The sequence below is a fragment of the Paraburkholderia bengalensis genome (genome assembly GCF_037126505.1).
Lineage (GTDB): Bacteria > Pseudomonadota > Gammaproteobacteria > Burkholderiales > Burkholderiaceae > Paraburkholderia > Paraburkholderia bengalensis.
The window spans coordinates 1-57458 of sequence record NZ_JACFYJ010000023.1; the positions used below are offsets into that span (position 1 = coordinate 1).

General features: G+C 62.3%; 52 protein-coding genes and 1 pseudogene (1 of these 53 running past the window's edge). 32 read left to right on the top strand and 21 right to left on the bottom strand.

All coding sequences use genetic code 11. The annotated features are described in order from the left end of the window. The 4 genes and pseudogenes from H3V53_RS15910 to H3V53_RS15925 all read left to right on the top strand — a co-directional run. A partial coding sequence (locus H3V53_RS15910; RefSeq protein WP_336598747.1) for a porin occupies positions 1-796 on the top strand: 796 nt, incomplete at its 5' end. A gap of 27 nt (positions 797-823) precedes the next feature. Continuing rightward, complete coding sequence (locus tag H3V53_RS15915) at positions 824-1195, top strand: BON domain-containing protein (RefSeq protein ID WP_336598748.1); 372 nt, start codon at positions 824-826, stop codon at positions 1193-1195. 135 nt (positions 1196-1330) lie between these two features. Further along, positions 1331-1689: pseudogene (locus tag H3V53_RS15920) on the top strand (hypothetical protein); the annotation flags it as partial. A gap of 52 nt (positions 1690-1741) precedes the next feature. Further along, positions 1742-2218 (top strand): glycine zipper family protein, encoded by a 477-nt coding sequence (locus tag H3V53_RS15925; RefSeq protein WP_054922718.1) that lies wholly within the window; start codon positions 1742-1744, stop codon positions 2216-2218. A gap of 45 nt (positions 2219-2263) precedes the next feature. Here H3V53_RS15925 and H3V53_RS15930 read toward each other — a convergent pair whose 3' ends face one another. Then, complete coding sequence (locus tag H3V53_RS15930; RefSeq protein ID WP_419539504.1) at positions 2264-3301, bottom strand: hypothetical protein; 1038 nt, start codon at positions 3299-3301, stop codon at positions 2264-2266. A 627-nt stretch (positions 3302-3928) separates the two neighbouring features. On the opposite strand from H3V53_RS15930, the gene H3V53_RS15935 reads away from it, so the two are divergent. From H3V53_RS15935 to H3V53_RS15950, 4 genes are read left to right on the top strand one after another with little or no spacing between them, the layout of a single operon-like run. Next, positions 3929-5032 (top strand): AI-2E family transporter, encoded by a 1104-nt coding sequence (locus tag H3V53_RS15935; protein ID WP_336598749.1) that lies wholly within the window; start codon positions 3929-3931, stop codon positions 5030-5032. A gap of 30 nt (positions 5033-5062) precedes the next feature. Continuing rightward, on the top strand, positions 5063-6622 hold the full coding sequence (locus H3V53_RS15940) for a TolC family protein (RefSeq protein ID WP_336598750.1): 1560 nt from the start codon (positions 5063-5065) through the stop codon (positions 6620-6622). After that, complete coding sequence (locus H3V53_RS15945) at positions 6619-7743, top strand: HlyD family secretion protein (protein ID WP_336598751.1); 1125 nt, start codon at positions 6619-6621, stop codon at positions 7741-7743. The genes H3V53_RS15940 and H3V53_RS15945 overlap by 4 nt, the downstream gene beginning before the upstream one ends. An 8-nt stretch (positions 7744-7751) precedes the next feature. Beyond that, entirely contained in the window at positions 7752-8762 is a 1011-nt protein-coding gene (locus H3V53_RS15950) for a DUF2955 domain-containing protein (RefSeq protein WP_336598752.1), read from the top strand. A gap of 98 nt (positions 8763-8860) precedes the next feature. Here H3V53_RS15950 and H3V53_RS15955 read toward each other — a convergent pair whose 3' ends face one another. Further along, positions 8861-10630 (bottom strand): SulP family inorganic anion transporter, encoded by a 1770-nt coding sequence (locus tag H3V53_RS15955; RefSeq protein ID WP_336598753.1) that lies wholly within the window; start codon positions 10628-10630, stop codon positions 8861-8863. Positions 10631-11004: 374 nt separating this feature from the next. Here H3V53_RS15955 and H3V53_RS15960 point away from each other — a divergent pair, with 374 nt between their 5' ends. After that, the gene (locus tag H3V53_RS15960; RefSeq protein WP_336598754.1) at positions 11005-12042 is read left to right on the top strand and encodes an amino acid ABC transporter substrate-binding protein; all 1038 of its coding nucleotides are present in this window, start codon (positions 11005-11007) and stop codon (positions 12040-12042) included. A 17-nt stretch (positions 12043-12059) separates the two neighbouring features. Further along, positions 12060-13400 carry an ArsB/NhaD family transporter gene (locus tag H3V53_RS15965; protein ID WP_336598755.1) on the top strand — a complete coding sequence of 447 codons (1341 nt, stop codon included), beginning with the start codon at positions 12060-12062 and terminating at the stop codon, positions 13398-13400. Positions 13401-13617: 217 nt separating this feature from the next. Here H3V53_RS15965 and H3V53_RS15970 read toward each other — a convergent pair whose 3' ends face one another. The 10 genes from H3V53_RS15970 to H3V53_RS16015 form a co-directional block, all read right to left on the bottom strand. Beyond that, a complete protein-coding gene (locus H3V53_RS15970) occupies positions 13618-14688 on the bottom strand; it encodes an SDR family oxidoreductase (protein WP_336598756.1) in 1071 nt (356 codons plus the stop codon). A gap of 73 nt (positions 14689-14761) precedes the next feature. Continuing rightward, positions 14762-15841, bottom strand: a complete 1080-nt coding sequence (locus H3V53_RS15975) for a maleylacetate reductase (protein ID WP_336598757.1) — start codon at positions 15839-15841, stop codon at positions 14762-14764. Further along, the gene (locus tag H3V53_RS15980; protein WP_336598758.1) at positions 15838-16701 is read right to left on the bottom strand and encodes an intradiol ring-cleavage dioxygenase; all 864 of its coding nucleotides are present in this window, start codon (positions 16699-16701) and stop codon (positions 15838-15840) included. The genes H3V53_RS15975 and H3V53_RS15980 overlap by 4 nt, the downstream gene beginning before the upstream one ends. 21 nt (positions 16702-16722) lie before the next feature. Continuing rightward, entirely contained in the window at positions 16723-17007 is a 285-nt protein-coding gene (locus H3V53_RS15985; protein ID WP_054922727.1) for a YciI family protein, read from the bottom strand. 30 nt (positions 17008-17037) lie between these two features. Then, positions 17038-17946 carry an NAD(P)-dependent oxidoreductase gene (locus H3V53_RS15990; protein WP_336598759.1) on the bottom strand — a complete coding sequence of 303 codons (909 nt, stop codon included), beginning with the start codon at positions 17944-17946 and terminating at the stop codon, positions 17038-17040. 4 nt (positions 17947-17950) lie between these two features. Next, entirely contained in the window at positions 17951-19021 is a 1071-nt protein-coding gene (locus H3V53_RS15995) for a 2,3-butanediol dehydrogenase (protein ID WP_336598760.1), read from the bottom strand. Positions 19022-19078: 57 nt separating this feature from the next. Next, positions 19079-20050, bottom strand: coding sequence for an ABC transporter permease (locus tag H3V53_RS16000; protein ID WP_336598761.1), 972 nt, complete (start codon positions 20048-20050; stop codon positions 19079-19081). Further along, positions 20047-21000 carry an ABC transporter permease gene (locus H3V53_RS16005; RefSeq protein ID WP_336598762.1) on the bottom strand — a complete coding sequence of 318 codons (954 nt, stop codon included), beginning with the start codon at positions 20998-21000 and terminating at the stop codon, positions 20047-20049. The genes H3V53_RS16000 and H3V53_RS16005 overlap by 4 nt, the downstream gene beginning before the upstream one ends. After that, positions 20984-22558 (bottom strand): sugar ABC transporter ATP-binding protein, encoded by a 1575-nt coding sequence (locus H3V53_RS16010; RefSeq protein WP_336598763.1) that lies wholly within the window; start codon positions 22556-22558, stop codon positions 20984-20986. The genes H3V53_RS16005 and H3V53_RS16010 overlap by 17 nt, the downstream gene beginning before the upstream one ends. Next, positions 22555-23709, bottom strand: coding sequence for an ABC transporter substrate-binding protein (locus tag H3V53_RS16015; protein ID WP_336598764.1), 1155 nt, complete (start codon positions 23707-23709; stop codon positions 22555-22557). The genes H3V53_RS16010 and H3V53_RS16015 overlap by 4 nt, the downstream gene beginning before the upstream one ends. 233 nt (positions 23710-23942) lie before the next feature. Here H3V53_RS16015 and H3V53_RS16020 point away from each other — a divergent pair, with 233 nt between their 5' ends. After that, a complete protein-coding gene (locus tag H3V53_RS16020) occupies positions 23943-24863 on the top strand; it encodes a helix-turn-helix transcriptional regulator (RefSeq protein WP_035997509.1) in 921 nt (306 codons plus the stop codon). 164 nt (positions 24864-25027) lie between these two features. Here the strand turns inward: H3V53_RS16020 and H3V53_RS16025 are convergent, their stop codons facing one another. Together H3V53_RS16025 and H3V53_RS16030 are read right to left on the bottom strand one after the other, a co-directional pair. After that, positions 25028-25474: a type II 3-dehydroquinate dehydratase gene (locus tag H3V53_RS16025; protein WP_336598765.1), complete on the bottom strand. Its 447-nt coding sequence runs from the start codon at positions 25472-25474 to the stop codon at positions 25028-25030. 4 nt (positions 25475-25478) lie between these two features. Next, complete coding sequence (locus tag H3V53_RS16030) at positions 25479-26822, bottom strand: MFS transporter (RefSeq protein WP_419539505.1); 1344 nt, start codon at positions 26820-26822, stop codon at positions 25479-25481. A gap of 124 nt (positions 26823-26946) precedes the next feature. On the opposite strand from H3V53_RS16030, the gene H3V53_RS16035 reads away from it, so the two are divergent. The 16 genes from H3V53_RS16035 to H3V53_RS43980 all read left to right on the top strand — a co-directional run bounded on the left by H3V53_RS16035 (position 26947) and on the right by H3V53_RS43980 (position 44927). Next, the gene (locus tag H3V53_RS16035) at positions 26947-27732 is read left to right on the top strand and encodes an IclR family transcriptional regulator (RefSeq protein WP_035997501.1); all 786 of its coding nucleotides are present in this window, start codon (positions 26947-26949) and stop codon (positions 27730-27732) included. 456 nt (positions 27733-28188) lie between these two features. Further along, entirely contained in the window at positions 28189-29091 is a 903-nt protein-coding gene (locus H3V53_RS16040; protein ID WP_336598766.1) for a LysR substrate-binding domain-containing protein, read from the top strand. Positions 29092-29199: 108 nt separating this feature from the next. Next, the gene (locus H3V53_RS16045; protein WP_336598767.1) at positions 29200-29949 is read left to right on the top strand and encodes an SDR family NAD(P)-dependent oxidoreductase; all 750 of its coding nucleotides are present in this window, start codon (positions 29200-29202) and stop codon (positions 29947-29949) included. A 147-nt stretch (positions 29950-30096) separates the two neighbouring features. Then, positions 30097-31425: an MFS transporter gene (locus H3V53_RS16050; RefSeq protein ID WP_336598768.1), complete on the top strand. Its 1329-nt coding sequence runs from the start codon at positions 30097-30099 to the stop codon at positions 31423-31425. 26 nt (positions 31426-31451) lie between these two features. Beyond that, on the top strand, positions 31452-32303 hold the full coding sequence (locus H3V53_RS16055; RefSeq protein ID WP_336598769.1) for a transketolase: 852 nt from the start codon (positions 31452-31454) through the stop codon (positions 32301-32303). After that, positions 32300-33301: a transketolase family protein gene (locus tag H3V53_RS16060; protein ID WP_336598770.1), complete on the top strand. Its 1002-nt coding sequence runs from the start codon at positions 32300-32302 to the stop codon at positions 33299-33301. The genes H3V53_RS16055 and H3V53_RS16060 overlap by 4 nt, the downstream gene beginning before the upstream one ends. 297 nt (positions 33302-33598) lie before the next feature. Continuing rightward, positions 33599-34552: an agmatinase gene (gene speB, locus H3V53_RS16065; RefSeq protein ID WP_336598771.1), complete on the top strand. Its 954-nt coding sequence runs from the start codon at positions 33599-33601 to the stop codon at positions 34550-34552. Positions 34553-35219: 667 nt separating this feature from the next. Beyond that, positions 35220-36914, top strand: coding sequence for a 5-guanidino-2-oxopentanoate decarboxylase (locus tag H3V53_RS16070; protein ID WP_336598772.1), 1695 nt, complete (start codon positions 35220-35222; stop codon positions 36912-36914). Beyond that, positions 36911-38389: an aldehyde dehydrogenase family protein gene (locus H3V53_RS16075; protein WP_336598773.1), complete on the top strand. Its 1479-nt coding sequence runs from the start codon at positions 36911-36913 to the stop codon at positions 38387-38389. The genes H3V53_RS16070 and H3V53_RS16075 overlap by 4 nt, the downstream gene beginning before the upstream one ends. Positions 38390-38549: 160 nt before the next feature. Further along, entirely contained in the window at positions 38550-39647 is a 1098-nt protein-coding gene (locus H3V53_RS16080) for an extracellular solute-binding protein (RefSeq protein WP_054922804.1), read from the top strand. Between the two features lie 5 nt (positions 39648-39652). Further along, positions 39653-40576, top strand: a complete 924-nt coding sequence (locus tag H3V53_RS16085) for an ABC transporter permease (RefSeq protein WP_336598774.1) — start codon at positions 39653-39655, stop codon at positions 40574-40576. After that, entirely contained in the window at positions 40573-41415 is an 843-nt protein-coding gene (locus tag H3V53_RS16090) for an ABC transporter permease (RefSeq protein WP_336598775.1), read from the top strand. Before H3V53_RS16085 ends, H3V53_RS16090 begins: the two co-directional genes overlap by 4 nt. A 39-nt stretch (positions 41416-41454) precedes the next feature. Then, positions 41455-42525: an ABC transporter ATP-binding protein gene (locus H3V53_RS16095; protein ID WP_336598776.1), complete on the top strand. Its 1071-nt coding sequence runs from the start codon at positions 41455-41457 to the stop codon at positions 42523-42525. A gap of 84 nt (positions 42526-42609) precedes the next feature. Beyond that, positions 42610-43335, top strand: coding sequence for an amino acid ABC transporter ATP-binding protein (locus H3V53_RS16100; protein WP_336598777.1), 726 nt, complete (start codon positions 42610-42612; stop codon positions 43333-43335). A gap of 381 nt (positions 43336-43716) precedes the next feature. Continuing rightward, positions 43717-44430 carry a DUF4396 domain-containing protein gene (locus H3V53_RS16105; protein WP_473766658.1) on the top strand — a complete coding sequence of 238 codons (714 nt, stop codon included), beginning with the start codon at positions 43717-43719 and terminating at the stop codon, positions 44428-44430. A 170-nt stretch (positions 44431-44600) separates the two neighbouring features. Further along, positions 44601-44927, top strand: a complete 327-nt coding sequence (locus H3V53_RS43980; protein WP_082426866.1) for a four-helix bundle copper-binding protein — start codon at positions 44601-44603, stop codon at positions 44925-44927. A gap of 186 nt (positions 44928-45113) precedes the next feature. Here the strand turns inward: H3V53_RS43980 and H3V53_RS16115 are convergent, their stop codons facing one another. From H3V53_RS16115 to H3V53_RS16125, 3 genes are read right to left on the bottom strand one after another with little or no spacing between them, the layout of a single operon-like run. After that, the gene (locus tag H3V53_RS16115) at positions 45114-45431 is read right to left on the bottom strand and encodes an AtuA-related protein (protein WP_336598779.1); all 318 of its coding nucleotides are present in this window, start codon (positions 45429-45431) and stop codon (positions 45114-45116) included. Beyond that, entirely contained in the window at positions 45418-46776 is a 1359-nt protein-coding gene (locus H3V53_RS16120) for an acyclic terpene utilization AtuA family protein (RefSeq protein WP_336598780.1), read from the bottom strand. The genes H3V53_RS16115 and H3V53_RS16120 overlap by 14 nt, the downstream gene beginning before the upstream one ends. A gap of 18 nt (positions 46777-46794) precedes the next feature. Beyond that, positions 46795-48099 (bottom strand): CitMHS family transporter, encoded by a 1305-nt coding sequence (locus tag H3V53_RS16125; protein ID WP_336598781.1) that lies wholly within the window; start codon positions 48097-48099, stop codon positions 46795-46797. Positions 48100-48199: 100 nt separating this feature from the next. Here H3V53_RS16125 and H3V53_RS16130 point away from each other — a divergent pair, with 100 nt between their 5' ends. Next, on the top strand, positions 48200-49084 hold the full coding sequence (locus H3V53_RS16130) for a LysR family transcriptional regulator (protein WP_336598782.1): 885 nt from the start codon (positions 48200-48202) through the stop codon (positions 49082-49084). 156 nt (positions 49085-49240) lie between these two features. Here the strand turns inward: H3V53_RS16130 and H3V53_RS16135 are convergent, their stop codons facing one another. After that, on the bottom strand, positions 49241-49450 hold the full coding sequence (locus tag H3V53_RS16135; protein WP_336598783.1) for a hypothetical protein: 210 nt from the start codon (positions 49448-49450) through the stop codon (positions 49241-49243). A gap of 498 nt (positions 49451-49948) precedes the next feature. On the opposite strand from H3V53_RS16135, the gene H3V53_RS16140 reads away from it, so the two are divergent. Together H3V53_RS16140 and H3V53_RS16145 are read left to right on the top strand one after the other, a co-directional pair. Next, a complete protein-coding gene (locus H3V53_RS16140; RefSeq protein ID WP_336598825.1) occupies positions 49949-50356 on the top strand; it encodes a Uma2 family endonuclease in 408 nt (135 codons plus the stop codon). A 208-nt stretch (positions 50357-50564) separates the two neighbouring features. Beyond that, the gene (locus H3V53_RS16145; protein ID WP_336598784.1) at positions 50565-53222 is read left to right on the top strand and encodes an excinuclease ABC subunit UvrA; all 2658 of its coding nucleotides are present in this window, start codon (positions 50565-50567) and stop codon (positions 53220-53222) included. A 180-nt stretch (positions 53223-53402) separates the two neighbouring features. Here H3V53_RS16145 and H3V53_RS16150 read toward each other — a convergent pair whose 3' ends face one another. Continuing rightward, positions 53403-54551 carry a glutathione-independent formaldehyde dehydrogenase gene (locus H3V53_RS16150; RefSeq protein ID WP_336598785.1) on the bottom strand — a complete coding sequence of 383 codons (1149 nt, stop codon included), beginning with the start codon at positions 54549-54551 and terminating at the stop codon, positions 53403-53405. A gap of 884 nt (positions 54552-55435) precedes the next feature. Here H3V53_RS16150 and H3V53_RS16155 point away from each other — a divergent pair. Next, positions 55436-55816 carry a TraR/DksA family transcriptional regulator gene (locus tag H3V53_RS16155; protein WP_336598786.1) on the top strand — a complete coding sequence of 127 codons (381 nt, stop codon included), beginning with the start codon at positions 55436-55438 and terminating at the stop codon, positions 55814-55816. A 63-nt stretch (positions 55817-55879) separates the two neighbouring features. On the opposite strand, the gene H3V53_RS43645 is transcribed toward H3V53_RS16155, so the two are convergent. Next, positions 55880-56146, bottom strand: coding sequence for a DUF6566 family protein (locus H3V53_RS43645; RefSeq protein WP_419539507.1), 267 nt, complete (start codon positions 56144-56146; stop codon positions 55880-55882). Positions 56147-56540: 394 nt separating this feature from the next. On the opposite strand from H3V53_RS43645, the gene H3V53_RS16160 reads away from it, so the two are divergent. Continuing rightward, entirely contained in the window at positions 56541-56738 is a 198-nt protein-coding gene (locus tag H3V53_RS16160) for a hypothetical protein (protein ID WP_336598787.1), read from the top strand. 226 nt (positions 56739-56964) lie between these two features. Here H3V53_RS16160 and H3V53_RS16165 read toward each other — a convergent pair whose 3' ends face one another. Beyond that, positions 56965-57458 carry the 3' portion of a LysR family transcriptional regulator gene (locus tag H3V53_RS16165; protein ID WP_336598788.1) on the bottom strand. It continues 463 nt past the right edge of the window, so only the last 494 of its 957 coding nucleotides appear in the window; the start codon falls outside the window, past its right edge; the stop codon is at positions 56965-56967.

Here is a 57458-nt window from a genome sequence, read left to right on the forward strand (position 1 = left end):
CAGTCCGTACGGCACGTTCGACGCCGGCCGGCAGATCATCCCGATGATCTACGCGATGGCTGAAACCGATGTGCGCGGCGCACAGTACTTCGGCAGTATCCTGACCGCCTGGCTCGGCATCAATCAGGCGGCGGGATGGCCGGGCACCAGCACCAACGCGCCGATCGGCGCGCTTTATGACAGCAATGCGCTCGTCTATAACTCGCCGAAGTTCTATGGCGCATCGGTCGCGCTCGAATATGCGCCGGGCGGCGTGGGTGGCCAGTTCCAGGGCGGCACGCGCGAGTCGGCCGTGCTCAAGTATTCGAACTACGGCCTGAACCTTTCGGCGGTCTACTACAACGGACACGATACCAATCCGTTCCCGTTGACGTATCCTGCCGCGCCCGCCGTGCCCGCAACCGGTCTTGCGAATAACCGCTTCTATTATTTCGGCGCGATGTACACGCTCAGCGGATTCTCGTTCTCCGCGTCGTACGCGATCGGCAAAAATCCGGCGCATAGCAATACCGCGGACTTCGAAATGGCGTCGGGCGGCCTGGGTTATCAATTCAGTCCGCGTTTCAAGGTCACGTCGGGCTATTACTACCTGAAGGACAAGAACAATTCTTCGAATCATTCCAGCGAATTCGCCGTTGGCGCGGAGTACAACCTGTCGCAGAGAACCAAGGCTTATGCGCAGGTCGGATATGTCGACAACAAGGGAACCATGAACCAGACGATCATCTATGGCGCACCCGTCGCGCCGGGTGTGTCGACGACAGCTGCAATGCTCGGCATTCGCCACACGTTCTGATTTTCGATCGGCCTCAACGGAGTACACATGAAAACGATTTATACAGTTGGGCTGGTGTTCGCCGCCTTGATCATTTCGACGTCGATGGACGCGTTGGCACAGCCGCAGTCGGCCAGCACGCCGGCAAGCGCCGCCGACGCATCCGCTACGTCCGCGCCCGTCAGCGGACGGAAGGCGGATCGCGCGCTGCGCCGGGCGGTGTATGCCGCCATCGTGAAGCAAAAGGACATCAATGCCGGCGATATCAGCGTCATTGCCAAAAATGGCGCGGTGACATTGAATGGCACGGTGACGGATGCGTCCCAGATCGACCGGGTCGTGCAGATCGCGAAGGGCGTGCCGGGCGTGACGTCCGTGACCAACAAGCTGGGCGTGAAGAAGCCCTTTGGGCAGATGTAAATCGCGACGCATTGGTGCAGGGGCGAGGGGCGCGTGGCCGCTTTGCGGATTCAATATGGTCTATAACTCAATCGTATTGAGTCGCGCCCCAGGCACGACGAATGTACTTCAGGCGGCAACGAGAAACCTATAGCCGTTCCGAATGGCGGCAAGCGCCCGATGTAGCCGACGCAACCGATGGGCGCCGCGACCACGACTGCCGACTTCATGCGTCGGGAAAGCTGTTGAGTATTCGCCAGGTACTTCAGGAAAACTATCGCGCGGAACTCAACAAGTCGACGCGCGATGACGCACTGATCGATTTTGGCCGTCCTTACGAGACGTCCTATTTCCGCATGATGAAGCGCGAAGTATGGTCATACCGTTACGTCGAGAACAACGTGAATGACCTGAACTTCAACTTCTACGAACTCTCGCTGGTGCGGGTGGCGACGTCGGGCATGCGCTGTACTTCGAATCAAGGCGTAAGACGTGAAAGATTCACTACCAGGTGAACGTTGCACCGAATAGACTGAGATGGAACGCGCGAGCAGAAAGGGGATTCTCATGAACACACTCATCAAGCGTCGTATGTCGTTCATCACGGCAGCTGCGCTGCTATGTTGTCAGGCGATCGTGCAGGCTCAGCCCGTCGCCTATCCGGCCAAAGGGCAAAGCGCGCAGAAACAGCAGCAGGACCAGAGCGCATGCGCGTCGTGGGCAAAGTCGCAGACGGGCGTCGATCCTGCCGCGGTGGCTGCAACGCCTCCGCCGCCGTCCGGCCCGGCTGTCGGTGGCGGCGAGCGGGTTGGCGGAGCAGCGCGTGGCGCTGCCGGCGGCGCTGTGATCGGCGCGATTGCCGGCGATGCGGGCAAGGGTGCCGCCATTGGTGCCGCCGCCGGAACCATGGGCGGCGGAATGCGTGCGCGCCAGAACCAGCGCGCGCAACAGGCCAATGCCGAGACGCAGAAGCAGAACGCCATGGGCGCATTCAACCAGGCCTATTCTGCGTGCATGAGCGGCCGCGGATACACGATGCACTGAGCGCAAGCTCCGACGACGGCGTGTCTTCGACGCGTTCGTGATTCGCTAGAAGCTCATCGCGAACCCGAAGGACACGCCGTGTACGTTGTTGCCGAACACGTAGCGCACCATCGCGCGCGTGCGCGTGATGATGACGGGGTATCTGCTGCTGTCGAGTTCGAGGCCGACGCCCAATGACGTCAGATCGTTGAAGCCCAGCACACCCGCGCTATCGCCAAAGTAGTGCGAGTAAGCGGCCTCGAGCACATAGCGCACGGGCCGGTCGAGTGCGTGAAGACCGGTTGGCGCGCGCCAGCGGGTCCACAGGCTGACCTGTTGCGCCGTGGCGGAACCCTGAACGGCCTCCGATGATCCGCCGAAACTGCGCAGATAGATATCCGTCGCGCGAAGCTCCGCGTCGATCTCGTAGTTCTCGCGGTAATGCTCGAAGTCGAGCATCAATGAGCCGCCATAACCGTAGGCGTCGAGCGAGCCGTTCTCGAGGAACTGAAGGTTGCTGTCCGTCACGCGATTGAAGATGGACTGCCCCACTTTCAGATCGCTCGACACCCGTCCGATCGTACCGTTGAGGATGGGACGGAGGACGAGTTCGTTGGTGATACGGAAATCCCACCCCAAGCCGACGGTGCCGCTAAAGGTATTCCATTTCGTGGGGACGGCGCGCTGCTCGGAGCCATCGGATGCAACGAAGATGGGATCGTACCGGCTATAGGCCAGCGTGCCTTCCATATATAACGGAAACGATTTGCTGAGCGTGAAGCCGCCGCCCAACTGCGTCTGGCCGAACCCGGGATTACCCGTGGTGCCGTTGTTGACGGACAGATTGCTGGTGGTGACGTCGGGCACCGTCGTGTACGTCATGACTGCCAGCACGGCGTCCGCGTGCTTTTTCACATTGCCGCCGACGATAGAAGGGTTCGACAATGCCTGCGCATTCGATGCGCCCGGCAGCAAGGCGGCAATCAGCGCGATGCATGTTGCAAGCGGCCAGGCTTGCAAAGTCTTCTGCCAACCATCAGAAGACGGAAGGCAATGATGCCAGTGATGCAGTAGAGCGAGAACGGCGGTGTGTCGACCCCGCATAGAACACTCCTTCTTGTGGAGGGTTGTTCGCACTTCCATTGCTATCGGTCAAAACCACGCGGGGCCGCAGGTCAGATCTGAAAAGCACGACGTGGCGGGTGTACAAAGCGCCTTGCGGCCATGGCTTGCATGATCCATTTTCCGCTTTGCATGAAACCTGTTGACAGTACCAGGCAGGACGATCTTTTGATCGTAGGAAACTTTCGCGTTCACCATAAAGCGAAATGACCACTGCCTGTTCGTCGGTCGGGTCATTTAAAAACGATTCCTGTTCAGGGGCGGCTGCTTCCATTTTCAGCGTTCATTCGCTGAACATCACTTTGTCATTCAGCGCGTTTTTCGTCAGTGTTGCACCAGACCGTGTCATTCGAATGGTGCATCTGTCACCTTCATGGAAAAGAAGCGGCTTAGTGCCTATAGTATCCATGCATGGCTGAATGCATACTATAGTGGCGCGGTGTGGCTTTGGCCATTGTCTTTTCTTGGCTTGGCATGCTGCTGAAATACGTATTCCAGACGGCGCAGGTGCACTGACGGTCCGTCCTGCCACCCTGCGAATCAGCGCTGGCAATCTATCTGAAGCGCGTTGTCGGCGTAACAAGACAGTCTCTTGTGAGGAGGCACGGGATGTTGCCTACCGCGATCACGCAACGCACGTTGTCAAGAGAGTTGCTCGATGTCCTGATCCGTGCCGGACTCATCGCAGTTCTGGCCGTTTTCTGTTTCCGGATCTTTTTCCCATTCTTCAATCTGATGGTCTGGGCCGTCATTCTCGCGGTGACGCTGTATCCGCTGCAGACGATGCTCAGAGGACCGCTTGCCGGCAAGGACGGATTGATTGCGACGCTGATCATTCTGGTGGCGTTCGCTGTCATTCTCGTGCCGACCTATCTGCTTGGCGTCGCCGTGGGCAGTTCGATCGAACGCGCGATGGCGGTATTTCGCAGCGGCAGCTTCCGCATTCCGCCGCCTGCCGAGTCGGTGGCGGCCTGGCCGCTGGTGGGCCAGCGCATTTACGACTTCTGGGCGCAGGCTTCGACGGATCTCACGGGCCTCGCGCAAAAATTCGCGCCGCAACTCAAGGAGGTCGGTCTCGGGGTGCTCGGCATGGTCACGGGGCTCGGTGCGGGGCTGCTGGTGTTCTTCTTCGCGCTGATCGTCGCCGGCATTCTGATGGCGCACGGCGAAAAGGGCTATCGCAGCACGGTGCAGATCGCATCGCGCATTTCCGGACCCGACAACGGCCCGCAAATCGCCGACCTGTGCACGTCCACCATTCGCGCGGTGGCTCAGGGCGTCGTGGGAATCGCGTTCATCCAGATGCTGCTGATCGGCGTCGCGTTCATCGTGATGGGCATTCCCGGCGCGGGGCTGCTGGCGCTCGCCGTGCTGCTGATCGGCATCATGCAGCTGCCGGCCACATTGATTACTGTTCCCGTCATTATCTTCGTGATCGTTACGCGCGGCGTAGGCACGGCGACGGTCATCTTCTCGGTCTATGTCTTCGTCGCCGGTCTCGCCGACAACGTGCTCAAGCCGCTGCTGTTGGGGCGAGGCGTCGCCGTGCCGATGCCCGTCGTACTGATCGGGGCGCTCGGCGGCATGGTAACGGGCGGCGTGGTCGGGCTCTTCATTGGTCCCGTGATGCTCGCGGTGGCCTATCAACTCTTCTGGCGATGGGTCAGGGATCAGCCGGAGGCCGTGCAGTGCCAGAAACAGAACCGGCCTTGACGCCACGGGGACGACGCCGTGCCACCTGTAATGAGTCGATGCGGGGCGGCGCTGGTCGGGGCGGGTTGCATCATCGGAGGGTTGGCGGCTGCGCTGAGCGGTTGCATGCGTGTAGGGCCTGACTTTCAGCCGCAGCACGAGCGCTGGAGCGAACAATGGACCAGCGCATCGATCGAGCAGGTCACGCAGCAGGCCGCGCAACCCGATGTGCGCCAATGGTGGCAGGTTTTCGGCGACCAGAACCTCGAACAGCTGATCGCGCAAGCCGACGCGAACAATGGCGACCTGAAGCTCGCCGGCCTTCGCGTGATCGAGGCGCGCGCGCAATTGGGCATTGCGCTCGCGGGACGCTATCCGCAGGTGCAGCAGGTCAATGCCGACGTGCTCTACTCGGCGCGCAAGCGCTCCGATGGCTTCAACACGCGCTCGGGCGGTTACTGGCAATACGGCGCGGGCTTCAGCCTCGGCTGGGAACTCGATTTCTGGGGACGTTTTGCGCGCGCGATCGAATCGGCGGACGCCGCCTATTTCGCCCAGCAGGCCAACCGCGATGCCGCGCTGGTTCTGCTGCACGCGCAGGTCGCCGATACCTATTTCACGCTGAGGACAGCCGAGGCGCGCGTGCGCATCGCGCGCGAGAACGCCGCGCTGCAAAAGCGCAGCTTCGACATCGCGCAGAAGCTCTTCAAAGCGGGCGAGTCGGATGAACTGGATCTGCAGCAGGCCAAGACGCAGTATCTGGGCACGTTGAGCAGCATCCCCGAGCTGGAAAGCCAGATCGCGCTGGCCCGTCACGCGTTGTCCGTGCTGATGGGGCGGCCCCCCGGTCCGCTGCCGGAACTCGACGCGCAGCCGGGCAAGCAAGGCGTGGTTCCCCTCGTCAGTCGCGCCGTGCTGCAGGACGTGCCCGCGGATCTGCTGCTGCGGCGCCCCGACGTGCGCGCCGCCGAGTATCAGATGGCCGCGCAGTCGGCCCTCGTCGGCGTGGCGGAAGCCGACTTTTATCCGTCCGTTTCGCTGGTGGGATCGCTGGTCTGGAGCGCGAGCTCGCTCACCGGCTCGCCGAACACATTGGCCGTGATCGCCGGGCCGAGCATCACGTGGAACGTATTCGATCACGGCCGGATCGCCAACAACGTGCGCGTGCAGGACGCCCGGCTGCAACAGGCGACGGTGGCCTACGGCAACACCGTGCGCGAGGCGGCGCGCGAGGCCGACGACGCCGCCACGGCGCTCATTGCCGCGCTACAGCGCGATACCATCCTGGACGACGCACAACGGGCGGCGCGGCGCTCGCTCGCGCTCGCCAACACGATCTACCGCGAAGGCTATTCGGACTTCCAGCGCGTACTCGATGCGCAGCGCGCGCTGTTCGCGCAGCAGGATGCGTACGTCGTCAACCGCAGCAATGCCGCAGGCAGTCTGATCGCGCTGTACAAGGCGCTGGGCGGCGGCTGGTCCACGCAGCAGCCGCTCGTCGATGCCGCGACCCGCCAGCAGATGCAGCGGCGCACGGACTGGGGCGATCTGCTGAACGACGCCAGTGTGTCATCGGGCGCAGCAGCGCCTGCGGAGGGCGGCTCACGATGAGCGAAACGGCGGAAACGTCCCGGCCCGCGACCACGCCGTCGCCGCCACCCGATCCTTCGGGCGCGGCGGTGAAGTGGATCGTCGGCGCGATCGTCGTGAGCCTGATCTGGTATCTGCTTGCCGACCGCCTGACGCCCTACACGCAGCAGGCGCGCGTGCAGGCCTATGTGATCCCGGTTGCGCCCGAAGTATCGGGCCGGGTAGTGCGCGTGCTCGTGCAGAACAACCAGCAGGTGAAGGCCGGCGACGTGCTGTTCGAAGTCGATGCCGACTCATACCGCATCGCAGTGGATCGCGCGCAGGCGGACCTCGAAACGACGCGCGGCCAGGTCGGCGCGAGCACGGCGGGCATCGATTCGGCGCTGGCGTCGTTGCGCGCGGCCATCGCGAACGAGATCAAGGCGCGGCAGGACAGCGACCGGCTCGAGCGGCTATATCGGGAAGACGAGGGGACGGTGTCGCTGCGCCGGCTGGAGGTGGCGCGCGCGACACACGAGCAGGCGCAAAGCCAGGTGGCCGCCGCGCGCGCCGAAGTCGAACGCGCACGCGAGCAGCAGGGCGGCAGTCACGACGCCGGGAATGCGCAGATGCGCAGCGCCGCCGCGACGCTCGCGAAGGCCGAACTCGATCTGGCGAACACGAAAATCAAGGCGCGCACGGGCGGCGTCATCACGGATCTCAGCACGGAGGTCGGTCAATTCGCAGCGGCGGGCAAGCCCGTCATGACGTTGATCGCGATCCACGATGTGTGGATCAGCGCCGATATGACCGAGAACAACCTGGGACGCCTGCGGCCCGGCACGCCCGTGGCGATCGTGCTGGATGCGCTGCCCGGCGAGGTCTTCGAAGGCAGGGTCCGCAGTATCGGCTACGGCGTGAGCGTCGGGCAGAGTACGCCGCCCGGCAGTTTGCCCACCGTGCAGAACAGCCGCGACTGGCTGCGTCCCGCGCAGCGCTTTCCCGTCATCGTCGAGTTCAACGCCGATGAGCGCGCGCGTCTGCGCGGCGTTCGCGTGGGCGGGCAGGCCGAAGTGATGGCGTTTCCGAGCCAGGGCAATCCCCTCAACGTGCTGGGGCGCCTGTTCCTGCGCGTGATGAGTTACGTGTCGTACCTCTACTGACGACGCCCATGGAAAACGCGCTCCGGATTCCCGCACGACGCGCGCTGCGCATGGCGACAGCAACGGCGCTGTGCGTCGCGATCAGCTTCGCGCTCGATCTGTCGATACCCGTCGTCGCGCCCGTGTTCGCCGCGTTTCTGGCAACCCAGAACCGTCCTCTGTCGTTGCGCGAAGGCGCGGCGCTCACGCTCGTCGTCCTGTTCACCACGGGCAGCGGCCTGCTTCTCGTTCCATTGCTGCGTCATTACGCGGCAGCGGGCGTGATGATCGTCGGGCTGTTGCTGTTCGTCGCGTTTCGCTACGGATTGCGCAGCGGCAACAATCTCGTCGCGACGTTTCTCGCCGCCGGACTGACGATGATCTCCGCAGCCGGCACGGCGAACTTCGCATTGGCCGTCACGGTGGTCAGCGCGTTGGTGAACGGGCTCGTGCTGGCCGTGCTGGTGTCGGCGCTGACTCACCTGCTGTTTCCCGAACAGCTGGACGCCGCGAAGCGACCCGGCAAACGCACGCTGCCGGAGCGCGAAGCGATGCGCGTCGCGTGGCGCGCCGCGTTCGTCGTGATGCCCGCCTATCTGCTGGCGACGACCGATCCCGCGAGCTACATGCCGATCATCATGAAAGCGGTGAGCCTCGGCCGGCAAAGCTGCACGACGACAGCCCGCAGTGCGGCCCGCGATCTGATCGGTTCGACGCTGCTTGGCGGCGCGCTGGCCATCTCGTTCTGGTTTGCGCTCCGGCTGTTCGTGCATGTGTGGATGTTCTTTCTATGGATGCTGCTGTTCGGCCTGCTGGTGGGGCGCAAGATCTACGGGCTGAGCCGCACGCGCTACCCGGCAGGCTTCTGGTTGAACAGCCTCGTCACGATGATCATCCTGCTCGGCCAGTCCGTGCAGGACAGCGTGGCGGGGAAAGACGTCTACACCGCATTCGCGATACGCATGGGACTCTTCTTGGCGGTCACGGCATATGCCTGTCTGATGCTGCTGGTATTCGAGCGACGCGGCCGCGCGGGATGACACGCCATGCGGCAGTCGTCCGATGGCCGAGCGCGTCCGGGATAATCTGCGGGAAGTCTGTTTTCACGGGATTGATCGTTGACGCCAGCGCGCGCGGCTCAATGCCGCGGTCCGCCGTGTTCCGCGTCTTCGGCGCCGCTGCCGTATTTTGCGATGTAGTCGTCCACCGCACTGCCTACCGTGGGGTGAAAGCGCGTATCGCCGATCGTCTCGACAAGCTCGAAACGGATCAGCTTGTCGCGCACGGGGTCCTTCATTTCGGCGAAGTGCAACGCGATGCCGCGATCCCTCAAAATCCGCACCAGTTCGCGCAACATGTCGGCGGAGGTCACGTCTACGCTGGTCACGGGCTCGGCTGCGACGACGACTCGTTTGACGGGCGTCGGCGAGTGCTCGATGGCGTCGAGCAGGCGCTGCTGGAACAGTTCGGCGTTCGCGAAGAAGAGGGGTGCATCCCAGCGAAACAGCAGCAGCCCCGGAATCTGCACGGCGTTCGGATAACGAGTGATGTCGTGAAAGCCGCGCAGGCCTTCCACTCGACCGAGCACTGCGAAATGCGGCCGCCAGCCGTCCCACAGGAACTCGATCACCGCGATCACCACGGCCATGCAGATGCCGGGAATCGCGCCGAACACCGCAACGCCGACGAAGCACGCAACCGACAGCCAGAATTCCCACTGCTGGATGCGATAGATCCGCTTGAGGTCGGCGATTTCGAACAGGCCGATGGCCGCCGCGATCACGACGGCGGCAAGCGCGCTGTTCGGCAGATACCGCATCAGATTTGGGGCGGCGACCAGCAGCGCCGCGACGGCGAGCGCGCCGACCACGCCCGTCAGCTGCGTCCTCGCGCCCGCCGCTTCGGCCACGGGCGTGCGCGACGAACTGCTGCTGATCGGAAATCCCTGAAAGAATCCCGTCACGAGGTTGGCGGCGCCCAGGCCCACCATCTCCTGGTTCGGATCGACGCGAGTCTGGAACCGCGCGGCGAAGGTGCGCGACAGCACGCTGGTGTCCGCGAACGAGATCAGCGCGACGGCACAGCCGCCCAGCACAATCTTGACGAGATCCGCGTTGGTCGCCCACGGCACTGCAAAAACAGGCAGCCCCTGCGGAATCGTGCCGAGCACCTTGACACCGACGCTATCCAGTCTGAACACGGTCACGCAAAGCGTCGCCAGCACGACGGCAAGAAGAATGGTGGGAAATTTCCTGAAACGCTTGAGCAGCAGGATCAGCACGAGCGTTCCCGCGCCCACGGCAAAGCTGTACCAGTTCGCGCGGCCGGCGGTGATGGCGCGGCCAAGGTTCAGCACATCTCGGATCGGTCCTTGATCCTCGATCGAAATGCCGAACAGTTTCGGCAACTGGCTGATCAGCACGGTCAACGCGATGCCGTTCATGTAGCCGTAGCGAATCGGCTTGGATAGCAGTTCGGTGATGAAGCCCAGCCGCAACAGCCCCATCACGATGCAGAAGAGGCCGGACACGACGGCCATCATGCTGGCCACTGACACGGCGCGCACGGGGTCGTTTCCCGCGATCTGCACGACGACGGCCAGAATCGGCGCTGCGAGGGCCGAGTCAGGACCGAGCACGAGAATGCGGCTAGGACCGACCACGGCATAGACGAGCAGCGCGACGATGGTTGCGTAGAGCCCGTAGACGCCGGGCACGCCCGACGCCTCCGCGTAGGCGACGCCGACGGGCACGAGCATGGTGGTCAATACCAGGCCCGCCGTCAGATCCTGCGGCAGCCAGGCCGGTTGGTACTCCTTGAGCACGGCGAGCCCGGGCAGCCAGCGCAACCATCGCGGCGCTCCCGTCGCGGTGTGCACGTGCTCAGGAATGGGTTGACGGGATTGCATGTCGGTTGCGTCCCTCGAAGGTGCGGCATGGCGGCGCGCGCTACGGGTGCTGCCTCTGCTTGCAAGAATAGTTGAGATGCGCTGGCGACAGTAGGAATGGTTTGCGCTATCCGCACTGGACCAAAGTCCAATACCGGCGACAAAACGCGTTGCCTAGACTGAAAAACGGCATGTCGCGCGCGGGTCGCTACCGGGGCGTGCGAACGCGAAGACATCGCCGTCATCGGCTGTGGTTTCTTTTCCGGCTTGTATCGTGATGGCCGGCTTGCCCCTTCGCGTCTAAAGAAGCAAGGAGCCGCGGCGGCGATGCGGGGCAGGAGTACTGCGAACGCAGTCTTCTATCGCCGCCACTGGCGGTTCCGGAGGGGTCGATCATGGCGCGCCTCTTGAAGTGCAGTGCGGCGGTGTTGTCGGCCTGCCTTGCCTTGGCGGCGACCGTGTCCGCCGATGTGCGTGCGGCCGACGGCGCAACGCTCGCCCAGATTCGCGCGCGCGGATCGGTTCGATGCGGCGTGAGCGAAGGCATTCAGGGATTCTCTGTCAAAGACGGTTCAGGGCAATGGTCAGGCCTCGATGTCGATTTCTGCCGGGCCGTGGCCGCCGCCGCGCTGGGCGATTCAGCGAGAGTGGTCTACGTGCCGCTCAGGGCGTCGGCGCGTTTTCCTGCGCTGTATCAAGGCTCGGTCGACCTGCTCGCGCGCAACACGACGTGGACGCTGCTTCGTGAAGCGACGCTCGACGTCCAGTTCGCCGGCGTCCTCTATTACGATACGCAGGGTTTTCTGGTGCGCCGGCCGGGCGGCGCGCAATCGGCGGCGGACCTCAAAGGCGCGACCGTCTGCGTTGAAAAAGGTACGTCGAGCGAACTACATCTGCGACAGTATTCCGCCGATCATCAACTGGGTATCCAGCCCCTGTTGTTCGACTCCGCCACCGAAGCGCGCAACGCGTTCCAGTCCGAACGATGCAGCGCCTATTCCGCCGACGCATCGCATCTCGCCGCCGTTCGCCTCGAAGCACCAGGCGGCCCGCAAACGTCCGACATCCTGCCGGAACGCATCGCCAGAGAGCCGCTGAGCCCCGTCGTGCGCGGCGGCGACAGGCAGTGGCTTACGCTCGTACGTTGGGTCCTGTTTGCGCTCGTGACGGCAGAAGAAGTGGGCGTGACGCGGGGCAACCTGCAGGCGCGCCTCGCCGATCCCGCCGTGAAGCGGGCGCTGACAGGTGACGATGCGATTGCGCGAAGTCTTGGCGTCGAGCAGGGATGGATGGTGCGCGCCGTGCGCAGCGTCGGCAACTACGGCGAAATGTTCGATCGAAATCTGGGCCCAGGTTCGCCGATCAAGCTGGATCGCGGCCTGAACCGGCTATGGACGCAAGGCGGCCTGATGATTGCGCCGCCGCTTCAATAAACGTGCAGGGTGACGCCATGAGTCAGTTGCACATTTACATGACGGTGTCCGTATTCGCGCTCGTCATCCTGCTGATCGCGTTCAACGTGATCGATATGGCGGTCGCGGCGTTGACGGGAACGTGCGTCCTGATCGCGCTCGGCATTCTGGACGCGCAGGATCTGATTGCCGCGACCAGCACGGCGGCGGGACCGCTCGGCTTGTTGTTCGGCGGGATGGTCGTAGCGCGTATTCTGGCCACCACGGGCATCTTCGAATTGATCGGCGATCTCTATCTGCGCGCGACGGGCGGCAGCGGCATGCGCTTTCTGCTCATACTCGTCGCGCTGGTCGCGCCTGTTTGCGCCGTGCTGCCCAACGCGACCACCGTCATCTTGCTGGCGCCCGTCATCATCCGTGTGTGCATCGCGCTCGAGACCGACTACGTGAGACCCATGCTGCTCACGGCCATCATCAGCAATTCGGCCGGGCTCTTGACGCTGGTGGGCGATCCCGCGACGTTTCTCGTCGGAAGCGCGGTTGGCATGTCGTTTGGCGAATATTTGCGCCGGGTCTCGCCGGGCGGACTCGTTGCCGTGCTTGTCATCGTGCCGCTTCTGCCGATCCTCATGCCCGACCTGTGCCGTCTGAAGCGCGAGCTTTTGCCTCAGGCACGCACGAAGCGGATCGAGCGACCCGTCTATGCGGCGCTCGCGGGGGCCGTGTTGATCATGATGGTGTTGCTGTTCATCGGCGGCGAACATCTGCCGACGCGCATCGTGCCGCCTGCCGTCGCGCTGATCGCAAGTGCACTGGCCTTGCTGGTGGGCATTGCCGGCAGGTTCGAGCCGACCGAAAACGTACTGCGCGACGTCGACTGGAAGACCTTGTTGTTCCTCGCGAGCATCTTCTGTCTGGTGCAGGCCATGAGCAAGACGGGGCTGCTGCAGGTCATGGCGCTCAATCTTTATCGCGTGTACGGCGGGCAATTGACGCTCGTCGCGCTGACGCTGCTGTTCGGCATTGGTTTGCTGTCGAGCCTGCTTGCCAACGTACCGGTTGCGGCCGCATCGGTCGTCATGGTGAAGGGCTATCTCGTCATGGCGGAGGTCGTGCCCGAAACGGCGCTCTCGCCGGGATTTTCCGACTGGCCCAATGCTTCGATTCCCGTGTTCGTGGCGATGATGTTTGGTGCGACGCTGGGCGGCAATGCGACGCTCGTGGGGGCGGCCGCCAATATCGTTGCGTCGGGCATCTGTGCGCGACAGGGAACACCCATCACGTTTGGGAAATTTCTTCGCTATGGCGTGCCGATTACGGTCGTGCAACTGGTGGTGTCGGCTGCTTATGTGGTGGTGCTGGGTCGGGTGTTTCGGTGAGTGGTCGCGGGCGTTGCTGGCGTGTGCCGGGACCGAAAAGCGGCGGCGACGTACTTGCCAGGACAGTCGTTCAGGCCGCCGACGCGATATGGCCGCGCCGGAGTCGAGCCGCTTGGCCGTCGATTGCGCTACAGGTCATGCGGACATCGCTCAGCGCGACACTTTCCGTTTCGTGCCAGCCAACGAAGCGAATGCCGCCGCTCGCCGTAACAGACGGCTAGGAAGGAATGATCCGTTCGCGCTTCAATCTATCGAAGAGGGCGAAAAACGCATCCGGTGTGCGCTGATAATCGAGGAAGCCGGCTTGACGGCTCTTGCTCATGTCGGTCAGCACTTCCATCGGACGTCCGAGGTCGGCATCCGTATGCCACCACGACACGAGCCTGTCGATACCGGGTTCCTTCAACTGGTAGCGGCCCGCGATGTCCGCCCATTGCCTGCCCGCATCCTGCATGCGATGTTCAAGCGGACGCGTCTCACCGTCGAAAGGCGCGGGCTCGATGTCGAAATACTGCGCGAGCTGGGACCACATCCACTTCCACCGGAACACGTCGCCATTGACGACGTTGAAGTCCTCGTTGCGCGCGGCGGGCGAGGTGGACGCCCACTCGAGATGCCGCGCGAGCAGGCGCGCGTCGGTCATATCCGTGAGACTGTTCCATTGGGCGGCCGAGCCGGGAAACACGAACGGTTGCCCCGTTTCCTTGCACAGCGTCGCGTACACGGCGAGCGTGACGCCCATGTTCATCGCGTTGCCGAGCGCGAAACCGATGATCGTATGCGGTCGATGCACGCTCCAGCCGAAGTCATATCGACGCGCGGCTTCGAACAGCCGGTCTTCCTGCTCGTAGTAGAAGTTATCGACGGGTTGCCGGCCTTGTTCCTCCCGAAACGGCGTGAGCGGGACATTGCCTTGCGCATACGCTTCAAAAGGCCCCAGGTAATGCTTGAGACCCGTGACGAGCGCGGCGTGTTCGAGCTTGCCGGAAGGGCCGAGCGCATCTAGCACGTGACGCACCATTGCGCCGTTCACTTGGATGTTCTCGCGCTCGGTTGCCTGTCGCGACCATGCGGTGAAGTAGACGTGACTGAAATGCTGCCCTTGCAGCGCATCCGTGACGGATTGCGCGCAAGTGAGATCGGCGGTGACGGACCCGACGCCGTCGGGCGCCTGGGTACGTCCGCGCGAGAGGCCCGTGACGTTCCAGCCTCCGCGTGCCAGCAGATGTTGCGCGAGATTGCCGCCGACGATGCCCGTCGCGCCAATGATGAGTGCCCGTTTGTCCATGTAAGGTAAATATCGAAAGTAGCAGTGTTGGCAGGAAGAATCTGCGGATGCGCGCTTCGCCGCGGGAAGCGGACTATACGCTCTGGAAAGTCCGGCTGTCGGGCCGTATGCCGTCGAAAGCACACGTCAGCAAGCGATGTACCGCTTCATACGAGAGCGGCCTCGGGTTGTAGTAGGGAGCCTGCATGGCTACCGTGGCGGCAGCGTGAATATCGGTTGAGCGAAGACCTAGCGCATCGAGAGACGCGGGTGCATCGAGCGAGCGGCCAAGGTCGTGCAGCGCGGCGGCGGGCTCTTGCGTCTCCAGTGCCTTGCACAGGCGTTCGTGGGCCGCTGGCGCGGCGGGCAGATTGAACGCCATCGAATAAGGCAGCATCACCGCATGCGTTTCCGCGTGCGGCAGATTGAACATTCCGCCAAGCGTGTGGCACAGCTTGTGATGCAATGCCATGCCGACACTCCCCAGCACAGTCCCGCACAGCCAGGCACCGTACTGGGCGGCTTCGCGTGCCGCGATATCGTCCGGCTGCGTGACGATGCGCGGCAGCGCATTCGCGAGGCTGCGGATGCCTTCTTCGGCGAAAAGCGACATCACGGGGTTGGCGTCCTGCGCATAGAGCCCTTCGGCGGCATGCGCAATGGCATTGAGTCCGCTCGTTGCCGACAGCGACGCGGGCAAGGTCAGTGTGAGGCACGCGTCGTAGATCACGGTGCGCGGCAGCACGCGATAACTCTTGCCGGTCTTTTTCTCGCTGGCCGACGTCATGCCGTAGATAGGCGTGACTTCGGAGCCGGCGTACGTGGTGGGAATGGCGAGAATCGGCAACGAGGTTTCGAGCGCAATGGCTTTCGCGAGTCCGAGCGTGGAGCCGCCACCCGCTGCGACGAGTCCGTCCGCGCCCGCTGCGAGCGCCGCCGCGACCCCTTCCTGCGCGGTTTCGACGGGCACATGCATGACGGCCCGATCGAACATGTCCGCGCAGCGCTCGCCCGCGAGCTTGCGCACGCGGTCGGCAAGAAAGCGCTGCTCGGGCGTGCAGAGCACGAGCGCGCGGCGGATGCACAGTTCATCCAGTTCATCCGCGAGGCGCTCGATCGCTCCCGTGCCAAAGACGATGCGGCCGGGCCGGCTGGTGTAGGTGAAGGCAATCATGAGGATGGGCTCAGGACGAAGTCGAATGAGAGCGTGCTGAACGGCGTCGCCATCACCGTACCGTCGGGCGCCGTGCCACGTTCGTGGCGAGTCCATGGCGCAATCAGCGACGAACGTACGCCGAATACGGCGTCCGAGTCGAGGTAACGATCGCCCTCGCGGAAAACGTGCGTGACGAGCCGTTCATAGCCGGGCGCCGAAATCATGAAATGCAGATGCGCCGGGCGCCACGGATGACGCCCCAGCGCTTCGAGCATGCGTCCCACGGGACCATCGTGCGGAATCGGATAGGGCTCCGCCACGATCGAGCGAAAGTGATAGCGTCCATCGGCAAGGCTGTGCAGCACGCCTCTTGCGCGATGCGTGTCGGCGTCGCTGGTCTGGACATCGTAGAAGCCGTCGGCGTCCGCCTGCCAGACTTCGATGCGCGCGCCGCTCACCGGCTCGCCGTCCTGGCCGCGCACGACACCCGACACGAAGCAGGGTTCGCCGCGCGCGCCGTTTGCGACGTCGTCGCCGTTGCGGTATTCGGGCGCATTGTCGACGAAGAACGGGCCGAAGACGGTTGCTTCCGTGCAGCCGTTGGGCTTGCGATGCGCCATTGCCGTCACGAGCATCGACAGGCCCAGCGTATCCGACAGCAGAATGAATTCCTGGCGGCGGTCGTCCGTGATATGACCGACATCGGTCAGAAAGCGGATGCCGGTTTCCCATTCGCGCTCGGTCAGGCCGACCTCGCGGGCGAAGGCGTGCAGATGCCGCACGAGGCTCGTGACGATCGTCTTGAGCCGCTCATCGGGCGCGTGTTCGTGGCGTGCAAGAACGGCATCCGTGATGGTGTTCTCGTCGAGGTTTCGCATTGATCGAATCCGTTGATATGACTAGCGGTTGTCGACGCGCTTGAGGAACGGACGGATATCCACGCTGCGCCAGATTCCCGCCTTGTTGAACGGGTCGTTGCTGTTAAAGCGCATCACGTCGCCGATTTCGTCTGCTTCGAAAAGAAAGAAGCTGCCGATCATCGTTTGCTGATCGCCTGCCAGCAGCGGGCCGGACATGACCATCCTGGCCGGCGAAGTGGCCAGATAAGCCTTGTGTTCTTCGTAATGGGCAAGACGGCGTTCGACCATGTTGTCATGGTCGAGGCAGTAGACGGTGTAGTGCATCGCAACTCCTGAATGAAGTGAGAAAAGAATTCAGCGGCAAATCCCGGCTTGCGCTTCGACAGCGCGCACGATGGAGAAGAAGTCCAGATCCGCGCCGTCGCCCTCTGCGTAGTGCGCGAACTGCTCGCGCACGAGCGCCGCGGCTGTCATCGGTACGCCGGCCTGCGCGCCCGCGTCGACCACGAGCGACATGTCCTTGAGCATTTGCCGCGACGAAAAGGCCGGGGAAAAGTCCCGCTTCTTCAGCGGATCGAGTTTGTATTTGACGAGCGGGGACGCCGCGACGCTTTCGCCGATCACCTCCAGCATCTCGGCCCAGTCGAGGCCGCCCTTTGTACCGAGCGTCAGCGCTTCAGCCAGCAGCACAGCCGTCGAGCCAACCAGATGATTGATGGCGAGCTTCAGATAACGTGCCTGCTGATCCTCGCCGACGTAGTACTGGCACGCGGACATCGCCTCGAAGACGGGCAACGCGCGGGCATACGCGCCCTGCGGGCCGGATGCGAACACGGTGAGCTGCGCCTTGTCGGCAAGGACCGTGCTGCCCGACACGGGCGCGCAGATATAGCCCATTCCGCGCTTGCGCGCCGCGTCGCGAACTTCGCCCGACGCCGTGGGCGAGACCGTGCTCATGTCGATATAGACAGTACCGTCGTGTGCGTTTTCGATTACGCCGTGTGTGCCGAGCGCGATCTTACGCAAGACGGCATCGTCGGGGATGATCGAGAACACGAGCGGGGCCGAACGCCCGACGCTGGCTAGGTCCTCAGCGCGGCGGGCGCCGAGTCGAACGGCTTCGTCGACGCGCGCTGCGTCGACGTCATACACGGTCACGTCGAATCCTGCCGCGAGCAGATTGCGCACGATCGGCGTGCCCATCTTGCCGAGGCCGATCCAGCCGATCGGTTGTGCGTGGTGTTTCTCTTGCGTTTGCGGCATGTCGTCACCGTACCTGGGGATTGATGAGAATCTTCATCTTGTCGCTGCCTGTGTCGCTCAGCACGTCGAAGCCTTTTTCGACGACATCGTCGGCATCGATCAGATCGTGGATGAGCTTTTCAACCGGGAACTTGCCGTTCGCGATCATGCCGATGATGCGCGGCCAGATCGTAACGGGGTAACACCACGTTCCTTCGATCCGAATGTCCTTCAGCGACCATTTCATCGGATCGACGCTTGCATTGCCGACGTGCAGACCGGCCTGGACCACGGCGCCCGCCGAACGCACGGCATCGACGCAGGCGTTCAGCGCATGCTGGTTGCCCGCGCATTCGATCGCAACATCGACGCCCACGCCTTCCGTCAAGTCGCGAATCTTTTGCGGCAGGTCGCCGTCGGAGGGATCGAAGATTTCAGTCGTGACGCCGAAGCCGGCCATCTTCGCGGCGCGCGCCGGATTGGGTTCGCTGACGAAGATCTTGGTGGCGCCCGCGGCGTGACAGGCGAGGGCAGCCAGTACGCCAATCGGACCCGCCCCTGTAATCAGCACCGTCGAGCCCACCGTGACGCCGCCACGGTCCACGGCATACAGAGCGACGGCAGCCGGCTCGATCAGCGCGCCCTGCTTGTCGCTGACGGTGTCGGGCAGGCGGTTCGCGTGATAGTCGTTGAGCACTGTGTATTCGGCCATACCGCCGCCGTCCCAGCTGAGCCCGACGCAACCCATCTTCGTGCAGAGATGGCGCATGCCGCGCGCGCAGTAATAGCACTGACCACACGACGCGAGCGGCATCACCGAGATACGGTCGCCGCGCTGCACGTTCTTCACGTCCTTGCCGACTTCGACGACCTCCGCGCTGAACTCATGACCCAGAACCTGAGGCGCTTTTGCTCCCGTCAATGCATGCGGCTCGGTCGGCACGACGATGGGACCCGCCTGATACTCGTGCAGATCGGTGCCGCAGATGCCGCACCACAGCGGTTTGACGATCATCTGGCTCGCGCCCATGCTCATCGGGTCGGGTACGTTTTCGACCCGGATATCGTGCGCACAGTGAAAACGCACTGCTCTCATATTCGACTCCTTGGTTAGACGGGCCATTTCGAATGGCCTCGTATGGATTTGGAAGATTCAGCGTTGCCGGCGGCTCACGTAGCACGCGGATGCGCCGATGATGATGACGCCCTTGACAATGATCTGCGCCTGCACGGGCATGCCGATCAGCAGCACGATGTTGAAGACGATGACGAGAATGGCTGCACCCGCGAGGCCGCCCACCAGCGAGCCGCGGCCACCGGAGAGCGCGAGCCCGCCCATCACAGCGGCGACGATCGAATCGAGTTCGAAGCCGCGCCCCACCCAGTTGTCGACGATGCCGACATAGCCCGACAGGATCAGTCCCGCCAGCCCCGCCAGCAGCGCACTGATCACGTAACACGCGATACGCACGGTGTCGGGACTCACGCCGACCAGCCTCGCGGCCACGGCGTTGCCGCCCACCATGTACACGCGCCGTCCGAACGTGGACAGATGCAGCAATGTGCCGAACACGATCGTGCACACGAACAGCAACAGCACGTTGACGGGCACTGCCCCGATCGAGCCTGTTCCCATCAGGTGAAAGAGCGGTGGTACGTTGCCGGAAGGCGCGCCCTGCGTGTAGGCGAAGCGCAGGCCGTCGAGCACGACGGCGGTGGCGAAGGTCGCGAGAAACGGCGACACCTGACGCTTCGTGACAAGCAGGCCGTTGAGCAACCCGGCACCGATGCACAGCACGAGCGTGACGCCAAAGACGGCGGGGGCTGAATGGTTCGTGTCGTCGAATGCAGTGGCAATCACGGCCGCCGTCGCCATCACGGAGGCAACGGACAGATCGAGTCCGCCCACGAGAATCACGAACACCTGGCCGACCACGACGATGCCGAGCGGCGCGAACTGCACCAGCATGTTGACGACGTTATCGGCGCGAAGGAAAGTGGGCGACCACGCGCCCGAAAGCGCAATCAGCGCCACGAGAAACAGATAGATGCCATAGCGCTGTACGACACGCAGCGACAGCGTGCGCACCGGTGGGGCGTCGCTGCGCGGAGCAACCGAGTTCATGCGAGCCTCCGCTTTTGCTGGACGTTGACGCAGACGGCGGCGATGATCGCGATGCCCTGCACGATGAGCTGATACTGCGACGGCACGCCGGCAAAGTTGATCAGATTGTTGAGCATGCTGAGCAGATACACCCCCAGCAACGTGCCGACGACACCGCCGCGCCCCCCGCTCAGAATCGTGCCGCCGACGACCACGGGCGTGATCGATGCCAGCGTGTAGTTGGCGCCGAGATACGGTTGACCCGAGCCGAACTGGGCGGCGAGATAAATGCCCGTGAAGCCGGCGCAGAGCGACGAGAACGTGTAGACGGATAGAATCACCCGTTTGCGCGGAATGCCCGAGAGCGTTGCCGCGTTGTCGTCGTCGCCGACGAGATAGACGTACCGGCCGAGGCGCGTATTTCGCATGAAGTACGACACGCCGGCATAAAGAAGCAGCACGACGGTGGCGGTGACGGGCACGTTGGCGTAGCGGCCGTAGGCCAGCGCGTCGAAGCCGTCCGGCACGCTGCCTGCGGGGCCGTTCGCGTAGTACAGAATGCCGCCTTGCAGGATGGCGCCCATACCCAGCGTGACGATCAGCGGATGCACGCGCAGCCACAGCACGAGCAGGCCGTTGGCCAGTCCCACCGCCACGGACAACGCAATCGCGATCGAAATCGCCATGCCCCATCCGCCTTGTGTCGCATCGGAGATGCCGGATGTGAGCGTGGCTGTCACGCTGATCAGCGAACCAACGGACAGATCGATGCCACCTGTCAGAACGGCGAGCGTCTGCCCGAGCGCGACGAGCGCAAGGCCCGTCGCCTGCTGATGGACGTTCAGCAGATTGGACAGCGTCGAAAAACGGTCGTTGACGTGTGTGCCCGTGACAAACAGCACAGCGATCAACACTGCGACGATGAATGGCGCCGCGTTCGGCGAGACGTGGCGTCTAATGAGCGTACGCATGAGCGCCTCCCGTCTGCGTGAGCTGCGTACCGCCCGTTGCGAGCGCCATGATGTCGTGCTCGGTCATCTGCTGGCCGCTGACTTCGCCCGCGATACGCCCTTCGCGCATCACCAGCACGCGGTCGGACATGCCGATGACTTCCTGCAACTCGGAACTGATCATCAGGATGCCGAGGCCGCGATTCGTCAGTTCGCGCATCAGGCGATAGATTTCCGCCTTCGCGCCAATGTCGACACCGCGGGTCGGTTCGTCGAGAATCAGCACGCTGGTGCACACGCGTACCCATCGGCTGATGAGTACCTTCTGCTGGTTGCCTCCCGACAGCGTTGCGACGCTGCCCGTGGGCCGCGCGCCCGCGATGCCGTATTCTCGGATTGCATCCGCGCCTGCCGTGCGCTCTTCTTTCGCTCTCAGCAATCCAAAACGGGACACGCGCCGCAGGGTAGTCGCCGTGACGTTCTGCGCGACATTCAGGTACATCAGCAAGCCTTCGGATTTACGGTCTTCCGTGACAAAGCCGAGACCGAGGCGGATCGCCGTTGCCGGCGTCATGCGCGTATGGCGCGCGCCACGCACTTCGACCGTGCCGCGCGCGGGCAGCGCGCCGAACACGCCGGACGCGAGTTCGGTGCGGCCCGAGCCGACCATACCGGCGAGCCCGACGATTTCGCCCGCGCGCACGCAGAGCGAGGCATCGACTACCCGATTGCCGACCTGCAGACCTGCGACGTTCATCAACACCGTGCCGCCCGGGGCCAGCCTGGACTTTGGCGGATAGATGTCTTTCATTTCGCGGCCGACCATCATGCGCACGAGTTCGGCGCGTGTCGTTTCCGGCACGGCTTGTGTGCCGATCTTACGGCCGTCCTTCATGACGGTCACGCGGTCGCACAGTTCGAAGATTTCATCCAGCCGGTGCGAGATGTAGATAATGGCGACGCCGCGCGCGCGCAGCACGCGCAGCCGTTCGAACAGGAGCTGCACCTCCTTGCCGGCGATGACCGCCGTCGGTTCGTCGAGGATGAGGACGCGAATTTCGCTCGCCATCGCCTTTGCGATCTCGACCATCTGCTGGCTCGCGACGGAGAGCGCGCCGACCCGCTCGCGCGGATCGAGTTGTACGCCGAGTTCGTGTAGCAACGTGGCGGCGCGTTCGTTCATCGTGCGGTGGTCGATCGTGCCGAAACGTGTGCGGGGCTCGATCCCCGCGAAGATGTTCTGCGCGACGCTCGACTGCGGAAACAGCACGAGTTCCTGATAGATGATGTGAACCCCGTGCGCCTTTGCGTCTGCGGGGGACTTCCACGCGACGGGCTGGCCGTCGAAGCACAATGCGCCCGAGTCCGGCAGATATGCGCCAGCGAGCACTTTCATCAGTGTCGATTTGCCCGCGCCATTTTCGCCGACCAGTGCATGAATTTCGCCGCCGCGCACGCCGAAGCTCACGTCATCGAGGCTCTTGACGCCAGGGAACTGCTTGACGATGCCGCTGACCTGGATCACGTCGGGCGGTGGCGCGACGCCATCACCTGAAAAACCCGATATGTGCGCGTTCATTTCTCACCCGGCAGCTTGATCTTGAACGTCGACGGGTTGTAGTCCGCTCCCATGCCGCCGTCGATGATCTTGTCAGGCGGGCCCTTCGCATCGACCACCTGATCGATGTACTGGTCGGGATGCGGCACCGATGCTGTCTCGTCGCCGCGCGTCAGCGCGATCTGCGGGCTGATCTCGTAGATCTTCGGCAACGGCTGACCCTGCAGCACCTTGAGCGCGACATCGAGCGACGTGCCGCCCATCGAAGGCGGATAGCCGATCTCGAGCATCGGAATCTTGTACTTCAACGCCAACTGCAGCGGACCGTTGAGGTCGGCTGTCGTGTGCGGCGGAATTTCACCGGGCTTGAAGCCTGCCGCAAGGAACGCTTCGATCGAGCCCGCGACGGGCAAGCCATGCGCGCACCATACGGCGTTGATGGTGTGCCCGTACTTGGCGATCATCGCCTGCATCTGCTGCTTGGCCTTCACGGGGCTCCAGTCGGAGTAGACCGTGTCGAGCACCTTGATGCCGGGATATTGCGAGAACACTTCGTGTGCGGCGGCTTCACGGTCGGCGCTGACGCTGGAGCCCGCCTGGCCCGCCAGCATGATGACGTTGCCCTTGCCGTGCAGCTTCTCGACGATCCATTGCGCCCACACGCGGCCCATCATCGCATCGGAACCCGTCACGAACGATACGAAGTTATCCGATGAAATGCGCCGGTCGACCATCACGACGGGAATGCCTTGTTTCATCGCACGCGTGACCACGGGGTCGAGCGCCTTTTGCGTGTTCGCACTGACGATCAGCAGGTCCACGCCTCGCGAGATCAGGTCCTGAATGTCGGCGGCCTGTTTGGCGTCGTCCATGTTCCCGTTGGTGATCAGCAATTGCTTGATCTGGTCGGGATGCTCGGCCGCGGCTTTCATCAGCGAGTGCTGCATTACGACGCGCCAGCTGTCGCCGAGTCCCGCGTTGGAAAAGCCGATCACGTAGGGCGGTTTCTTCTTGAACTTCGCGGTATTGGAGAACGGAATCTGCACCGCGGGATTGAACAGGAACGTGCGCGCCGCGCCGGTGTAGTCTGCGCGCGCGGCACAGGAGGCCGTCAGGATGAATGCCGCAGCGGCGAATACGCTTGCACGGTGAAAGCGGGTCGAACGACGCATGAATGTCTCCGTAAATGTTTTGATATCCGTCGGAAGATGCGCGCGTCGCCGTCCCTGCTTTTCAACGCGCCTGGCCGTCACATGCACCGGCAACGGGTTCTATAATCTGGCGTTACCGATGCTGGACACAGCGTGCTTCCCGACGGCGCCAATGTGGCATGGTTGACGGAGCGCATCTAGCAATTGCCATTACTAGTAATGGCAGTAACAGGGAAAGCATGAGGAGGCGAAACATGGAAAAGCAGCAGCGCCTGAATGAACTGGCCGATTTCCTGAGGACGCGCCGCGCACGTCTTCGGCCCGAGGACATCGACTTTCCGAGTGGCGCCCGCCGCAAGACACCGGGCCTGCGCCGTGAAGAAGTGGCCGAACGCGCCGGTATCAGCGTGACCTGGTATGCGTGGCTCGAGCAGGGCAGGGAAGTGAATGTGTCGTTCAAGACGATCGAAAGCCTCGCCAATGCGCTGAAGCTTTCGCCGCACGAGCGCACGCATCTGTTCGAGCTGGCCAATCACTACACGCCGCCTGGCCCGTATCCGATTGCACAGAACGTGACGGATACGGTTCGGCGCATGCTCGATCAGCTTGGCAACATGCCGGCGTATGTCGTCGACGGCAACTGGAACTATGTGACGTGGAACGAAGCAGCTGTACGCGTGTTCACCGACTTTCGCAAGATGCCTGCGGGCCGCTGCAATCTGCTGTGGTTCACGTTTCAGCAAGACGGCGCGCGTGCGCTCTTTCAGGGCTGGGACGCCTACGCGAAATGCGTGTTGGCGCAGTTTCGCGGCGACTACATTCTTCGACCTTCCGGTGAGGTTTTTTTGCGGGATCTCGTCGAAGAACTGAGCGATACGGATGCTGACTTCTGCCGCTGGTGGGCGGAACACGAAGTGCTCAAGCGCAGCGACTGGCGCAAGGTGATCGAGCATCCGGTAGCCGGGTTGCTCGAGCTCGATGCGCTATCGCTGGAAGTGCCCGATGCGCCGGGGATGCGCATCATGGTCTACACGCCCGCGCCGTCGACGGATACTGCCCAGCGCATCGAGGCGCTGATGAAAGCCAGCAATGCGGCTGCAATTCCCGTTCAAGCCGCTACGGTACTCGATACATTTCGAAAGTCGCGGGTTTCGAAAACAGGGCGCGGCGGATGATCTTCCAAACCAATCTTTTTTGCCCTTTTTCTGCCATTCGCTAGCGCCACGCAGCGATCGCGCGAACGGCCTTTAAAACGCCCGCACCCGTCGATGCCCGACGCGCGGATGTCGCTCCCAGAGGGCTCCATCGACGAGCCCCCGTCCTTTACGAAGTGGCCGGCTCAGGGCTGCTTGCTCCACAGATCGTCAATCGCGCGGATCGCCAGCAGATATCCATTTGCTCCTGCCCCGCAGATTACCGCCGTGGCCGCGACCGAGATGGTCGAGTGACGATATTCTTCCGAGCGCGCGTGGATGTTGGTGATGTGCAATTCCACGACCGGACGCCTGACGAGCTTGACTGCATCGAGCACGGGAATTCGACCGAACGAAAAGCCGGCCGGATTGATGATCAGTGCGGCATCCTGAAGGAACGCTTCCTGAATCCAGTCAATCAGGTCACTTTCGCTGTTGGTCTGACGGAATACGCAGTCGAACCTGAGCGCATCGGCGAGTGTCAGGCAGCTCTGTTCGATGTCCGCAAGCGTGCTGGTGCCATAGATGTGTGGCTCCCTGACGCCGAGCATGTTCAGGTTCGAACCATTGAGGATATAAAGTTTGCGAGTCATGGTTTCAATGTGTGGAGGAGCGTTCGAGGGCAGTGCCTTTGGTTTCCCGCGATACCGCAATCATGAGAAACGAGAGCAGATTCAATGAGCCACACACGGCGACGATGGCCCAGGGAGAGCCGTGAAAGGCATTCAGCAGCGCGACGGCGACAATGGGCATCGGTCCGCCAGTGAGCAGGTTCGCTCCTGAGTAGGACAGCGCGGACCCCGTGTAGCGTGCCTCGGTCGGAAAGGACTCGGCGAACCAGACAGGCTGGATGCCGCTCTGAAACTGCGTAAAGCCGAGGAACGCGCCCATCACGGCCATGGTCATGGCGATCGAGTTCTGGTTCAGAATCGGAAAGTAGACCAGGCAGCAGATCAGCGTGCAAAACGAACCGAGCATCAGCGCGCGCTTGCGTCCAATCCTGTCACTCAGATAGCCGCCCGCCAGTGCGCCCGCGATGGCGCAGACATTGGCGATCATCAACAGCATGAAGCCCGTCTGCTTTGGCACGCCGAGGTGTTTGGTCAGATAACTGAGCGAAAACACCACGATCAGATAAAAGAGTGCAGCAGGCCCGCAAAAGAACAGCGTCAGGCGAAGTGCCGTGCGCCAGTGGTACTTCAGCACGATGCCGAGCGGATTCGCGGCGCGTGCCCGTACGCCGCTTTTGTTGAGTGCCTCGAAGGCCGGTGTCTCGGATACACGACTGCGGATGTAGATGCCCAGCAGCACAAGAACAAAGCTGGCGAGAAACGGGATTCGCCATCCCCAGGAATCAAAATCGTCGGATGAAAGCACGGCCGCCAGCGTGAACAGCGTGAAATTGGCGAGAATCTGGCTAAGTGGCGAACAGATGCCGAGCAAGCCTGAATACCAGCCGCGTCGTGCTGCCGATGCGTGCTCTACCGCCATGAGTTGAGCGCCCGTCGATTCGCCCCCGAGCGCGAAACCCTGGATGATCCGCAGCGAAACCAGCAACGTCGGCGCGAGGATGCCGACCTGCTGATAGGTGGGCAGCAAGCCCATCAGGAACGACGACACGCCCATCACGGAGACGGTGACCAGCATCAGTTTGCGGCGACCCCAGCGGTCGCCGAGCATTCCGCACACGATCGCACCCAGAGGACGGGCGGCAAGCCCGGCCCAGAAACTGGCGAGCGACGCGAGCAGCGAGGCGGTCGGATCGAGGGACGGGAAAAAGAGCTTCGGAAAGACCGTGGCCGCGACCACGCCGTACAAAGCGAAATCGAACCATTCGAGCGCGGTGCCTACGGTTGCCCCGGCCACCGCCCGGCGCGCCATCTGGTGGGCCTGCGCGGACTGGCTCGCTGCGGCGAGATCCGGGTCAGCAAAAGATGACATGTTGTCTCCTCATTTCTGTGTGGTGAAACGTTCGTTGTCGTGCCGAACAAGTGCTATTGTTCGCGCTGCACAGAGGAACCGTTCCGCGGCGGAACTCCATTTCGTATTGTGGAAACCACAAGAGATGTCGCTCAAACAAGGCCTACGCATTCTCGATTTTCTGGCGTCGCAAGGCGAAGGCGCGGGCCTCGTGGCCATTGCCGACGCCTTGTCCCTGCCGCGCAGTTCGTGCCATCGCCTGCTCACTGAACTCGTTGCGGGCGGGTACGTCAGGCAACTGGTCGATCACAGCCGCTACATTCTGACAATGCGGATGACGTCGAACGGGCTCGAATTCCTGAGCCTCACGGGTATCGCCGATATTGCGCAGCCCATCATCGAACGTGTTGCCGCGCGGACGGGCGAATTGGCGAGGCTGTCGCTGGTCGACGGGGAAGCGATCATCTGGGTGGGCAAGGCGGATGGGCAGCGCGTCGGCTTTCGCTACGATCCGGACATGGGTCAGGCAGCACGACTTTCGTGCACATCGACCGGACATGCGTGGCTCATGACGATGACCGACGAACAGGCGCTCGCGCTCGTTCTGAAGCAGGGCTTCGGACAGCCGAACGAGTTCGGACCCAATGCACCGACGACAGTCAAAGCGCTGTTGGGGTTCCTGCAAGCCGCGCGTGTGCGTGGTTACGCGATGATCGACGAGGTGTTTGCGCCGCGAATGTCAGCGGTAGCAGTGCCCGTCATCAGCGGCTCGCGCTGCGTCGGAGTGATCAGTCTGGCCGGGCCACGGGTGCGCTTGACGGCCGGGAAGATCCACGAGTACTCGGTCCTGCTGCGCGAGGCTGCGAATGAGCTGGCCCAGTTGAGCAATATGGCGGGGTTCCCCAGCCGACCGCCGCTGGGCAAAGGATGACAGGACGGAACCAACGCCGTGCGGCCGCCGAGGCAGGAACTCTTCGATCGTACGGCGGCTTCTGATGCTTCGGCGTGGGTGGCCGAACGTCTCTGCATGGACGGCGGCACACCAGATCGTCGGATTGGTTACGTAGAGATCCTATTTAATTGATCTGTGACTGACGTGGCCGACCGGTTCCGATAAAGCGATAACCACAACAGACGTTCCTCGGTCCAAACTCTTGACGATTGACCTCGCGCACAACAGAGTTGGCTGCTCGGCTACTGCTGTCTCCTGCGGGGTCGCTGCATCGCGCAATGTTTATATGACGCGAGTGCTTAGGGAACCCGCCGGCCGGACACGCGTAACATTTAGATTGTTTTTCGAATCCGTATCGCTTGAGATTGAGGATGGCAGTGTCTACCCTCCCAAAGCTATGCAGTCTTGTTCAATCGCGGCTGAAAAAATTCGATCATGCGAATCCCTCCGTTGAAATCCATCATTGCCTTTGAAAGCATTGCGCGCACCAAGAGTGTCAACCGTGCCGCTGAAGAGCTCGGCCTCACCGCGTCGGCAGTCAGCCATCAGTTGAGCAATCTCGAATCGATGATTGGTCAAACGCTATTCCAACGGACGGGACGTGGCCTTGTTCTGACGCCGACCGGCGAGCGTTATCTGTCTGACGTGACGGGCTCGCTGGCCGACCTTAGCCGGGCGACGGAGCGCGCATCGAGCCGGAAGGAGGTCGACATTTTGCGCGTGCATTCGAGCCCGAGCTTCGGGCTGATGTGGCTGCTGCCGCGGCTGCCGTCATTTCAGGAAGCCTACGGGGACGTTCAACTGAATGTAGCTTGCTCGTACGAGAACGTTTCATTTTCAAACGGGTACTACGACATCGACATCCGCCACGGATACGGCGAGTGGAGCAACCTCGAAGTACGAACCGTCCGGGGTGAATTCATTGCGCCGCTCGCCTCGCCGGCCTACCTCGAGCGCCATCCGGTGAAAAGCCCGGAAGACCTGCTAGACCAGCGGCTTGTTTATTCGGAGACGCCTCTTGTCCAGTGGCGGCAGTGGTTCGGACGCGCCGGCGTAGCCGCTGCGCACAAGACGTTCGACTTCTCTTTCGACCGTTCGTACATGTCCATCGAGACCGCTTCGCTAGGCCTCGGAATCGCGCTGGAAAGCGTGATGATGGCGTCCCGCAAGATAAGGGACGGTTCGCTTGTGCAGGTATTTGACGATAGTCATTCGGTGGAGGTGGGGGCGCATCATCTGGTTTACCCCAGCCAGAACGCCGAATTGCCTCGAGTTGCAAAATTCCTCTCGTGGATCGAACAGGAAATCGAGCGCAGCAGACCGGGTTCGCAGGGATAACCCTGGGGCTGAAAATTTCTCAGCTACGGTTGAGAGGAGCTGCGTTGATGCAAGGCATGCGGGCGAACAAACTTCGCCTACACCTAGTTCATCAACGGAGACACTCACATGTTGCTCGAGAATCAAGTCGTTATCGTCACGGGCGCGGCGTCGGCACGCGGCATCGGTAAGGCAACAGCAAAGGTAATGGCGTCGCAAGGCGCGCGCGTTGCTATCCTGGACCTGAACCAGTCAGATGCAGAAAGTGCCGCGCGCGATCTGGGCGAAGGCCACCTGGGCGTGGCTTGTGACGTTACCGACAAAGCGGCGTGTGTAGCCGCTGCCAATGCGGTGGCAGAAAAATATGGCCGCATCGACGCGCTGATAAACAATGCGGGCATTACGCAACCCATCAAGACGCTCGAAATCTCGAAGAACAATTTCGACGCGGTCATCGGCGTCAGTCTGCTTGGAACGCTGTACATGTCACAGGCTGTTATCCCACACATGAAACAGCAGCATCGTGGCAGCATCGTGTGTATGTCGTCCGTTTCGGCGCAGCGCGGCGGCGGCATTTTCGGCGGCCCCCACTACAGCGCAGCGAAGGCTGGCGTTCTCGGCCTTGCCAAAGCAATGGCTCGCGAATTCGGCGGCGACCATATTCGCGTCAATTCCATTACACCGGGCCTTATCCAGACGGACATCACTGGCGACAAACTGACTCCGGAGATGCGCGCCGACATCATCAAGGGCATTCCGCTCGGCCGCCTCGGTGAAGCAAACGACATCGCCAATGCTTGCCTGTTCCTGGCGAGCGACCTCTCCGCGTATCTGACAGGCATCACGCTCGACGTCAACGGCGGCATGCTGATTCACTGACATCACCCACTTGTGTTCGCCCAGTCGGCGCACACGATGACGCACGAGGTCTAGCCAAGGCGTCTTGCCGCGCGAGCGGCTAATAGAGGATGGAGCTGAGCCCGTCACCGCGACGGGCGACGGGTTCAGATGAAAGGAGACAACCCCATGAAGTCCAAACTGGCCACACCGGGTATCGGTGCAGACCTGCCCGCTTCCAGCGATATTTCAAGCTTCGAAGCGAGGACCTACGCAAAGGTCGCTCGGCGCCTGATTCCGTTCCTGATGCTCTGCTACCTCGGCGCATATCTCGACCGGGTGAACGTCGGCTTTGCGAAACTGCAAATGCTCAATGATCTGCGCTTCTCTGAAACCGTATATGGCATCGGCGCGGGCATTTTCTTTCTGGGCTACTTTCTCTTCGAAGTACCCAGCAACGTGATTCTGCACAAGGTCGGCGCTCGCAACTGGCTCGCCCGCATCATGCTGACGTGGGCTGTCATTTCCGCGAGCTTTGTGTTCGTGAAGACACCCACAACGTTCTACGTTCTGCGGTTCTTGCTTGGCGTCGCAGAAGCGGGCTTTGCCCCGGGCGTGATTCTCTATCTGACTTACTGGTTTCCGGCAGCCCGGCGCGCCAAGGCGCTGTCCATGTTTTTCATGGCAATTCCATTGGCCGGTATCGTCGGCGGTCCGCTGTCGGGCTGGATCATGCATGCTTTCCAGGGAGCGCATGGGCTCGAAGGATGGAAGTGGCTGTTCATGCTGGAGGCCCTGCCTTCGTTGCTCCTCGGCGTCGCAATCTTCCTGTATCTCGACAACGGAATCGCCAGCGCCAAATGGCTCTCCGACGAGGAAAAATCCCTGCTCAAACGGAACGTCGACAGCGACCGCACGAAGGCGACGGAACACGTTTCCATTCGCGCTTTTGTTCGCGACCGTCGTCTGTGGTTGATGGCCGGAATCTATTTCTGCGTCGTGCTCGGACAGTACGGACTTACCTTCTGGTTGCCCACAATCGTTCGACGCACGGGTGTCGCAGATCCGCTGTGGGTAGGTGTGCTGACTGCGATTCCCTATATTTGCGCCATCATCGCTCTGCCCATACTCGGAGGGAGTGCCGACAAACGTCGCGAGCGCCGACTCCACCTCGCGATTCCGATGCTGGTCGCTGCGGCCGCCTTCGCAACGCTGCCGATGTTGGGAAGCGTAGGTGCTTCGATTGTATGTGTGAGTGTCGCCGCTGCGGGCATCCTTGCCTCGTCCTCATTGTTCTGGGCGCTGCCCACTGCGGTTCTCGGCGGCATGTCGGCCGCCGCCGGAATCGCTGCCGTCAACTGTTTCGCCAACCTCGCCGGATTTTTCTCGCCTGCCATCGTCGGGTGGCTCAACGACGTCACGGGCAAGGCGACCGCGGGTCTCATCTTTATTTCGACGGCCGTAGTGCTGGGCGCTGTTCTGGTGTTCTTCGTGCCGGCCAGGACGGTCAATCGCTGACCAAACTCTTTCAAGGAGACGAGTAAATGAGTACAACCGTCATCGAGGATGTAACGCTCGCCGAGCGTGCCTATCGCATCCGACGCAATGCCCTGCTAATGGGCGAAGTGCAGGGTCAAGGTTATATCGGTCAGGCGCTGGACATCGCCGACGTTCTGGCTGTCTCTTATTTCGGCGCAATGAACTACCGATCGGCCGAGCCAGAGTGGGAAGACCGCGACCGATTCCTGCTCTCAAACGGTCACTATGCCATCGCACTGTACGCTGCGCTCTTTGAAGCCGGCATCCTTCCGCAAGAAGAACTCGAGACGTATGGCAGCGACGATAGCCGCCTTCCGATGTCTGGTATGGCCAGTTACACCCCCGGCATGGAGATGTCTGGCGGTTCTCTCGGTCAGGGGTTGACCATTGCCGTAGGCCGGTGTCTGGGCTTGAAGCGCAAGGGCTCGAAATCCTTTGTGTACACGCTGTTTTCAGATGGCGAACTCGACGAAGGTGCAATTTGGGAAGGCCTTCTCTCCGCGGCTCACTGGAAGCTGGACAACCTCATTGCAATGATTGACCTCAACAATCAGCAAGCCGATGGCCCCTCGACCCAAATCATGGCCTTTGAGCCTCTCGTCCCTAAGCTCGAGGCGTTCGGCTGGTATGTGCAGCGCGTGAACGGCAACGACATCAATGCCGTGAAAGACGCGTTCGATAACGCCCGCAATCTGAAGGAACCGAAGCCCCGAATCATCGTCTGCGATACGAAGATGGGGTGCGGCGTTCCTTTCCTCGAGCAACGGGAAAAGAATCACTTTATTCGCGTCGATGCAGATGAATGGAAACTGGCGTTGGATGCACTTGATGAAACTTTTGCAGGGAGCAAAGCATGAACTCGGTCGTCGATAAAAAGCCTCGTCTGAAAACGTCTGCGATGATTGCTTCTATCGCCGGCGAAGGTCAGCTAACCCGTTCTGCTCCATTCGGCCACGCACTTGTCGATTTGGCCCGTACCAGGAAGAACGTCATTGGCATGACGGCCGACTTGGGCAAATACACCGACCTTCATATCTTCGCGAAAGAATTCCCGGACCGTTATTATCAGATGGGCATGGCAGAGCAATTGCTGATGGGCGCCGCAGCTGGTTTTGCCCACGAGGGGGCGCAGCCGTTCGTCACCACGTATGCCGTGTTTGCAACCCGCCGCGCGTATGACTTTATTCACCAGACAATCGCCGAAGATGACCTCGACGTTAAGATTGTCTGCGCTTTGCCTGGACTGACAACGGGATATGGTCCGAGCCACCAGGCGGCCGAAGACCTGGCGCTGATGCGGGCGATGCCGAACATGACGGTGATCGACCCATGCGACGCGCTCGACATTGAGCAGATGGTGCCTGCCATCGCCGCACATAAAGGTCCCGTTTACGCACGCCTGTTGCGCGGCAACGTTCCCGCCGTGCTCGACGAGTACAACTACAAGTTCGAACTCGGCAAAGCGAAAACGCTGCGAGATGGCAACGATGTGCTCATCATCTCATCGGGCATGATGACGATGCGGGCCCTGGAGACCGCGAAGGCTCTGGAAGCGGACAAAGTGGACGTTGCCGTGCTGCACGTTCCAACCATCAAGCCGCTCGACACCGAAACTATCATCCGTGAAGCAAGGCGAACCGGGAGAATGGTTGTGGTCGCCGAAAACCACACCGTCATCGGCGGCCTGGGTGAGGCCGTCGGGACGGCCCTCATCAGCGCTGGCGTGACTTGTACGTTCAAACAGATCGCGCTGCCGGACGCGTTCCTCGACGCTGGCGCGCTACCGACTCTTCACGACCGTTACGGCATCTCGACCGACGTCATGGGTGCCAACATCAAGCGGTGGCTTGCATAGTCGAAACCACTCGCACTGGACAAAGGCATCTAAACGCCGGCCATAACGTCTGTCAAAACGACTTTTAGGTGCCGGCTTGCGGGCCGCCAGGTGATGACAAAAGCCCGCCATTGAAGCGGGTTATTTCCATACGCCGGCATGAGCACACGACATGCGTCTCATGAAAAGTTATCGATTGTTCACCTGATGCACAGCGTCGAGAATGACCTCATCGAATACGCTCGCGCCCGAATGGCGGGGCGAATCATCGTATGTTTGCCGAGCGATACGGCCGGCCCAATCCAGATGAGGGAAGTCATGGCAACCGAATATTTCCAGCCATTGGGCGGTAACGAGATGCCGCGTTGCGGCGGCATTGCGACGATGATGCGACTCCCGAACGTCGGCTCCGCGGAAGGCCTCGACGCATGCTTCGTTGGCGTGCCCTTCGATCTCGGTACGTCGAACCGTACCGGCGCGCGCTTCGGGCCGCGCCAGATCCGAAGCGAATCGGTGCTGCTGCGTCCCTACAACATGGCGACGCGCGCCGCGCCGTTCGACTCGCTGCGCGTCGCCGATATCGGCGATGTCGCGATCAATCCGTACAACCTGCCCGATTCGATCGCCCGGATCGAAACCGCCTACGATGCGATCCTGAAGTACGGCACGAAGCCGATCACGCTCGGCGGCGACCACACGATCACGCTGCCGATCCTGCGTGCGATCCATCGCAAGCACGGCAAGGTCGGCCTGATTCACGTCGATGCACACGCGGATGTCAACGACACGATGATGGGCGAGAAAATCGCGCACGGCACGCCGTTTCGCCGCGCGGTCGAGGAAGGGCTGCTCGATTGCGACCGCGTCGTGCAGATCGGTCTGCGCGGCACGGGTTACGCGGCGGAGGACTTCGACTGGTGCCGCGACCAGGGTTTTCGCGTGGTGCAGGCGGAGGAGTGCTGGAACCGCTCGCTAGCGCCGCTGATGACAGAGGTGCGCGAGCGCGTAGGCGCAGGCCCGGTGTATCTGAGCTTCGATATCGACGGTATCGACCCGGCCTACGCGCCTGGGACGGGCACGCCAGAGATCGCCGGATTAACCGTGCCGCAGGCGCTCGAGATCGTTCGTGGCGCCTGGGGGCTCGACCTGGTGGGCGCAGACGTGGTGGAAGTCGCGCCGCCGTATGATCCGTTCGGCACCACCGCGCTGCTCGGCGCGAACCTTGCCTATGAAGCGTTGTGCGTCATGCCTGGGGTCAAGCGCCGCGCCTGATGGTGCGTAAGCGCTGGCCGCCTCAGGCGCTCCGCCGTGCTGAGGCCAGGGCGGCTCGCTTTCGATGCTGCGATTACTTGCTCAGAGGGCGTCGCCACGGCCCTGCGTATCGGGAGAGAGCCATCGCGGCATTGCTGTCCATACGGGCGACAGCGCCGGCACGTCGCCCAACCGATTGAACGAAGCGGTTCAAAGATCTGACCCGGATGTATGACCATGACGGCGGCGCACAAGCATTCCGGGCACGCCCACATTTCTCCGAAGAAGTAACCGCCTCACGTCCACCGCAGTCCGAAAGGGCTGTGCCGCCGCTGCGTCAGATCGGATGCACTCGTCGCCCGGCGCAACGCCGGATGTCCCGCCTTCCTTGACACAAATCTCGCGGCAAACGCGTGCGATCGGCCGCTATGCGCTGGTTTTCTTATTAGCAAGGAATCCGTACGGGTTAACGTCAGTTCATGAACGACGGTCATGCGCCTCATGAAAACTTATCGATTGTTCGCGGCCCGCCCTCGCGCCGAGAATAAATTCGGTGACCGCGCTCGTGCATGCACGGCGGGTTGTAGCAACGCATGCTGCCGCTGGCTCGGGCACTGTCCAAGGGGCGCTGGCCCCAAGCCCCGGCAACGTTGCACGGGTTCGAAACCAACCAGGAACGCGACGATCGATGAACCATCCCGACACATCTGTCCGCTTCGATGAGGCAGCGGCGACGATAACCGAACGGTCTGCCGTGCGGACTCCAACTTGCGGCGAAGCGCTCGTCACCTTGCTCGAAAGTTACGGCGTCGAGTACGTATTCGGCATTCCGGGCGTGCATACGGTCGAACTCTATCGGGGTCTCGCGGCCTCCTCGATCCAGCACGTGACGCCGCGCCACGAACAGGGCGCGGGCTTCATGGCCGACGGGTATGCGCGGGTGACGGGCAAGCCGGGCGTGTGCTTCATCATCACTGGCCCCGGCATGACCAACATCGCGACAGCGATGGCGCAGGCGTACGCAGACTCGATTCCGATGCTCGTGATCTCCAGCGTCAATGCGCGCCGCGAGCTGGGCAGCGGGGACGGGCGGCTGCACGAGCTGCCATCACAGCGCGACGTGTTCGCGGGTATCGCCGCGTTCTCGCACACGTTGCTCGACGCGGCCGAGTTGCCCCGGGTGCTTGCCCGCGCGTTCGCCGTTTTCGAGAGCGCCCGCCCGCGGCCCGTGCACATCGAGATTCCGCTCGATGTGATCGTTGCGCCGGCTGACGGCATGAACATGGCACCTGCCATCTTGCCCGTCAAACCTGCAGCGGGCGCGAACGCGCTCGCCGTGGCCGCAGACCTGCTCGCCGACGCGCGCCGGCCGCTGATTCTCGCGGGCGGTGGAGCTGTGCACGCGGCAGCCGAACTGCGTGAGCTCGCCGAGCACCTGCAAGCGCCCGTCGCGCTCACGATCAACGCGAAAGGTTTGCTGCCATGCGGTCATCCGCTGCTCATCGGCTCGACACAATCGTTGCCGGACACGCGTGCATTAGTGCGCGATGCCGACGTGGTGCTCGCGGTCGGCACGGAACTGGGCGAGACGGATTATGACGTCGTCTTCGACGGGGGCTTTGCCATCAGAGGCCAGCTGATTCGCATCGATATCGACGCTCAACAACTGATGCGCAACTTCCGCGCGGACCTGGCGATTACGGGCGATGCACAGCATGCGGTGAGCAGCATCTCAGTGCGGCTGCATGAACGGCCAACACCTGTTGCGCAGCCCGACTGGGGCGCGCAGCGTGTCGAGAAGGTGCGGCGTGCTGTCTGGGCTTCATACGATGCGCCGACACGCTCGCAGAAACGTCTGATTGACACGATAGCCGGCGCGCTGCCCGGCGTGATCATCGCCGGCGATTCGACCAGCCCTGTCTATGCCGGCAATTTCGTGTACGACCCGCCGGGGCCGCGCTGCTGGTTCAATTCATCGACGGGTTACGGCACGCTGGGCTATGGCCTGCCCGCCGCGATCGGCGCCAAGCTTGCGGCGCTCGAGCGGCCGGTGGTCTGCCTGATCGGCGATGGCGGCATCCAGTTCACGCTGCCCGAACTCGCGAGCGCCGTGGAAGCAAGGGTGCCCGTGATCGTGCTGCTCTGGAACAACCTGGGCTATGGCGAGATTCGCAAGTACATGGCGGCACGCGACATTACGCCCGTCGGCGTCGATATCTATACGCCGGATTTCCTGAAACTCGCAGCGGGTTTTGGATGTGAAGCGCGCCGCGCCGATACGTGCGAATCGCTTGCCGCCGAGCTGCAGCAGGCAAACTCACGCGACGTCCCCACCGTGATCGAGGTGGTCGAGGCAGAATGGTTTGCGCGGGTGCCGGCATGACGACGAAGTCACTACCTCGAATTGACGGACCACTGCACACGCACCTCTACATCGACGGCATCTGGCGCAGCGGCGAAAGCCGACGGCGCTTGCCGATCATCAATCCGTCGACGGAAGAAACGATTGCCGAAATCGAGGCCGGCAGCGCGACGGACGTCGACACTGCCGTGCGCGCAGCCGCGCAGGCGTTCCGGAGCTGGAAAAAGACAACGGGTGCCGAGCGTGCCGCGCTACTGCGTGCGATTGCGCGCGGCGTAGAGGCGCAGCGCTCTGACCTGGCCACGCTCCAGTCGCGCAACAACGGCAAACCGCTCGCCGAAGCGCAGATCGACGTATGCGACGTTGTCGCCACGTTCGACTACTACGCGGGACTGGCGGAGCAGCTCGATGAAACCGGCGAATCCACCGTCGCGCTGCCCTGCGACGATTACCGGGCGGTGATTCGCCGTGAACCGGCGGGCGTGGTCGGCCTGATCGTGCCTTGGAATTTCCCGATGGTCACGACCGCATGGAAGCTCGCGCCCGCGCTCGCGGCAGGCTGCACGGTGGTCCTGAAGCCGTCCGAAGTCACGCCACTGCCGGAGCTGGCGCTCGCCGCCATCGCAGCCGAGGCGGGCGTGCCGTGCGGGGTTCTGAACGTCGTCACTGGCACGGGCGTTGACGTCGGCGCACCGCTCGTCGCGCATCCGCTGGTTTCCAAGGTGTCGTTTACGGGCAGCACCGGGATCGGCGAGCAGGTGATGAAGACGGCGGCCACCACCATCAAGGGCGTGAGTCTGGAACTGGGCGGCAAGTCGTCCATCGTCGTGTTCGCCGACGCCGACCTCGACCTCGCCGTCGAACTGGTGGCGAGCGGCGGATTCTTCAACGCTGGACAGATGTGCTCGGCCACCTCGCGCGTGCTCGTCGAGCGCCCAATCGCGGAGGCGCTCATCGCGCGGCTTGCAGAGCGGGTGACGCAGCTGGTCGTCGGCGATCCTTTCATGCCCGGCGTGCAGATGGGGCCGCTGACCAATCGTGCCCAATACGAGCGCGTGCAGCGCTACATCGCGCAAGGCAAGGCCGACGGTGCGCGCAAGGTGATCGAAGGTACAGTGCCCGCCGGCCGGGGCCATTTCGTCAAGCCGACGATCTTTGTGGATGTCCGCGCGGACAGCGCGGTGTGGCGCGAGGAAATATTCGGGCCGGTTCTGTGCTTGCGCGCGTTCGACACCGAGGACGAAGCAGTCGGCATCGCGAATGACACCGAGTACGGTCTCGTCGCAACGGTCGTCACGGGCGATACAGCCCGCCAGAAACGCGTTGCCGACGCGCTTGAAGCGGGCGTGGTCTGGGTCAACGCGCCTCAGGTGATCTTTCCGCAAACCGCATGGGGCGGTTACAAGCGCAGCAGCATCGGCCGCGAACTGGGGCCGTTCGGCCTCGCCGCCTTCCAGGAAATCAAGCAGGTGCTGACGGCAGCGGGAACCGCCTGAGGAATCCCTGGAAACCCCACCTCATGAGTTCACGTCATGGTCCGCATGCAGAGATTTCGTTTGTTGGCGGATATTGACCCACATACAGTTTATTCACCTTCCGGGCGGCCGATGGGCATGCCGGACGGACCCCCAGCGACAAGGCGTACAGGAGATGACCATGCAGGACTTCAAGCGGAGTAGAAGGCAGGCGATCAAGACCATTGGCACAGCGCTGGCTGCGACGGCGCTGCCAATGCCCTTCATTAGTACCGCTAAAGCCCAGCAGAGCAGCTTTGCGGGCAAGACGCTGCGGCTGCTCACGTGGTCTGACGACACGGGCGCGGCGGCACTGCGCAACATCGCCAACACGTTCAGCCAGAAGACGGGCGCCCAGGTCATCGCCGACCGCGCCGACGGCACCTCGGGCATGGTCGCAAAAGTGAAGGCCGCCGGTAGCCGTCCGACCTACGACGTGATCACACTCGCCGGCGTCGGCGCCGCAGGTCTGGGCGAAGCGGGGCTGCTGGCCAAGCCGGATCTCGACAAGCTGCCGAACCTCAAGGACGTCGTGCCGCAGTACCGCACGGGCGCGAACGGTTTCGGTATCGGCTATCTGCTGTGGTCCGACGGCCTCATCTACAACACATCGACCGTGAAGGCTGCGCCGACCTCATACGAAGCGCTGTGGGACCCGAAATACGCAGGGCGTCTGTTCCTGCCGCCGCCCGAGTGGGCCGAAGCAGTCGATCTCGCGATCATCGCCGCGAAGCTCGCGGGCGGCTCTCAGCAGAACATCGAGCCCGGCTTCAAGAAGCTGGCGGAGCTGAAAGAGCGGGTGATGACGCTCGGCGAAAATCCGAATCAGGTTGCGGACCTGTTCCGCACGGGTTCGCTCGATATCGGCGGCATCTATTCACCGGCATTTTTCCCTGACCAGATCAGGAAGCCCGAGTACAAGATGGGCGTTACGTACGGCATGAAGGAAGGCTTCGCGACGCAGCTCATGTTCTCGGTGATTCCCAAGGCTCATCCCGGCGACATCGACCTGATTCATGCATTCATCAACCATACGCTCGATGCGGGCGTGCAAGGCCGCATGGCTGCCGATGTATTGAACGGCCCGGTGAACTCAAAAGCACTGATACCCGCCGAGAGCCGCGCATTCGTACCTTCGCCGCAGCAGATCGCCGAGAAAGCCGTCTTGCACGACGACAAGGCGCTCGCGCTCGTGCAGGCGGCGTGGATCAAGCGTTATACCGAGATCTTCTCGGCCTGACGATCATGTCAGCGCTTTCTTCCCGCCGCGTGGGGACAGCGGCAGCCGCAGCCGACGCCGCGCGATGCAGCGATGCGCCGGCGCTGCCGCGCGTGCCGCCGCTATTGCTGCTCGCGCCGATTCTGGTGTTTCTTGCCGTGCTCATCGCCGCATCGCTCGCGGTGCTGCGGATGAGCTTTGGGGTGTCGGGCAACGAGTGGCGTGCGTTCACGCTCCAGAACTACGCGGATCTTCTCGACGGGTACTTTCTGCACTCGCTGTGGCTGACGCTTAAGCTCGCGTTCCAGAGCATGATCTGCGCCGTGCTGCTCGCGATTCCCGTCGCGCTCGCCATGGCGCGCACCGAGTCGAGGCTCGCGCGCGGGCTCCTGCTCGCGGGCGTGCTCTTGCCGCTGCTCGTGAACCTGCTGCTGCAGGGCTACGGATGGCTCGTGATCCTTGGGCCCGCGGGGCTGCTCAATCATGCGCTGCTTGGCAGCGGTCTGATCCAGCGCCCGTTGCAGTGGCTCTATCGCGAGAACGGGGTGCTGCTCGGCTTGATCCAGACGGCGTTCCCGCTGGCCGTCCTGCCAATATCGAGCGCCATGCGCGCGGTCTCGCGCTCCTACGAAGAAGCTGCCGCGACACTCGGCGCGACCCGTTGGCAAACACTGCGCCACGTGATGCTGCCGCTCGCGATGCCAGGGCTCGTATCGGGCGCGCTGCTGGTCTTTGCGTACAACGCGAGCGCATTTGCCGTGCCGCTGCTGTTGGGCGGCCGACGCGTGCCGATGCTCGCCGTGCTGGTGCACGACCAGGTGGCGCCGCTGCTCAACTGGCCGGCTGCGGCTTCATCCGGCATCGTGTTGATGGTCGCGACGCTCGCCGTGATGACGCTTTCGCAGCGACTTGCACGCAGCACGAAATACAACGCGGAGTCCCGCCCATGAACACCCTACGCCTCGCGTCGATCATGCCGGGCCGCCTGAGCCGCACGACGGGTCTGCTTGCGACGATCGTGCTGTTTCTCGCCGCGCTGCCCATCCTGACCATGATCACGATGTCATTCGGCAACTCGCAGACGCTCGAATTTCCGCCCCAGAGCTTCGGCCTGCACTGGTATCGCGCCGCGTGGCAAACGTTCGTGTCGCCGGGTGCGAGCGATACGCTATCGATGGGCACGGCGCTGACGACGAGCCTGCTGGTCGCGCTCTCGACGATGGTGATCGCCACCGCCGTGTCGGCGCCCGCCGCGTATGCGCTGTCGCGCTACCGGTTCCGCGGCAAGGCCATCATCGAACAGCTTGTTGCGCTGCCGCTGGTCTACCCGCTCGTGATGCTTGGTCTGGCGCTGCTGCTGGTGTTCAACGTGCTGCCGATGGAGCTCGGCATGCTGCGTCTGGTCGTCGCGCACGTGATTCTGGCGTTGCCGTTTACCGTCAAGAACTGCGCGGCATCCGTCGCGTCGATCGGTCCCGAGTTCGAGGAAGCGGCCTGCCTGATGGGCGCAAGCCCGCGCCGGGCAATCATTGATGTCGTGTTGCCGCTGATGCGGCCGGGCATCCTCGCGGGCATGCTGTTCGCGTTCATCATCTCTTTCAACGAATTCACGGTGACGTTTTTTCTGTACAGCATCAATACGATGACGTTGCCGGTCTGGCTCTACAGTCGCACGGTATCGTCGCTCGACCCGACCGTGTTTTCGTTTGCCGTTTTCATCGTGCTGATCGACTTTGCCTTGATCTGGCTGCTCGAAAGGCTGGTTGGCGATGAAGGCGTCGCACTGTAACTGCTGTCGCCCCGGCGGACGCGGGCACAAGGATCTTCCATGACCCATCTGACACTCCAGTCCATCACCAAGCGCTTCAACACCACGTACGCAGTTGATCACGTCGACCTGAGTGTGCCGGACGGGAAGCTGGTCTGCTTTCTCGGGCCATCCGGCTGCGGCAAGACCACGCTGATGCGGATCATCGCCGGTCTCGAAACAGCCACGGCGGGCACGGTGACGTTCGCCGGCCGCGATCTGACGCAGGTGCCGGCCAACCGCCGTGAGTTCGGCATGGTGTTCCAGTCGCTTGCGCTGTTTCCACACATGACGGTAGCGGAAAACGTCGCTTATCCGCTGCGGCTGCGCCGCGTCGAGCGGGGTGCACAGGTCAGGCGCGTCGCCGAGTTGCTGGAGATGATCCAGTTGCCGCACATGGCGCAGCGCAAGGTCACGCAACTGTCCGGTGGACAGCGGCAGCGCGTCGCGATCGCGCGAGCGATTGCTTCCTCTCCGAAGCTGCTGCTACTCGACGAGCCGCTGTCCGCGCTCGACGCAAAGCTGCGCGAAGCGATGCAGGTCGAAATCCGCCTGTTGCAACAGCGCCTCGGCATCACCACGATCATGGTCACGCACGATCAGCGCGAGGCAATGACGATGGCCGATGAAATCGTCGTGATGGAAAAAGGCCGCATCGCGCAAGTGGGCAAACCGCTCGACATCTACCGTGATCCCGTCAACGAGTTCGTTGCGGACTTCATCGGGCTCGGCAACATCCTGCCTGTGACGTTCGACGGCGGTGAAATCGGGCTGCCCGGCGGGCAATCGATCGCCGTGAACTCTGCGATGCGAGTCCCTGGCACGCCCGGTGATATCCGGCTTTTGATTCGCCCGGAGGACGTGTGCGTCAGGCCCGCGACCGCGAACCCCGGCCGGAACACCGTGCCAGGCACGGTGACGTTCGTGCGCGACGTCGGGGCGTCGATCGAGGCCACGATCGACTGCGAAGGCTTCACGCTGACGGCGGCCACGACGCCGCGCGAGACCCCCGACCTCCGTGCCGGCATGCAGGTGTTCGCCGAATTGCCGGCGCATGCGTGCAAGCTCATCGCGGCGCGCACCGCACATTGAATGCGGACTTGCCCGCACGCGGTGTCGTGGTTGAGAAAGCCGCACGAGCGCCGCGTCGGCCCATTTCCAGAAGCAGGTTTCGACATGATTTCCATCAGCAATGTATCGAAGTGGTACGGCCAGTTCCAGGTGCTGACCGCCTGCACGACGGAAGTCAAGAAGGGCGAGGTCGTAGTCGTTTGCGGCCCGTCCGGCTCGGGCAAATCGACACTGATCAAGACCGTGAACGGTCTCGAACCGTTCCAGAGCGGGAACATCGTGATCAATGGCGAATCCGTCGGTGACAAGCGAACCAATTTGTCCAGGCTGCGCTCGAAAGTCGGGATGGTCTTCCAGCATTTTGAGCTTTTCCCACACATGTCGATTACCGACAACCTGACGCTGGCGCAGATGAAGGTGCTGGGCCGGCGGCGGGACGAGGCCGCCGACAAGGCACTGGGGCTGCTTCATCGGGTCGGCCTGCGTGCGCACGCCGACAAGTATCCGGGCCAGCTTTCGGGAGGCCAGCAACAGCGCGTCGCGATTGCACGGGCGCTTTCGATGGACCCGATGGCGATGCTGTTTGACGAGCCCACCTCGGCGCTCGATCCCGAGATGATCAACGAGGTACTCGACGTGATGGTCGAACTCGCGCAGGAGGGCATGACGATGATGTGCGTGACGCACGAGATGGGCTTTGCCCGGAAGGTCGCGCACCGCGTGATATTCATGGATCACGGGCGCATTGTCGAAGATGACCTGAAGGACGCGTTTTTTGCGAACCCCAAGTCCGAGCGGGCAAGAGATTTTCTGGCGAAGATCCTGCATTAGACACATCCAGTTCATGCTGGACGACTGCATCCATCAGACGACTTCCTCTACGCGCAGACGACGTCGCGGATTGGAAACAGCGTCTCGCTCCGATGGCCGCGCGCCGGCTGAACGAAACCGCCTGCGATGAGCTGGGTGATCACGGTTCGCCAGGCGCCCAGCATCCGCTGAATGTCACGCACGCGAAACGTTTCTCGCGGGTCATGCTATTTGCAGGTTCTTCCCCCACGCTCAATGCCGGTCTTCGGCGAGCGGGTCGCATGGCATTGCCTCGACGCGGCCAGAAGACGACGCTCGGCCAGCCGCATCGGAACACCCGTCATCGGAACGGAACGTGTCTTGCTGGCTGCTTGGCATTTGTACCGCCGGGCACCAAAAGAGATGACCTACGGAACCTTTCCTCCCTGGCTGAATACGCTATCGGTCACCTGGATCATTTTGGGCGCGATATCTGCAGGTGCGATCGTCGTTGACGAGGTTCGACACCCGCAGAAGATGTGGATTATGAACGTCGTCTGGCCCGTAACGGCGTTGTTCGGCACAGTTGCATGGGGTGCCGCCTACTACGCGTGGGGACGAAATATCGCTGACGCCGGGCGGAAGGCCGACGAGCAGCCGTTCGCCGTGATGGCAATGAAAGGGACGAGCCACTGCGGTGCCGGATGTACGCTGGGAGACATCATTGTCGAGTGGTCGGCGTTTGCCTTCCCCGCGTTGGCAGTCTGGTTCGGGTGGCACACGGTGTTCAACGAAAAAATGTTTGCCGTCTGGATCCCCGATTTCATCGTCGCCTTTCTGCTCGGCATCGTCTTTCAGTATTTCACCATCAAACCGATGCGAGGGCTGTCGGTAGGTGCAGCTGTGGTGGCAGCCGTCAAAGCGGATATCGCGTCGATCACTGCGTGGCAGGTGGGCATGTATGGACTTATGGCCATCATCCAGTTCTTGTGGTTCAAGCCGGCTTACGGAGGGATCGCGAAAGTGGCGAGCCCGGAATTCTGGTTCGCCATGCAACTCGCCATGCTCGCGGGATTCGCAACCAGCTATCCCGTCAACTGGTGGTTAATCCGTTTGGGTGTAAAGGAAAAGATGTAAATCCGCTTCTTCCTGGGTCTTGAAGCGTTTGGGCCATTGCCGCCCTAAGCGCCGTACTGCGGCTCCGACCGGGTGAAGTGACATTGGCAATTGCGGGCACGCGGCCTGCGGCGGTTAGGAGGCCGGCACGCAAAGTGCTCGGGAAAATCACAGACATCGCGGAGGATCAAATGGCACACGAGAAACACCAAGCTTGCATTGAAGCCTGCGACGCATGCGCTAGCGCTTGCGACCATTGCGCAGCCGCATGCCTTTCGGAACAAAACGTTTCTGAAATGGCCGGATGCATCAAGACGGACATGGACTGTGCGGACATTTGCCGCCTCGCATCCGCCGTCATGGCTCGCGACAGTAGTCGCGCAAAGGAAGTTTGCTCGTTATGCGCGTCGATATGCGACGCGTGCGCCGCTGAGTGTGACAAGCATCAGCACGAACACTGCAAGCAATGCGCGGAAGCCTGTCGGCGCTGCGCAGAACAATGCCGCGCTATGGGGTAGTGAGAACGCGACGATTGGCGTCGAGCGCTCAAAACTGCTTTTGCTCGGTGTTAAGCTGCGCCATCGTCGCCGCTCTTGATTGACGCAACCTACTGCTTCGCGCGCGGCGCTTCGCGACGGAAGAACCACAGGCAAGCCCGAATCTCTTTGCCGCAACGGCAGCCTCGTTTCGGCCGCGCCAATATCTCACGCTTCGGAAGGCTCTGCGACGTCGATATCGAGAAGCGCCGTACTGATCGACTTGCCATGCGCGTCGAGTGCGAGCGAACGCGTGACGCCCCCTCCGAGCGCACGCCCGAGCACGAAATTGAACGCACCTAACAGCGGCAGTTCATAACGGACGACATCGCCTTTCACGACATCGGCGAGGTGAGCCTTGACACGCTCGGGCGTCAAGATGTCGCGCAGATGTCCGTAATGCTTCGCGTCGAAGCAGACCACGGAAACGTTGAGCGTATTGCCCTTGTCGCCCGTGCGGCCGTGTGCGAGTTCACGCAGTTTCATCGCTCGCCTCCACGATTTCGAAGACGGGATTGACCAGTTCGCGCGGCAGCAACACCGACTGCACCGCGAGGACTTCACGCATCGCTTTCATCACACCGCCGCCGCCCGCCGGCCCGTTGGTATAGAGCGTTTCGACCTCGTTGCCGATGCGCGCCGCTTCCGTGGCGTTCGATGCGCGGCCGGTGACCCGCACGCGAACTTCGTATGGGTCGTCGTGGCCCGCGGCGAGCCTGTCGCCGTAAAGCGAATTCACACCGATCAGATCGAAGCGCAATTCGCTCGTGTTCACGCCCGTGATCGCGAGGCGCTCGCGCACGATGTCGAGCGCGAGCCGAGCCCGCGCGACCGCGCCCGGTCCGCCGTAGGAAATCTGTCCTTCGCCGATATAGCCGTCGATATAAGCGACGGACACCTTGAGCGTCCCGGTGCGCGCCGCGCCGCGCCCGCCCGTTACGCGCACGCGGTCCATCGCCTCCTGCGCGACCCGCACCTGCGTGAAATCTGCGACGACATCCGGCTGGTAATAACGCGCGGGATCATGAATCTCATAGAGCAGTTGCTCCTTGCACGTCGCCTCAGTCACGCAACCGCCCGCGTGTGCCACTTTGCTGATCACGACGTTGCCGGCTGCATCGACTTCGCCAACAGGAAAGCCGAGCCGCGCGAGATTCGGCACGTCCTTGAAGCCCGGGTCCGCGAAGTAGCCACCTGTCACCTGTCCCGCGCATTCGAGCAGATGACCGACCACAGTCGCCTGCCCGAGCGTATGCCAGTCATCCATCTTCCAGCCAAATTCGTGGATGAGCGGCGCCGTGAACAGCGACGGGTCCGCGACGCGCCCGGTCAGCACGACGTCCGCGCCCGCTGCCAGCGCAGCGACAATGGGCGCCGCTCCGACGTACGCATTCGCCGATACGATCCGGTCGGCATATGCGCTGACGTCGTCGCCGGTTTCCTCGAAGCGCAGAGGCGATCGCAGCATGACATCGAGCACATCGTCGCCGGTCACGGCTGCGATCCTGAGGCCGCGCAAGCCGAGTTCGCGCGCGATTTGCGCCGTCTTCCGCGCGGCGGCGGCCGGATTGGCCGCGCCCATGTTCGAGATGATGCGCACGCGCTTCTTTGACGCGACGGTCAGCACGGCGCGCATTCGCGCTTCGAGCAATGGGTCGAAGCCTTGTGACGGATCGCGGCGGCGCGCCTGCTGCGCAATCGCGATCGTTCGCTCGGCAAGACATTCGAACACGAGGTAGTCGAGCGCGCCGTGTTCCGCGAGTTCGACGGCCGGTTCGATACGGTCGCCCGAGTAGCCCGCGCCAGCACCTATCCTGATGCGATCTTTCATGACGTCATCCAAACGCAATCAAAGCGAAAACACGCCGAGCACGACGCACGCGATCGTCATCACGATCGATGCGCCGAACAGGAGCGGAAACGTGAACTTTTGATGGTCCGCGAGATCGATCCCGCACAAGCCGACGACGAGAAACGTCGCGGGCGTCAGCGGGCTCACGGGAAAGCCGGTGGTCATCTGACCGAGGAGCGCGGCCTGACCGACGTGCACGGCGGGCACGCCGAGTTGTGACGCTACTTCCGCGATCACCGGCAGCACGCCGAAATAGAACGAGTCGGGATCGAAGAGCATCGAGAGCGGCATCGACAGGACGCCGAGCGCGACCGGGATGTGCGAGGCCATCGTGGGCGGCACGAAGCCTACAGCCGCCTGCGCCATCGCCTTCAGCATGCCGCTGCCCTGCATGACGCCAGTGAAGACGCCTGCCGCGAGCAGGATGCCCGCCATCATCAAAGCGGCGCGCGCGTGCGCATCAATGCGCTTTCGCTGCATGTCGACATTCGGATAGTTGACCATCAGCGCGATGCACAGGCCGACCATGAACATGATGGCAGGCGGGATCTTCTCGCCCATCGCGACCATCGTGCCCAAGACCACGACCGTCAGAACGATATTGAACCAGAAATTCTTCGGGCGGCGCAGCGCTTGCTCCTCCGGCGTGAGCTTGCGCTCGGGCATCGGAATGGAGCCGTTTGCGCTCGAATAGCCGAGACGCTTTTCCTCGCGCCGGCCAAGCCACCACGCCATGCCGAACACGAACACGAGGCCGATTGCCTGCACGGGAATCAGCGGATTGAACAGCGATGAAATGGGCAGATGCAGCGACGCGGACGCGCGGATCATCGGCCCGGTCCACGGCAGGAAGTTGATGCCTGCCGCCATCGACACGGCTGCTGCGAGCACGCGCTTGTCCATCTGCAGACGTTCGTAGAGCGGCAGCATCGCGGGAATCGTGACGAGAAAGCAGACGGCGCCGGAGCCGTCGAGATGGATGAGCAGCGCGAGCAGCGTGGTGCCCATCACGATGCGCGTGGGCTTCGTGCCGACCGCACGCAGAATGCGGTCGATGATGGGGTCGAGCGTGCCTGCGTCGGTGATCGTGCCGAAATAGAGAATCGCGAACACGAACATGCCAACGACGGGCGCCAGGCTCTTTAGCCCGTCGATCACGAACTTGCTGGTCTGCAAACCGAACCCGCCGATCAGCGACGCCGCAATCGGAACGATGATGAGCGCAACGAGCGGCGACATGCGCTTCGAGAGTATCGCTCCGAGCAGGATGACGATGGTGGCGAGGCCGAGTAACGGCAACATGAACGCGTCTCCGAATCTTGATTTGTAGTGCGGTCAAGAGTAAGTTCGAGGCGCCAATAAAACAATTGAAATGATTTGATCGCAGTTATTACGAATCATAATGGATCTGAATCTTCGCGATATCCGTGCGCTCGTGGCTGTGGCCGAAGCAGCCAGCTTTACGCGCGCGGCGGAGCGCCTGCATCTGTCGCAGCCGGCGCTCACGGTGCAGATACGCCGGCTGGAAGAGGCGGTCGGTGCGCGTCTGTTCGACCGCAACAGCCGTAACGTCGCGTTGACGGCGACCGGCCGCGAGCTGCTTCCGCTGCTGCGCAAATCGTTGCAGGACATGGAAACCGTGTTGCGCGATGCTCGTGCACTTGGCGAAGGGGAGAGCGGCACCGTCCGCGTCGCTTGCTTGCCGACGTTCGCGGCGAGCGTGTTGCCCGAGTTGATCATCGATATGAGGCGAGAGGTGCCGCGCGTCGTCTTCCAGATCCGCGATGTCGTCGCGAGCACCGTCAATGCGCTCGTGCGCAACGAGGAAGCGGACATCGGTCTGACGGGCGGCGAGGTGCTCGACCCGGCGCTCGAAGTTCTGCAAACAGGCGTGGACCGGCTCGTCGCTGTATGTCCGCAGGCGCATCCGCTGGCGAGAAAGCGCCGCGTCGGCCTGAATGATCTGGCGAGGGCGCCGCTCGTGCTAACAGCACCGGGTACGAGCGTACGAGCGGTCGTGGATGCGGCGCTCAGTGAATCGGGCGCGCCCCTGGATATCGCTTGCGAACCCACGTACATGATGACGGCCGTCGCAATGGTGCGTGCGGGCCTGGGCGTGACCATCCTGCCTGAGACCGCGCGCGAGGTGCGAGCCGAGGCGGGGCTCGTCGTGAAGAAGATCGACCATCCGGCGTTCGTGAGGTCGATCGCGATCGTCAAGAAACGAGGCAGGACCTTGCCGGCGATAACGGAGAAGTTCGTGACGTTGATGCGTCAATGCTTATGACGCGACCGGCTGACATCAGCCGTTGCTCCCGGTCATTTTTTCTGCGGCGCTTGCAACGACATGCTGGTCATCCGCGGCTATCTCGCGGCCGCGGTTGGATGAGATGTATCAGGCGCGCGTGAACCGTCAGCCGGGCCATGGTGTGGCCCGAACTTTTCATTGCGCTTCGAGCGCGTCGAGACGGGCGCGTGCAATCTCATCGGGATGCAGGCAGTGATACGCGTCGAACAGCTGAGAGCACAGCTGTGCGAGGTCCGCCAGATTGACGGCCTGGTCCGGGTGCTCGACCTCTCTCGCATTGAGTATGTCGTCCAACACCGGGGCTAGACGACGCAGTTGCCGGAATGTCTCCAGATCTAGTTCCATATCAATTCCTGTAGCCGCAAAACCATGGCTCGTCGCGCTGGCCGATCGCGCTGGTTGTCACGGCCATCCACTGACACGCTAGCATTTTCATAAATCCTGCGCAGAGTGTGGGCTTGTACAACGTCGTTCATATGACGCGATGCGAGGCCTGTCGTTCCCAGTTTTTTACGCATCGCACCATGACTTAAAGGAATTCCGCAACATTTGCCCGCCTTTCGCCGCAGTGCGGCGGATTGCGGACGCGGGCACCGGCCCGTGAACGAGCGATTTCAACCAGATTCGCTGTGGCCGGTGCAGATAACTTGTGCGGTGCACAGCAAAGCAAATTGTTAAACGAAGAGGAAAGGGTATACGCTTACGCAACTTCCCTATCGGAGGCTCTCCCTCGTGTCGACTCTCCTTGCACAGGACGGACTTGTTGCGGCGTGGTGTCGGATCAACTCTGGCGCCGGATCAGGTGCCTTTGAGTGTTCCGAGCTCGATGCGCATGGCGAAGCCGTGCCGCATCCACATCCTTCGGCTCGACGGCAGATTGTCATGACCGACATCTATTGCCAGATTGCCGAGCAGATCGGTCACGTTGCAGCCATGTCGGCTGCGGTGACGACACGTTCGTTCGGCATCCGGGTCCCGGACGTCGTCTGGATGCCGCCAGAGAAATGGGAAGGAATCGACAGGGATGCGCCTATCCCGTTTGTACCGGATCTGTGCGTCGAAGTGCTCCTCGATCGAAGCGTGCCGCAAGACGTCGCGCTCCGGGTCAAGGCCTATCTGGAAGGCGGAGCCCGTGAAGTCATCGTGGTTGGTCAACGCGGTGAACTGCAGTTCTGGGGACCTGATGGAGCACGACAGGTCTCCGCGCACGGGATAACGCTGTCGCTCGAGCCTATGTACTTCGACCTGTAGCCCGCTCGTCGCGTGCGGGCGTCGGCGGCGAGCGGGCCATCGCACCGGCCGTCGCATGCACCGAACTTTCTGACACGAATCCGATGACGCGCACCGCTGTCCGCGGCGTGAGTTCGCTGGCTCCCCGTCCGATCGGGTCTGGTTCGTGCGAGTCTGCTGTCATTCATGCAGGCCTTCCATGCCTCGAGTGATTCGCGATCGATCAGACATGACCGCCATACCCAGCAAATCCCGCTCGTCCATACCGCCAGTTGGCTTCGTGCGCGTGCGCGGTGCGCGCGAACACAACCTGAAAAACGTCGACGTCGAGATTCCGCGGGACGCGCTCGTGGTGTTCACCGGCGTGTCCGGTTCCGGCAAATCGTCGCTGGCATTTGGCACGTTGTACGCAGAGGCGCAACGCCGCTATTTCGAGTCCGTGGCGCCCTATGCGAGACGGCTGATCGAACAGGTGGGCGTGCCCGAAGTCGACGCGATCGAAGGGCTACCGCCGGCCGTGGCGCTGCAGCAGCAGCGCGGCACACCCGGTGCGCGTTCCTCGGTGGGCAGCGTGACCACGCTGTCGAGCCTCGTGCGTATGCTGTACTCGCGCACCGGCACCTACCCGCCGAAGCAGCCGATGCTGTTCGCCGAGGACTTCTCACCCAACACGGTGCAAGGCGCCTGCCCGACATGCCATGGTCTGGGGCGCGTGTACGAGGTCACCGAAAAATCGATGGTGCCCGACGATTCGCTGACGATCCGTGAGCGCGCCGTCGCCGCGTGGCCGCCTGCATGGCATGGCCAGAATCTGCGGGACATTCTGGTCACGCTCGGCTACGACGTCGACACGCCATGGCGCGATCTGCCGAAGAAGGATCGCGACTGGATTCTCTTCACCGATGAGCAGCCGACTGTTCCCGTCTACGCCGGCCTCACGCCCAAAGAGACGCGTGCGGCGCTCAGGCGCAAGGACGAACCCAGCTATCAGGGGACGTTTACCAGTGCGCGCCGTTATGTGCTGCATACCTTCGCGAATACCCAGAGCGCGCTGATGAAAAAGCGCGTGTCGCAGTACATGGTCGGCAGCGAGTGCCCGGACTGCCACGGCAAACGTCTCAAGAGGGAGGCACTTTCGGTGACATTCGCGGGGCTCGACATCGCCGAGTTCTCGCAGTTGGCGCTGTCGGGGCTTGCCGGGATGCTCGAGCCGATCGCGCGCGGAGAATGGCCGGAACAGGGCAAGACGCCGGCAGACCAGGGTGGCGTGCTCAGCAGGCGCGCGATGCAACACGCCGTCGACAAGCGGATTGCCTCGGGCGGTTCAGCGCACAAGGCATCTCCCGATGTTCGGCGTACGCCGAACCTGTCCGAAGAGAAACGCCTCGCCGCGCAACGCATTGCCGCGGAGTTGCTGGAACGGCTGAACACGCTCATCGACCTGGGGCTGGGGTATCTCGCGCTCGATCGCAGTACGCCGACGCTGTCATCGGGCGAGTTGCAACGCTTGCGACTGGCCACGCAACTGTCGTCGCAGCTCTTTGGCGTCGTGTATGTGCTCGATGAGCCATCGGCCGGGCTGCATCCCGCCGACGGCGAGGCACTCTTCGGCGCGCTTCAGGCACTCAAGGCGGCCGGCAATTCGCTGTTCGTCGTCGAGCATGATTTGCAGATGATGCGGCGCGCGGACTGGCTGGTCGATGTCGGTCCTGCAGCCGGCGAAGCGGGCGGTCACATCGTGTATAGCGGTCGCCCCGAGGGGCTCGCGAAGATCGAAGCGTCACAGACGCGCCGTCATCTTTTCGCCGTGCCAACGCAAGTCGATCGCACACCGCGCGAAGCGGCGGGTTGGCTGCGGCTTGCCAATATCACCCGTAACAATCTGCGCGAACTGAACGTCGCGTTTCCACTCGGCTGTCTGACGGCGGTGACGGGCGTATCGGGTTCAGGCAAGTCGAGCCTCGTGAGCCAGGCCCTTCCGGAACTGATCGCGAGCCGGCTCGGCAGACCCATCGAGAGCCCGGACGATGACGAACAGAACCCGCTGCTAGCGGTCACGACGGCACCGACAGGCGGTCACATCGCCGCGGGGATGGATGCGATCAGGCGGCTCGTGCGTGTCGATCAGAAGCCGATCGGACGCACGCCGCGTTCGAATCTCGCGACGTATACGGGCCTTTTCGATCACGTGCGAAAACTCTTCGCGGACACGCCCAGCGCGCGCAAGCGTCGTTACAGCGCGGGTCGCTTTTCGTTCAACGTCGCGCAAGGCCGTTGCGCCACGTGCGAAGGCGAAGGGTTCGTGAGCGTCGAACTGCTTTTTCTGCCAAGCGTGTATGCACCCTGCACGACCTGTCACGGCACCCGCTACAACACGTCGACGCTGGAGATAACCTGGCGGGACAAGAACATTGCCGACGTATTGAACCTGACTGTGGATGCCGCATGCAGGTTCTTCGAAGACGAAGCTGGCGTGATGCGCGCGCTCGTCGCACTGCGCGACCTCGGTCTCGGCTATCTGCGACTCGGACAGCCGGCGACCGAGCTATCGGGCGGCGAAGCGCAGCGCATCAAGCTCGCCACGGAACTGCAACGCGCGCAGCGCGGGGATACCTTGTACATCCTTGACGAGCCGACTACCGGGCTTCATCCCGCCGACGTCGACCGGCTGATGCTGCAATTGCAGGGACTGGTCGACTCGGGCAATACGGTCGTGCTCGTCGAGCACGATATGCGGGTGGCCGTGCAAAGCGATTGGGTGATCGACGTCGGCCCGGGAGCCGGCGCGGAGGGCGGAGCGATAGTGGCGAGCGGCACGCCACGGGATGTCGCCCGCACGGCGGAGAGCCGCACGGCGGTGTATCTGCGGCCACTTCTCGCGACGTAGACCGCCTTCGCGACAGATTCCCTTCATGCTGCAGTCCAGACCGCCTCCAATTCTTGCGAGGGGTATGGGACTTTTCGCGCAGCCGCCGGTGTGGGCTACTACACGGCATGCGCGATCGATCGGATGAAGGGGGAAGAGGACATGCCGCCCTCTTGCCACGACGATCGCCGGGGCGCTTCGCTACTTTCCGGGGTGCAAGACCACCTTGGTCCAGCCGTGTTCGCGCACGTCGAAGTGTTGATAGGCGTCAGGCGCGTCGCTGAGTTTCAACTCATGCGAAACGATGAACGATGGTTCCGCGCGGCCGGCGTCGATGAGATCGCGCAACTGCCGGTTGTACGCCTTGACGTTGCATTGCCCCGTGGCGATGTGCTGGCCTTTGAACCAGCACTTGCCCCAATCAAAAGCAATCTGTCCCTTCTTCGCCAGTTCGTCCTGCGCGCCCGGGTCCTCCGGAATGAACACGCCGACCACGCCGATCCCGCCCGTGAACTTGACCGACGACACCAGATTGTTCATCGTCAGATTGGGGTTCTCATGGCGATGCGGCGCCGGATCATGGCATTGATAACCGACGCATTCGCAACCCACGTCCGCGCCAATCCCGTGCGTCAGGTCCATGACCCGTTGCACCGGGTCTTCTTTCGAATAATCGATCGCAATGGCGCCGATCGACTGTGCAAGCTTTAGCCGGTCGGGATGGCAGTCCACCACCATGACACTGCGCGCTCCCTTGACCATGGCCGAGTGCGCGGCCATCAGACCCACCGGTCCCGAGCCATAGATCACCACCGCATCGCCCGGCCGCATGCCGGCCAGTTCGGTGGCGTGCCAACCGGTGGGGAAGATGTCGGCGCACATCACGTAGTCGGTCTGCTTCTCCGCTGCGTCAGGCGGCAGCTTCAAAGACATGAAGTCCGCCCAGGGTACCCGGAGATATTCGGCCTGTCCGCCCGGCCATGGGCCCATGTCCGCAAAGCCGAAGGCACCGCCCGCGATTCCCGGCTGGTTCGCGCTCAGGCAAAACGCCGTGAGGCCGCGCTCGCAGTTGACGCAGTGGCCGCAGCTTACGTTGAACGGCAGGCACATCCAGTCTCCGGGTTTGATGCGCTCCACCGCCGGTCCTACTTCCTGAACCACACCCAGATTTTCGTGACCGAAGATGCGGCCTTGCTCGAAGTCCGTTCGACCCTCATACATGTGCAGGTCGGACCCGCAGATGTTGGTACTGGTGATTCTGACGATGGCGTCGCTCGGGCGCTCGATCCTGGGATCGGGTACATCTTCTATGGCGACTTGCCTTGGACCACGATATACAACGGCTTTCATATCCTTTCTCCTAAGGTGGCGACTGAAGCCTGAGCTGCAGAAACAGCGTGGCGGCTCACGGCGTCGACAAACCCGCAGGCGTGCCTGTGGGACGGGGGTCTCTGGATGGCGATGCATGTCCCGGTCGTGAGGCCTGTTGCTTGTGTGTCCAGACCGGCACCTTGCAACAACGTTGGCCATGAGTGGTTATAACTTGATGTAGATAGATATCCTAAATAACGGTTTTGTATCTTGCACTTATCGATGACGGTGCGCGCCACATGCGGAGCTATCCGCGTGCCCGCCGTCTGCGTGGTGAAGATTACAAGACCAGGATTGAGTTTTCGATCAGCCGCGCTGAAACCGGTCGTCGAAACCTTGACCGGCGAATTGACGCGACCACGATGACATCAAGACTAGGTACTTGCCGCTTGCACTTCTTCCTTATTCCTGCAGGACGTGTCGGATCTCTGCGCTTCGAAGGACGGTTCGCGGCTCCGCTCAGAACTTCCCGAAACGTCACTAAGCCACCGACGTTTCGGTCGGCAAGCCGGAGTGCGCGAGACGTCACGCCGGTATATCGATGAAACACGTCGGTGAGATGCTGCTGCGCCCACCTCGCCCAGGAAATCGTCTGCTCGCGCAACATCGTCCTGGCAGACTTCACTCGTTCGAGTGCCACGTACAGATGGGGCGCGTTACCTGTCGCTGCTTTGAAAACGCGCGCAAAGTTCGAGGCACTCATGTGGACGAGCACTGCGAGTTGCTCGACCAAAAGCGTGATGCGATGAGAGTCGTCGGTTCGATCCGACCCACTTGCTCGCTGGCGTCATTTCCGTTCATTTGAGGTTATGGGTCGAGCGCAAGCGGCAACTCAATGAGTCGGGTCGAACAGGAGGCGTGCCATGTCAGATCAAACTGGAGAGTTGAGCAAGGACTTTCTCGAGCAGCAGCGCAAACGTCTTGAGGATTTGCGGCGCACCTTGCTTGTCGAGGAGAAGAATGCGATAGAACAAGAACGTATGGATCAGCAGCAGCACGGCAACGAAGCGGAAGAGTTCGAGGACGCGGCTCAGGCAATGGCCCAGCAAGAAGTCAACCAAGGGCTGCGTAACACAAACAATCAACGAATTGGCGACATCGAACGCGCATTGCAGAAACTTGCGGATGGCACGTATGGCTTTTCGGATCTAAGCGGTGAGCCGATACCCGTCGCCAGGCTCGAAGCCATTCCGGAGGCTATCCTCACGGTCGAAGAGCAACAAAGGCGCGACTCGCGCAAGTAGGCGAAGGAAGAATGCGATCGCCAGTTCGCCTTCGCCAAACGCAAGCCGTGGCGGCAAGCGCTGTCAAGCCTCGTGGTTCACGACAGTCGCATCAATGGCCGGTCTTCTCTTCGATTCCCTGAACCTATCGTCAGCGGCGGAGCGAATCACGACCCACGATCGGGGCTGCTGCCCTGCAACGTGGTGGTCAATGTATCGGCGTCCCCACCCGGTCGCATCGCGGATGGCTTCCTGTTCCGTCGACCATTCAGGCTGAGCCGTTTCCGGATGAGTATCGACCACTGTTTGACCGCTTCGGCTAATGTTTAAACGTGCGATCCATCGCCACACGCGTTGCGCTCCGATCGAACCGTAATGAGAAAACCGTCGGGGAAAGTGGCTCTTGAATCCATCGGTCAACTGGTCTGGACCTGCGCGGGGATCGGGTGATTGATTTGATCGATCCCGTACCTGTTTGTTCGCCGATACCTGCTATCGGAAACACGGTATCCGGATGCTGACCTATGCTTATGCATGTTCGTCGATCTGCGGAGGATGCTGTGTCGAACGTAGACCGTGATGCTGATAACACATTCGCAAAACGCATATTCTGGTTCGCAGCGTTGTGGCTGCTCGGAGTGACGGGTACCGCACTGCTCGTCTTGCCGTTTCATCTACTGATTTCCGCGGCAATGCATCATTAACAAGGTGATGTGTCGAAAGCAGTTTGACGGAGCTTTCAGAAATGCAGGAATTCGATTTCTACCTCAACCTCAAGAAGCCGACGCTTGGGCTGTATGTCCGCAACGGAGCCGGACTAACCGATCTTGCGAATCCCCAAGAGTGGCAATTCGCGGGGCATGTATGGGAGAGTGAACTTACGCCTGGCATTCTGGCTGAACTCAATAAAAACGGTCATGCTTTTCAGGAACTCGGCGCGTGAGATTTTAGTGTCTTTCCTCTCGTCACATTACAGAAAGGCCAGCGCTAGCTTGCGATGCGATGCACGAGCGACAAGGATGTGCTTTATCGACGTACTTCTTCCGATCTAAGCAATCGGAAGCGGGCCGGTTGAAGGGCGGGCCGGTCGATCGATCATCGAACCGTTCCGCGTGAGGCAGCAATGGCTGCCAACGGCCTCGTCAAGCCGCGACAGTACGAGCCGGAGTTCAGCTCTCGTCGAGCAGCGCTTCGATTCGACGCGCTGTTTCACCCGCGTCGCGGCCCACCCGACCGAGGATGTCCGGCGTACACTTTTTTAGCAGCGCGACGATCATCCGGACCCGGGACGGAATGGGGCGCTGCGCCTGAAACAGGAGATGCAGATCGAACGGCGGCACATTGAATTCGGGCAAGAGCCGCGTCAGCTTTCGGTCGGCGAGTGCGGCGGCGCACGCGTGCTCTTCGATTACGCCTATGCCGACGCCCGCGAGAATCAATTCGTACATAGGTCGCCAATGGCTTGTCTTGATTGCCGACTGAATGGGCGCACTCTCCACCACGCTGTCGATATGTTTGAGCGGCAATTGGTCCGAGCCAAACATGCATTGCACCCGAATGAACGGATGCCTGTTCAGGTCGTCCGGCTCGCGGATCGGACCGCATCGTTCCAGATATTCGGGTGCTGCCACAAGCACACGATCAATCTTTCCGAGTCTGCAGG

Coding starts and splice junctions, on each gene's coding strand:
- H3V53_RS16160 (WP_336598787.1), top strand. CDS start 56,541: ATGCAGGAATTCGATTTCTACCTCAACCTCAAGAAGCCGACGCTTGGG.
- H3V53_RS15955 (WP_336598753.1), bottom strand. CDS start 10,630: ATGCAATCCCGTCAACCCATTCCTGAGCACGTGCACACCGCGACGGGA.
- H3V53_RS15930 (WP_419539504.1), bottom strand. CDS start 3,301: ATGCGGGGTCGACACACCGCCGTTCTCGCTCTACTGCATCACTGGCAT.
- H3V53_RS15940 (WP_336598750.1), top strand. CDS start 5,063: ATGAGTCGATGCGGGGCGGCGCTGGTCGGGGCGGGTTGCATCATCGGA.
- H3V53_RS16115 (WP_336598779.1), bottom strand. CDS start 45,431: ATGAAACTGCGTGAACTCGCACACGGCCGCACGGGCGACAAGGGCAAT.
- H3V53_RS16040 (WP_336598766.1), top strand. CDS start 28,189: ATGCGAATCCCTCCGTTGAAATCCATCATTGCCTTTGAAAGCATTGCG.
- H3V53_RS16095 (WP_336598776.1), top strand. CDS start 41,455: ATGACCCATCTGACACTCCAGTCCATCACCAAGCGCTTCAACACCACG.
- speB (WP_336598771.1), top strand. CDS start 33,599: ATGGCAACCGAATATTTCCAGCCATTGGGCGGTAACGAGATGCCGCGT.
- H3V53_RS16145 (WP_336598784.1), top strand. CDS start 50,565: ATGACCGCCATACCCAGCAAATCCCGCTCGTCCATACCGCCAGTTGGC.
- H3V53_RS16125 (WP_336598781.1), bottom strand. CDS start 48,099: ATGTTGCCGTTACTCGGCCTCGCCACCATCGTCATCCTGCTCGGAGCG.
- H3V53_RS16070 (WP_336598772.1), top strand. CDS start 35,220: ATGAACCATCCCGACACATCTGTCCGCTTCGATGAGGCAGCGGCGACG.
- H3V53_RS15995 (WP_336598760.1), bottom strand. CDS start 19,021: ATGAGAGCAGTGCGTTTTCACTGTGCGCACGATATCCGGGTCGAAAAC.
- H3V53_RS15980 (WP_336598758.1), bottom strand. CDS start 16,701: ATGCGAAACCTCGACGAGAACACCATCACGGATGCCGTTCTTGCACGC.
- H3V53_RS43980 (WP_082426866.1), top strand. CDS start 44,601: ATGGCACACGAGAAACACCAAGCTTGCATTGAAGCCTGCGACGCATGC.
- H3V53_RS16135 (WP_336598783.1), bottom strand. CDS start 49,450: ATGGAACTAGATCTGGAGACATTCCGGCAACTGCGTCGTCTAGCCCCG.
- H3V53_RS16045 (WP_336598767.1), top strand. CDS start 29,200: ATGTTGCTCGAGAATCAAGTCGTTATCGTCACGGGCGCGGCGTCGGCA.
- H3V53_RS16005 (WP_336598762.1), bottom strand. CDS start 21,000: ATGCGTACGCTCATTAGACGCCACGTCTCGCCGAACGCGGCGCCATTC.
- H3V53_RS16015 (WP_336598764.1), bottom strand. CDS start 23,709: ATGCGTCGTTCGACCCGCTTTCACCGTGCAAGCGTATTCGCCGCTGCG.
- H3V53_RS16035 (WP_035997501.1), top strand. CDS start 26,947: ATGTCGCTCAAACAAGGCCTACGCATTCTCGATTTTCTGGCGTCGCAA.
- H3V53_RS16105 (WP_473766658.1), top strand. CDS start 43,717: ATGACCTACGGAACCTTTCCTCCCTGGCTGAATACGCTATCGGTCACC.
- H3V53_RS16025 (WP_336598765.1), bottom strand. CDS start 25,474: ATGACTCGCAAACTTTATATCCTCAATGGTTCGAACCTGAACATGCTC.
- H3V53_RS16050 (WP_336598768.1), top strand. CDS start 30,097: ATGAAGTCCAAACTGGCCACACCGGGTATCGGTGCAGACCTGCCCGCT.
- H3V53_RS16055 (WP_336598769.1), top strand. CDS start 31,452: ATGAGTACAACCGTCATCGAGGATGTAACGCTCGCCGAGCGTGCCTAT.
- H3V53_RS15970 (WP_336598756.1), bottom strand. CDS start 14,688: ATGGACAAACGGGCACTCATCATTGGCGCGACGGGCATCGTCGGCGGC.
- H3V53_RS16010 (WP_336598763.1), bottom strand. CDS start 22,558: ATGAACGCGCACATATCGGGTTTTTCAGGTGATGGCGTCGCGCCACCG.
- H3V53_RS16085 (WP_336598774.1), top strand. CDS start 39,653: ATGTCAGCGCTTTCTTCCCGCCGCGTGGGGACAGCGGCAGCCGCAGCC.
- H3V53_RS16155 (WP_336598786.1), top strand. CDS start 55,436: ATGTCAGATCAAACTGGAGAGTTGAGCAAGGACTTTCTCGAGCAGCAG.
- H3V53_RS16120 (WP_336598780.1), bottom strand. CDS start 46,776: ATGAAAGATCGCATCAGGATAGGTGCTGGCGCGGGCTACTCGGGCGAC.
- H3V53_RS16020 (WP_035997509.1), top strand. CDS start 23,943: ATGGAAAAGCAGCAGCGCCTGAATGAACTGGCCGATTTCCTGAGGACG.
- H3V53_RS16150 (WP_336598785.1), bottom strand. CDS start 54,551: ATGAAAGCCGTTGTATATCGTGGTCCAAGGCAAGTCGCCATAGAAGAT.
- H3V53_RS16080 (WP_054922804.1), top strand. CDS start 38,550: ATGCAGGACTTCAAGCGGAGTAGAAGGCAGGCGATCAAGACCATTGGC.
- H3V53_RS16000 (WP_336598761.1), bottom strand. CDS start 20,050: ATGAACTCGGTTGCTCCGCGCAGCGACGCCCCACCGGTGCGCACGCTG.
- H3V53_RS15915 (WP_336598748.1), top strand. CDS start 824: ATGAAAACGATTTATACAGTTGGGCTGGTGTTCGCCGCCTTGATCATT.
- H3V53_RS16130 (WP_336598782.1), top strand. CDS start 48,200: ATGGATCTGAATCTTCGCGATATCCGTGCGCTCGTGGCTGTGGCCGAA.
- H3V53_RS15975 (WP_336598757.1), bottom strand. CDS start 15,841: ATGATTGCCTTCACCTACACCAGCCGGCCCGGCCGCATCGTCTTTGGC.
- H3V53_RS15990 (WP_336598759.1), bottom strand. CDS start 17,946: ATGCCGCAAACGCAAGAGAAACACCACGCACAACCGATCGGCTGGATC.
- H3V53_RS16030 (WP_419539505.1), bottom strand. CDS start 26,822: ATGTCATCTTTTGCTGACCCGGATCTCGCCGCAGCGAGCCAGTCCGCG.
- H3V53_RS16100 (WP_336598777.1), top strand. CDS start 42,610: ATGATTTCCATCAGCAATGTATCGAAGTGGTACGGCCAGTTCCAGGTG.
- H3V53_RS15945 (WP_336598751.1), top strand. CDS start 6,619: ATGAGCGAAACGGCGGAAACGTCCCGGCCCGCGACCACGCCGTCGCCG.
- H3V53_RS15960 (WP_336598754.1), top strand. CDS start 11,005: ATGGCGCGCCTCTTGAAGTGCAGTGCGGCGGTGTTGTCGGCCTGCCTT.
- H3V53_RS16060 (WP_336598770.1), top strand. CDS start 32,300: ATGAACTCGGTCGTCGATAAAAAGCCTCGTCTGAAAACGTCTGCGATG.
- H3V53_RS15950 (WP_336598752.1), top strand. CDS start 7,752: ATGGAAAACGCGCTCCGGATTCCCGCACGACGCGCGCTGCGCATGGCG.
- H3V53_RS16075 (WP_336598773.1), top strand. CDS start 36,911: ATGACGACGAAGTCACTACCTCGAATTGACGGACCACTGCACACGCAC.
- H3V53_RS16090 (WP_336598775.1), top strand. CDS start 40,573: ATGAACACCCTACGCCTCGCGTCGATCATGCCGGGCCGCCTGAGCCGC.
- H3V53_RS15925 (WP_054922718.1), top strand. CDS start 1,742: ATGAACACACTCATCAAGCGTCGTATGTCGTTCATCACGGCAGCTGCG.
- H3V53_RS15935 (WP_336598749.1), top strand. CDS start 3,929: ATGTTGCCTACCGCGATCACGCAACGCACGTTGTCAAGAGAGTTGCTC.
- H3V53_RS15965 (WP_336598755.1), top strand. CDS start 12,060: ATGAGTCAGTTGCACATTTACATGACGGTGTCCGTATTCGCGCTCGTC.
- H3V53_RS15985 (WP_054922727.1), bottom strand. CDS start 17,007: ATGCACTACACCGTCTACTGCCTCGACCATGACAACATGGTCGAACGC.